At 57.5% G+C, this 57,326-nt stretch carries 53 protein-coding genes (1 of these 53 running past the window's edge); 23 read left to right on the plus strand and 30 right to left on the minus strand.

Features of this window, described 5'->3' with window-relative positions; genetic code table 11:
• Positions 1 to 177: 177 nt before the first annotated feature.
• Entirely contained in the window at positions 178 to 1,101 is a 924-nt protein-coding gene (locus tag WNY39_RS13530; protein ID WP_342846240.1) for an SDR family NAD(P)-dependent oxidoreductase, read from the minus strand.
• Between the two features lie 59 nt (positions 1,102 to 1,160).
• Positions 1,161 to 1,595: a MarR family transcriptional regulator gene (locus WNY39_RS13535; RefSeq protein ID WP_342846242.1), complete on the minus strand. Its 435-nt coding sequence runs from the start codon at positions 1,593 to 1,595 to the stop codon at positions 1,161 to 1,163.
• Between the two features lie 487 nt (positions 1,596 to 2,082).
• Here WNY39_RS13535 and WNY39_RS13540 point away from each other — a divergent pair, with 487 nt between their 5' ends.
• Positions 2,083 to 2,625, plus strand: a complete 543-nt coding sequence (locus tag WNY39_RS13540) for a hypothetical protein (protein ID WP_342846243.1) — start codon at positions 2,083 to 2,085, stop codon at positions 2,623 to 2,625.
• A gap of 123 nt (positions 2,626 to 2,748) precedes the next feature.
• Here the strand turns inward: WNY39_RS13540 and WNY39_RS13545 are convergent, their stop codons facing one another.
• Together WNY39_RS13545 and WNY39_RS13550 are read right to left on the minus strand one after the other, a co-directional pair.
• Complete coding sequence (locus WNY39_RS13545; RefSeq protein WP_342846244.1) at positions 2,749 to 3,270, minus strand: N-acetyltransferase family protein; 522 nt, start codon at positions 3,268 to 3,270, stop codon at positions 2,749 to 2,751.
• On the minus strand, positions 3,261 to 4,463 hold the full coding sequence (locus tag WNY39_RS13550; protein ID WP_342846246.1) for a hypothetical protein: 1,203 nt from the start codon (positions 4,461 to 4,463) through the stop codon (positions 3,261 to 3,263). The genes WNY39_RS13545 and WNY39_RS13550 overlap by 10 nt, the downstream gene beginning before the upstream one ends.
• Before the next feature lie 109 nt (positions 4,464 to 4,572).
• Between WNY39_RS13550 and WNY39_RS13555 the strand changes: the two genes are divergently transcribed.
• A complete protein-coding gene (locus WNY39_RS13555) occupies positions 4,573 to 5,424 on the plus strand; it encodes a LysR substrate-binding domain-containing protein (RefSeq protein WP_342846248.1) in 852 nt (283 codons plus the stop codon).
• A 511-nt stretch (positions 5,425 to 5,935) separates the two neighbouring features.
• Here WNY39_RS13555 and WNY39_RS13560 read toward each other — a convergent pair.
• Positions 5,936 to 6,814 carry a LysR substrate-binding domain-containing protein gene (locus WNY39_RS13560; RefSeq protein ID WP_342846250.1) on the minus strand — a complete coding sequence of 293 codons (879 nt, stop codon included), beginning with the start codon at positions 6,812 to 6,814 and terminating at the stop codon, positions 5,936 to 5,938.
• 92 nt (positions 6,815 to 6,906) lie between these two features.
• Between WNY39_RS13560 and WNY39_RS13565 the strand changes: the two genes are divergently transcribed.
• Both WNY39_RS13565 and WNY39_RS13570 read left to right on the plus strand, forming a co-directional pair.
• Complete coding sequence (locus WNY39_RS13565; protein WP_342846252.1) at positions 6,907 to 7,323, plus strand: VOC family protein; 417 nt, start codon at positions 6,907 to 6,909, stop codon at positions 7,321 to 7,323.
• A gap of 10 nt (positions 7,324 to 7,333) precedes the next feature.
• Entirely contained in the window at positions 7,334 to 8,323 is a 990-nt protein-coding gene (locus WNY39_RS13570; protein ID WP_342846254.1) for a carbon-nitrogen hydrolase family protein, read from the plus strand.
• 202 nt (positions 8,324 to 8,525) lie between these two features.
• Here the strand turns inward: WNY39_RS13570 and WNY39_RS13575 are convergent, their stop codons facing one another.
• Positions 8,526 to 9,110: a Crp/Fnr family transcriptional regulator gene (locus WNY39_RS13575; RefSeq protein ID WP_342846256.1), complete on the minus strand. Its 585-nt coding sequence runs from the start codon at positions 9,108 to 9,110 to the stop codon at positions 8,526 to 8,528.
• Positions 9,111 to 9,190: 80 nt separating this feature from the next.
• Between WNY39_RS13575 and WNY39_RS13580 the strand changes: the two genes are divergently transcribed.
• The 3 genes from WNY39_RS13580 (at position 9,191) to WNY39_RS13590 (ending at position 11,511) form a co-directional block, all read left to right on the plus strand.
• Entirely contained in the window at positions 9,191 to 9,736 is a 546-nt protein-coding gene (locus WNY39_RS13580) for a hypothetical protein (RefSeq protein WP_342846258.1), read from the plus strand.
• Between the two features lie 293 nt (positions 9,737 to 10,029).
• Positions 10,030 to 10,830, plus strand: a complete 801-nt coding sequence (locus tag WNY39_RS13585) for a GNAT family N-acetyltransferase (RefSeq protein ID WP_342846260.1) — start codon at positions 10,030 to 10,032, stop codon at positions 10,828 to 10,830.
• A gap of 288 nt (positions 10,831 to 11,118) precedes the next feature.
• The gene (locus WNY39_RS13590; protein WP_342846261.1) at positions 11,119 to 11,511 is read left to right on the plus strand and encodes a hypothetical protein; all 393 of its coding nucleotides are present in this window, start codon (positions 11,119 to 11,121) and stop codon (positions 11,509 to 11,511) included.
• Positions 11,512 to 12,653: 1,142 nt separating this feature from the next.
• Here the strand turns inward: WNY39_RS13590 and cynS are convergent.
• Genes cynS through WNY39_RS13615 form a run of 5 tightly spaced genes read right to left on the minus strand, consistent with a single transcriptional unit; the run spans position 12,654 to position 16,750 of the window.
• Positions 12,654 to 13,106 carry a cyanase gene (cynS, locus tag WNY39_RS13595; RefSeq protein ID WP_342846263.1) on the minus strand — a complete coding sequence of 151 codons (453 nt, stop codon included), beginning with the start codon at positions 13,104 to 13,106 and terminating at the stop codon, positions 12,654 to 12,656.
• A gap of 31 nt (positions 13,107 to 13,137) precedes the next feature.
• Entirely contained in the window at positions 13,138 to 13,617 is a 480-nt protein-coding gene (locus WNY39_RS13600; RefSeq protein WP_342846264.1) for a nuclear transport factor 2 family protein, read from the minus strand.
• The gene (locus tag WNY39_RS13605) at positions 13,614 to 14,513 is read right to left on the minus strand and encodes an ABC transporter ATP-binding protein (protein ID WP_342846266.1); all 900 of its coding nucleotides are present in this window, start codon (positions 14,511 to 14,513) and stop codon (positions 13,614 to 13,616) included. Before WNY39_RS13605 ends, WNY39_RS13600 begins: the two co-directional genes overlap by 4 nt.
• 9 nt (positions 14,514 to 14,522) lie before the next feature.
• Positions 14,523 to 15,359, minus strand: a complete 837-nt coding sequence (gene ntrB / locus WNY39_RS13610; RefSeq protein WP_342846268.1) for a nitrate ABC transporter permease — start codon at positions 15,357 to 15,359, stop codon at positions 14,523 to 14,525.
• On the minus strand, positions 15,359 to 16,750 hold the full coding sequence (locus WNY39_RS13615) for a CmpA/NrtA family ABC transporter substrate-binding protein (protein WP_342846270.1): 1,392 nt from the start codon (positions 16,748 to 16,750) through the stop codon (positions 15,359 to 15,361). Before WNY39_RS13615 ends, ntrB begins: the two co-directional genes overlap by 1 nt.
• Positions 16,751 to 16,941: 191 nt before the next feature.
• Between WNY39_RS13615 and WNY39_RS13620 the strand changes: the two genes are divergently transcribed.
• Positions 16,942 to 18,786 (plus strand): sigma 54-interacting transcriptional regulator, encoded by a 1,845-nt coding sequence (locus WNY39_RS13620; protein ID WP_342846272.1) that lies wholly within the window; start codon positions 16,942 to 16,944, stop codon positions 18,784 to 18,786.
• A gap of 322 nt (positions 18,787 to 19,108) precedes the next feature.
• Here the strand turns inward: WNY39_RS13620 and WNY39_RS13625 are convergent, their stop codons facing one another.
• The 6 genes from WNY39_RS13625 to alr form a co-directional block, all read right to left on the minus strand.
• Positions 19,109 to 19,663 (minus strand): CvpA family protein, encoded by a 555-nt coding sequence (locus tag WNY39_RS13625; RefSeq protein ID WP_093915998.1) that lies wholly within the window; start codon positions 19,661 to 19,663, stop codon positions 19,109 to 19,111.
• Between the two features lie 28 nt (positions 19,664 to 19,691).
• Positions 19,692 to 21,059, minus strand: coding sequence for a DNA repair protein RadA (gene radA, locus WNY39_RS13630; RefSeq protein ID WP_342846275.1), 1,368 nt, complete (start codon positions 21,057 to 21,059; stop codon positions 19,692 to 19,694).
• A 48-nt stretch (positions 21,060 to 21,107) separates the two neighbouring features.
• Positions 21,108 to 21,557 (minus strand): paraquat-inducible protein A, encoded by a 450-nt coding sequence (locus WNY39_RS13635; RefSeq protein ID WP_342846277.1) that lies wholly within the window; start codon positions 21,555 to 21,557, stop codon positions 21,108 to 21,110.
• A gap of 85 nt (positions 21,558 to 21,642) precedes the next feature.
• Entirely contained in the window at positions 21,643 to 22,347 is a 705-nt protein-coding gene (locus tag WNY39_RS13640; RefSeq protein WP_342846278.1) for an ATP-binding cassette domain-containing protein, read from the minus strand.
• Positions 22,344 to 23,117, minus strand: coding sequence for an ABC transporter permease (locus tag WNY39_RS13645; RefSeq protein WP_342846279.1), 774 nt, complete (start codon positions 23,115 to 23,117; stop codon positions 22,344 to 22,346). Before WNY39_RS13645 ends, WNY39_RS13640 begins: the two co-directional genes overlap by 4 nt.
• Entirely contained in the window at positions 23,114 to 24,148 is a 1,035-nt protein-coding gene (alr, locus tag WNY39_RS13650) for an alanine racemase (RefSeq protein ID WP_342846280.1), read from the minus strand. The genes WNY39_RS13645 and alr overlap by 4 nt, the downstream gene beginning before the upstream one ends.
• A 411-nt stretch (positions 24,149 to 24,559) precedes the next feature.
• On the opposite strand from alr, the gene WNY39_RS13655 reads away from it, so the two are divergent.
• Together WNY39_RS13655 and WNY39_RS13660 are read left to right on the plus strand one after the other, a co-directional pair.
• Complete coding sequence (locus tag WNY39_RS13655; protein ID WP_342846648.1) at positions 24,560 to 25,825, plus strand: dienelactone hydrolase; 1,266 nt, start codon at positions 24,560 to 24,562, stop codon at positions 25,823 to 25,825.
• A 19-nt stretch (positions 25,826 to 25,844) separates the two neighbouring features.
• The gene (locus WNY39_RS13660; protein WP_342846282.1) at positions 25,845 to 26,570 is read left to right on the plus strand and encodes a sterol desaturase family protein; all 726 of its coding nucleotides are present in this window, start codon (positions 25,845 to 25,847) and stop codon (positions 26,568 to 26,570) included.
• 37 nt (positions 26,571 to 26,607) lie between these two features.
• Here the strand turns inward: WNY39_RS13660 and WNY39_RS13665 are convergent, their stop codons facing one another.
• From WNY39_RS13665 to WNY39_RS13680, 4 genes are all read right to left on the minus strand, one after another.
• The gene (locus WNY39_RS13665; protein ID WP_342846284.1) at positions 26,608 to 28,107 is read right to left on the minus strand and encodes a replicative DNA helicase; all 1,500 of its coding nucleotides are present in this window, start codon (positions 28,105 to 28,107) and stop codon (positions 26,608 to 26,610) included.
• Between the two features lie 157 nt (positions 28,108 to 28,264).
• Positions 28,265 to 28,945: an orotate phosphoribosyltransferase gene (locus WNY39_RS13670; RefSeq protein ID WP_342846286.1), complete on the minus strand. Its 681-nt coding sequence runs from the start codon at positions 28,943 to 28,945 to the stop codon at positions 28,265 to 28,267.
• 87 nt (positions 28,946 to 29,032) lie between these two features.
• Positions 29,033 to 30,073: a dihydroorotase gene (pyrC, locus tag WNY39_RS13675; RefSeq protein WP_342846288.1), complete on the minus strand. Its 1,041-nt coding sequence runs from the start codon at positions 30,071 to 30,073 to the stop codon at positions 29,033 to 29,035.
• A 76-nt stretch (positions 30,074 to 30,149) separates the two neighbouring features.
• A complete protein-coding gene (locus WNY39_RS13680; protein WP_342846289.1) occupies positions 30,150 to 31,190 on the minus strand; it encodes a phosphoadenosine phosphosulfate reductase in 1,041 nt (346 codons plus the stop codon).
• Between the two features lie 234 nt (positions 31,191 to 31,424).
• On the opposite strand from WNY39_RS13680, the gene WNY39_RS13685 reads away from it, so the two are divergent.
• Both WNY39_RS13685 and WNY39_RS13690 read left to right on the plus strand, forming a co-directional pair.
• On the plus strand, positions 31,425 to 32,336 hold the full coding sequence (locus WNY39_RS13685; RefSeq protein ID WP_342846291.1) for a MoxR family ATPase: 912 nt from the start codon (positions 31,425 to 31,427) through the stop codon (positions 32,334 to 32,336).
• A gap of 73 nt (positions 32,337 to 32,409) precedes the next feature.
• Positions 32,410 to 33,663, plus strand: a complete 1,254-nt coding sequence (locus tag WNY39_RS13690; protein ID WP_342846293.1) for a VWA domain-containing protein — start codon at positions 32,410 to 32,412, stop codon at positions 33,661 to 33,663.
• Here WNY39_RS13690 and purL read toward each other — a convergent pair.
• Together purL and WNY39_RS13700 are read right to left on the minus strand one after the other, a co-directional pair.
• Complete coding sequence (gene purL / locus WNY39_RS13695) at positions 33,660 to 35,819, minus strand: phosphoribosylformylglycinamidine synthase subunit PurL (protein ID WP_342846295.1); 2,160 nt, start codon at positions 35,817 to 35,819, stop codon at positions 33,660 to 33,662. The genes WNY39_RS13690 and purL overlap by 4 nt on opposite strands.
• Before the next feature lie 252 nt (positions 35,820 to 36,071).
• Complete coding sequence (locus WNY39_RS13700) at positions 36,072 to 36,977, minus strand: LysR family transcriptional regulator (protein ID WP_341234423.1); 906 nt, start codon at positions 36,975 to 36,977, stop codon at positions 36,072 to 36,074.
• A 244-nt stretch (positions 36,978 to 37,221) separates the two neighbouring features.
• On the opposite strand from WNY39_RS13700, the gene WNY39_RS13705 reads away from it, so the two are divergent.
• The 10 genes from WNY39_RS13705 (at position 37,222) to WNY39_RS13750 (ending at position 48,515) form a co-directional block, all read left to right on the plus strand.
• Complete coding sequence (locus tag WNY39_RS13705) at positions 37,222 to 40,638, plus strand: indolepyruvate ferredoxin oxidoreductase family protein (RefSeq protein WP_342846298.1); 3,417 nt, start codon at positions 37,222 to 37,224, stop codon at positions 40,636 to 40,638.
• Positions 40,639 to 40,704: 66 nt separating this feature from the next.
• Positions 40,705 to 41,592 (plus strand): lysophospholipid acyltransferase family protein, encoded by an 888-nt coding sequence (locus tag WNY39_RS13710; RefSeq protein ID WP_342846300.1) that lies wholly within the window; start codon positions 40,705 to 40,707, stop codon positions 41,590 to 41,592.
• Positions 41,593 to 41,604: 12 nt separating this feature from the next.
• Positions 41,605 to 42,414, plus strand: a complete 810-nt coding sequence (locus WNY39_RS13715) for an aspartate/glutamate racemase family protein (RefSeq protein WP_342846302.1) — start codon at positions 41,605 to 41,607, stop codon at positions 42,412 to 42,414.
• Between the two features lie 34 nt (positions 42,415 to 42,448).
• Positions 42,449 to 43,474 (plus strand): N-acetyl-gamma-glutamyl-phosphate reductase, encoded by a 1,026-nt coding sequence (argC, locus tag WNY39_RS13720; RefSeq protein ID WP_342846303.1) that lies wholly within the window; start codon positions 42,449 to 42,451, stop codon positions 43,472 to 43,474.
• A 6-nt stretch (positions 43,475 to 43,480) separates the two neighbouring features.
• A complete protein-coding gene (gene ccmE / locus WNY39_RS13725; protein WP_342846305.1) occupies positions 43,481 to 43,924 on the plus strand; it encodes a cytochrome c maturation protein CcmE in 444 nt (147 codons plus the stop codon).
• 79 nt (positions 43,925 to 44,003) lie between these two features.
• Positions 44,004 to 44,615: a holin-associated N-acetylmuramidase gene (locus WNY39_RS13730; RefSeq protein ID WP_342846307.1), complete on the plus strand. Its 612-nt coding sequence runs from the start codon at positions 44,004 to 44,006 to the stop codon at positions 44,613 to 44,615.
• Positions 44,606 to 45,181, plus strand: coding sequence for a holin family protein (locus tag WNY39_RS13735; RefSeq protein ID WP_342846309.1), 576 nt, complete (start codon positions 44,606 to 44,608; stop codon positions 45,179 to 45,181). The genes WNY39_RS13730 and WNY39_RS13735 overlap by 10 nt, the downstream gene beginning before the upstream one ends.
• Positions 45,182 to 45,253: 72 nt before the next feature.
• Positions 45,254 to 47,218, plus strand: a complete 1,965-nt coding sequence (locus WNY39_RS13740; RefSeq protein ID WP_342846311.1) for a heme lyase CcmF/NrfE family subunit — start codon at positions 45,254 to 45,256, stop codon at positions 47,216 to 47,218.
• Positions 47,215 to 47,667 carry a cytochrome c-type biogenesis protein gene (locus WNY39_RS13745; RefSeq protein ID WP_341234432.1) on the plus strand — a complete coding sequence of 151 codons (453 nt, stop codon included), beginning with the start codon at positions 47,215 to 47,217 and terminating at the stop codon, positions 47,665 to 47,667. Before WNY39_RS13740 ends, WNY39_RS13745 begins: the two co-directional genes overlap by 4 nt.
• A 71-nt stretch (positions 47,668 to 47,738) precedes the next feature.
• A complete protein-coding gene (locus WNY39_RS13750) occupies positions 47,739 to 48,515 on the plus strand; it encodes an enoyl-CoA hydratase-related protein (protein ID WP_342846314.1) in 777 nt (258 codons plus the stop codon).
• Between the two features lie 9 nt (positions 48,516 to 48,524).
• Here the strand turns inward: WNY39_RS13750 and WNY39_RS13755 are convergent, their stop codons facing one another.
• The 3 genes from WNY39_RS13755 to gltX form a co-directional block, all read right to left on the minus strand.
• Positions 48,525 to 48,824: a hypothetical protein gene (locus WNY39_RS13755; RefSeq protein ID WP_341234434.1), complete on the minus strand. Its 300-nt coding sequence runs from the start codon at positions 48,822 to 48,824 to the stop codon at positions 48,525 to 48,527.
• Between the two features lie 402 nt (positions 48,825 to 49,226).
• On the minus strand, positions 49,227 to 50,522 hold the full coding sequence (gene gltA, locus WNY39_RS13760; protein WP_341234435.1) for a citrate synthase: 1,296 nt from the start codon (positions 50,520 to 50,522) through the stop codon (positions 49,227 to 49,229).
• Between the two features lie 113 nt (positions 50,523 to 50,635).
• Complete coding sequence (gene gltX / locus WNY39_RS13765) at positions 50,636 to 52,036, minus strand: glutamate--tRNA ligase (RefSeq protein ID WP_342846316.1); 1,401 nt, start codon at positions 52,034 to 52,036, stop codon at positions 50,636 to 50,638.
• 125 nt (positions 52,037 to 52,161) lie between these two features.
• Between gltX and WNY39_RS13770 the strand changes: the two genes are divergently transcribed.
• Positions 52,162 to 54,195: a ComEC/Rec2 family competence protein gene (locus tag WNY39_RS13770; protein WP_342846318.1), complete on the plus strand. Its 2,034-nt coding sequence runs from the start codon at positions 52,162 to 52,164 to the stop codon at positions 54,193 to 54,195.
• Between the two features lie 18 nt (positions 54,196 to 54,213).
• Here WNY39_RS13770 and lexA read toward each other — a convergent pair whose 3' ends face one another.
• The 4 genes from lexA to trpC form a co-directional block, all read right to left on the minus strand.
• Entirely contained in the window at positions 54,214 to 54,912 is a 699-nt protein-coding gene (gene lexA, locus WNY39_RS13775) for a transcriptional repressor LexA (RefSeq protein WP_342846320.1), read from the minus strand.
• A gap of 64 nt (positions 54,913 to 54,976) precedes the next feature.
• Positions 54,977 to 56,149 (minus strand): gephyrin-like molybdotransferase Glp, encoded by a 1,173-nt coding sequence (gene glp / locus WNY39_RS13780; protein WP_342846322.1) that lies wholly within the window; start codon positions 56,147 to 56,149, stop codon positions 54,977 to 54,979.
• Positions 56,146 to 56,619 (minus strand): cyclic pyranopterin monophosphate synthase MoaC, encoded by a 474-nt coding sequence (gene moaC, locus WNY39_RS13785; RefSeq protein WP_342846324.1) that lies wholly within the window; start codon positions 56,617 to 56,619, stop codon positions 56,146 to 56,148. The genes glp and moaC overlap by 4 nt, the downstream gene beginning before the upstream one ends.
• Positions 56,620 to 57,326: the 3' portion of an indole-3-glycerol phosphate synthase TrpC gene (trpC, locus tag WNY39_RS13790; protein WP_342846326.1), read on the minus strand. 106 nt of this gene lie beyond the right edge of the window; only the last 707 of its 813 coding nucleotides appear in the window; the start codon falls outside the window, past its right edge — the gene reads right to left on this strand; it ends in the stop codon at positions 56,620 to 56,622.

Here is a 57,326-nt window from a genome sequence, read left to right on the forward strand (position 1 = left end):
GCCGGATACATATGAGCGACTTCCGAGAACATGTCAGAAATCATTTGCGAACAGCAGCCGGTACATACATTTGGGCCAGGCCCGTAGATCAAATCAAGCTCGATTGGTCGGATCGCGGCGATGCCGCTAATGACCGGAAGGAGCCCATATGGCCGCTTTGTTGCGATGCGGCAGATTTCAAGGCAAACCAACCAGAAGAGAGCGCGCATCTTTGAGAAACCGCTTTGCGACATCCAGATCAACTGCCTGCTTGCTCGCCGGGGCGATCTTGCCGGTGAATTCGACATAGGCCCCCGACTGGAATTTTTCCTGCTTTAGAACGAGTTCGTCGACGAGGGCGCAAGCGGAATTTCTGGATGAACTGACGCCTTCGACGAAATGTCGCAAGACGGGCATCACCCTTTTCCACGCGAATTGAACTATGGCGGACTGTTCGCGGGCGAGCGAGGTGCCCGGCATGAGCCCGGGGTCAAAGCAGTAGACACGGACATCCGCGAACCTGTCCTCAATTGCGGCAGCCGACGCATGATAGATGGCGCAAAGCTTGGACGTGGCATAGCGATCAAGCGCCTTCCCCCGCTCATCCCGATCTTGGCGGGTGCTCTGGCCCACGGACGCACTCCGCGCATCCATGAAGTCAGCGCCCAGAAATCCGGCGCGTTCAGCCAGTTTGTTGCCGGGATCATGGGTGCCGCTGCCGATGGTGATGATCGCGGCCCTGGGTGCCAGATGTTCAAGAAGGTCTTCGACCAGCGCAATATGGCCCAAGACATTGGTGGCAAAAACCTCGTCAAAGCCGTCGGCCGTCATCGTCTTTGGCCCAAGAGGTTGCAGACCGGCGACACATATCACCGAAGCAATCTGTTCAGATTCGGTGATCTCTCGGATTGTCGCTACGTATTTACGGACAGAGCTTAAAGACGAGGTATCCAGCGGCAGAACCCGGAGTCTGTCAACCTCTACAGCCCGTTTCAGTTCTGTCGCGCTTTCAGGGCGTCTTGCTCCGACGATAATCTGATCGCCTGTCTGCTCAGAAAGACGGCGGGCGACGGCGAGGCCAAGACCGGATGTCGCTCCGGTGATAACGTGAATGTTGGGCATGTGTCGTTCTCTCGTGCGCGGAATGCGCAGAAAGGACATTACAACGATAATCGTATAATTCAATATTCGGTTAGTGCTATTTTCGAAAATAGTTGGATGAACAGGCCCCGTTCCTCTGGCGAGAGCTTTTCAAGCATGGTCTGGCAGTGATCCGTCTGAACCCGCAACAGCGTCGATACGTATGCCTCGCCCGCAGGTGTCAGCGACAATGAAATCGACCGGCGGTCATTTTCCGGCCGTTCACGCGAGAGGAGGCCTTGCCGAGTCAGCCGGTCGGTCGCTGAGGATATCGTCGTGGCCACAACCCCCAGATGGCTTGCCAATTCGGTAGCCTTGCACGCCGGATGGTCGGCCGCGAACAAAAGGACTTGCATGTCCAACGGGTTGAGCGGCTTTCCCGACCCAATTGCTGCTTCGGAGCTTTTGAACCGCTGCGACAGCGCGCCAATGGCGCGGCGAAGCTCTACTGCCTGTTTTTCGATGCCAGTTTTCATACTCGGTATTTATACGATACTCGTATTGTGTTCCAGTCTGGGTCGCCTCGAATATCAGATTACATGACCCTCCTCGCGACGATGCCGGTCGCTCCGCGCCCGGTCCTTACCACATGCACCGGGCGTGGAGCGATTTCTGCCGAGTTAGATGAATGGCAGATTTGTCCCGCGAACTGTGAATTTACTCCCAGCTGATTTTGCGGCTGCAGCGAATGTCCGGAAAGCGGGCTGCATCCGCAGCGTTCAGGGCTGAGGTCGAACGGCAGGAATGGGCCGTTCTTGTTGGTCAATTCGAGATCGCTTGGTTGGATCGCGGCGATACGACTAACGGCAGCTTTGAGCCCACACGGACTGGAATGAACATCGGGAGGCTGCGAAACGATTAATCGCCAGAAGACACGCATTTAGGCCAAATTTTAGTAACTACGCCAAATTTCTGCCGTTCTTCGTCTTCACTGTCCCGTTGCGCTCACATCTAGGGGGACCCATGCTTGACCTTTCTTCTCGCCCAACAGCTTCACTTAAAACTCGCCGTTTTATTTGGGGCGTCATGCTTATCTGCGTCACGAACTATTTGGCACACCTCTTCCCGATTTCTCTGATTATCAGGTTGGAATGGCTTACTGAAACTGCGCGCGCAGAACACTCCGATATCTCATTAAGTAGATTTGCCCAAGTAGCTGCGTGGTTTGAGTTCTTTCTTGTTTCCGTCATACTTCTCTTTCTGGCGGAGCTGCTCGCATTCTTTGTAGTTCTACGCGAAGGATACCGGCTATGCATTGGGGGTTGGGATGGGCTGACAATGAATGGCACAGAGTATCTCTTGGTCCTTACTGGGCCAATAATTGCTGCGGTTATACCGCTAATGCTGCTGATTGGCGGCGCGGAGGTATTTGTAGGAACCCGATTCGCACTGGCGGGGATTCATACGATCATGTTTGCGACAGGGTTTATGACCACCTTAGCCACGGCCTACAATGTCGGTTTTGCCTTAGAACCAGAAGCGTTTCGAGACGCAACAAAAATGTAAGTTTCAAGTTGCGAGATTGGGGCCGGTGAATAGTTCTCACAACATCCGCAACAGCAGCGAATGGCGGCAGAGAGCCCAATTTTACCGATGCTGCGGGTTGCGCGAACGACAGCTTCGGCTCTTTCACCTGATGACGTCGCTTCGTCTTTCGAGCATGATGACATCTCGCCAACGGCCCTTAAATGGGCCGTAGGGCATTTTGCCCAAATTACTTCTGGTGCCCACAATCCTAAAACCCAAAGCAGTATGCAGTGAAAGGCTGGCTGTGTTTTCGGGGAATATCTGGGCAACAAGCGTCCAGTATCCGGCGCTCTCGGACGTCGACACCATTTTCTCCAGCAGGTGGCGACCAAGACCACATCCTTGCCGAGTTGCCGAGACATAGATCGAGATCTCGCCAACACCTTGGTAGACCATGCGGGTGGAAGTTGGGCTTATACCAGCCCAGGCCGCGACAGCGCTGCCGTCTTCCACAATCAGCGCAAGTCCGCGTTCGCTCAAAGAGCTCGCACTGAAGCTGTCCCAATCATGTGGCGTATCTCGGAAAGTAGCGTGACCCGTTGCAAGTCCTTCTGCGTCGATCACGGCAATTGTGGCGGCGTCCGAATGTTCAGGTCTTCGGGTTTTTATGTTCGTCAGGGCCATAGGGCCACCGCCGCCAGAAGAACGGCCATGCCGACCAAGGCCTGCACGACGGCTCCGCCCGTAAGGATGCCGATTGCGCGGCCTTCGCTTTTCTCATCTGCCAGAGCATCTCGCCGGACCAGCCAATAATAGCTGTCGTTAGGCAGAATCGCGATGAAGGACCCAAGGCAAATTGCAAAGACAGCTGCAATCTCGTTGACGCCGCTGGCCAGCACAATCGGGGCCGCGACGGGCGCGATGGCGGCGAAGGTCGCCATAGAGGATCCCTGGGCCAGCTTGAACAGGACGGTCAAAGCAAACAGGGCGATCAGAGTGAGGACCCCATCGCCCTGCGGCACCAAACGGTCCAGTGACAACAATCCCGTAAGCACGGCTCCAAATGCGCTTGCCGCACCGATGACCAGCACAAGCGATCCCGTTCTTCGAACCGCACTATCCAGACATGCGCGCCGCTCGTGAGATGACGTTTGCAACAGGGCAAGGATTGCAGCGGTGATCAGCGCGCCCTTGGGCAACAAGAGAAAGTCAAATGCCCCAACGCCGGTCTTGCCGACAACGCCGCCGAGGACCAACAGCCCAGCCATCACCAGAAACGGAGTGAAGGCGCGCAGCAGGTGTCTATTATCTGCAGCGCTGTCCGCTTCGGTGTGCGCCGCATTGCTTTTGGTCGCAAAGCGCGCCCAGATGACCCCCGCTGCCCAAACCGGCAACGCCAGAAGCGCGCCGCACAAGAGCAGGATTGCAGGTTCGATCCCAGTGGCACCAAGCCCGGCCGCAACGATTAAGGGGCCAGCAGGATAGAGCAGTTTGAACCCTGCATAGGCCCCGAAAGCCGTATCCATCTTGTAGCGCCCCGCCGCCGGAGAAAGCGCGGCATAAGCCGTGTCCGGGCAGATCATGCCTGCGCCCGCCACCGGCGAGGCCAGCGCGACCGTCCGGCCCGCCGCTTTCGACGCGATGTTCTGCCGCGACAGCGCCGCAGCCAGCGTAAACGACGGCAAGAGGATCAAGGCAAACTCGCCCAGTGCACGGCCAAACCCTATGTTGAACGCCGTCACAACCTCGTTAGCACCCATGCCCGCTGACAGCCCAAGACTGAGCGTCAGAAGAACCATCCAGATCACCAATGGCAAGTCCGGCACGTGGCTTTTCAAACCGGAGGACGTTTGCGGAGTTAAGGAAGCGTCTGCCATGACAGGACCAATCTGTTATTTGAGTTCAGATCATGCTAAATCCAGCCATAGAATTATCAAAATGAGAAATTTGAGGTCTATCATGTGCTCAACTCATGTAAACCCGCCCTTGCGTTCCCTACAAGTCTTTGAGGCAGCCGCGCGCTGCGGCGGCTTTACCGTAGCCGGGAAAGAGCTTGGCATCACCCAAAGCGGTGTATCGCGTCAGGTCTCGGATCTGGAGGCAATGCTCGGTGTAGCGCTGTTTCGGCGCAACGGCGCGAGGCTAACCGTGACACCGGCAGGCGAGCGTCTGGCAGCCCAGCTGTCAGAGGCGTTTGCGCATACTTGGTCCGCTGTGGCAGACGCCCGGCGCTCAGATCAGGTTGTCACACTTTCGATGTTGCCATCAGTCGCGGCGCGTTGGTTTGCGCCGCGATTGGCGGATTTCATGGCGGCAAACCCGGGTATTGATCTTCGCATAACGGCTTCCCGGCATCTGGTGGATTTTGCCTCGGAAGGCGTTGACGCCGCGATCCGTTATAGCCCTGGGCCCCCAAGCGATCTGGAGGCGACCAAGCTTGGCACAGAGAGCGTAACGCCAGTTTGCTCTACGAAATATGCCAAAGACCACGCGTTGCACGCGCCAACTGACATGTATCGCGCCACGCTTCTTTGCGGGGATATTCCCGAAGACTGGCCCACATGGTTCGAAGCCGCCGGATGCCTGGCCCGTCCATCCGCCGGACCTCGGCTCGGAGATGATGGCGCGATCTTGCAGGCAGCAGTCGAGGGGCATGGGGTCGCCCTCGGGCGGTCACGGCTTGTTGCGGATGATATCGCAACTGGGCGGCTCGTAGCCCCTTTTGCAGTGTCGTTGGATGCCAGCCATGCCTATTGGTTCGTCCGACCCAAAGATATGGCCACGACACCTGCGATCAACGCCATGAAGACTTGGCTTATAAGTCAGTTCAAAGCGTAAGGATCGAAAGCAGCCATTGGTGCGTTCGCAGCGAAAGCTCGCTCCGTCCGCTACATGTGAATTCATGCACCGTGCAGCGAATGGTCAGTTTGAGATCCTGCGCACTTGATCGGTTTGAACGGCTGCTTTGGCGAAAATGCTGCGCTACCGAATATTCCTCGCCGCAACTGCGAGTAAATGCTGCGTGAGCAATAGCTGCATCTGCATAAGGCCGGTTTGTCCCGCACCTTACCAGTTCGTGCGCCGCGCAGCGAACGGCGATATTGCTCGGACCGGCCGCTTGTGATGAGCGCAGCTAAGGTGCCGGGAGAGCCCACAGAGTGAATTCAGTTTTCTCGCTGCACGCGCACGCAGCGCGGAATTTTCTGCACTTGCGTAATTTGCAATGCCGCTGAGCGGCGAGGAAACCGGTCGTTCGAGCAACTTGCAGCGAAGGAAAGTCGATCAAGGATCAAGGTGCGGGACAAACCGCTCTTTCGCTGCGCTTGCGCCATTGGCTGCTATCGATTGTTCACCCATTGTGCTGCAGTGTAGACAACCAATTGATAAATGCCGTTGTGGCCGGTCGTTTGGAATTACGATCTGTCGATAACGCATAGTAGCCCGCGCCCGACGATGCTGGTGGTCCGCAAGCGATTAGTTCACCCGTTTTGAGGTCTCCCTTAACTAGAACGGACGGCAGTAAGCCAACACCATTCCCAACCCGAACAGCCTCCCGCACCATGAAGTAATGTTCAAAGACAAGCGCTGGTCTGGACAGATTTATCTCAACGCCTGTTTCATCAATGTAGGCTTGCCATGCGCCGGTTCTTGTTGAATGCCCTAGGCGCACCTGAGTATCAAATCTTGGCGATCTGACGGCGATCATCGCCTCGTCAAATAGTTTGGTTGCAACAAGGGATCGCCACCCGCCTCGTCCGCGCGTCACAACGACATCCAGCGACGACGGGTCCCAAGTGAGCGGGTCTTTGTGATCATCTCGAAAATCCGCATCTATTGTCTCAATTCGAACCTGAAGGTCGGGATGATCAGCACAAAAGGCGGACAAGCGCGGTATCAGCCAACAGCTCGCTAGAGATGGCAGCACACCCACTGTTAAGGTGCCGCTTAGACTTGCGTCCGATTGATGCTGGGCGTTTTCGAGCAATTCAAGCGATGCGCGCGCCGCATCTGCCAAACGCGCCCCGTCTTCCGTCAACGTGATGGACCGCCCGCGCCGGGCAAACAGGACAACACCAAGATCGCGCTCTAGCCCTTGAATTCGGCGCGACAACGCGCTTTGGGTCAGGCCGAATTCTCGGGCAGCTTTTGTAAAACTGTTATGGCGCACCGCAGCTTCCAGAACAGGGAGCGCCCCGAAGATCGCGAGTTTTCGGCTGTCATTTTGCATGCGTTTTGCTCATGTATTCTTGCACTATGCTTTCTATTTGATGCGTGAAAAGAAAGATAAAGACAATACCGCCAAGCCTAAAGGATAAACATATGCACCCGTTTCATCTTGCCTTCCCCGTCACAGATCTTGTTGCGACACGACAGTTTTACATCGAAAAGCTCGGCTGCGCCGCCGGACGAGAGAGTATAGGTGAATGGTTGGATTTTGATTTTTTTGGTCACCAGATGTCAGCCCATCTGCAGACGTCAGAGACGCCAACCGGCATGGGGGCCGTCGATGGGGATGCCGTGCCGATCCCGCATTTTGGGGTCGTTTTGGATATGGAGGCATTCGATGCACTTTCTGCCAAGCTGGAGGCAGATGCTTCAATCAATTGGATCATGCACCCAAAGCGCCGGATGATCGGAGAACCGGGTGAGCAAGCGACCCTGTTTGTGCGCGACCCATCGGGAAACGGAATTGAATTTAAAGGTTTCGCAGATCGCGCAGCCCTATTTGCGCACTAAGGAGAGTATCATGCAGGTATTGCACACAGCGGAATTAAAAGACGCCCGAGACGAAGATCGTTTGACCGTTGGGATTGCCCAAATTGCGCCTGTATGGCTCGACAGGGCAGCAACATTGGCAAAGGTCGAAGCGACTATTGAACAGGCTGCAGCACAGGCCTGTAAATTGGTCACATTCGGTGAAGCGCTTGTGCCCGGGTATCCATTCTGGATTGAACGCACAGATGGTGCACGCTTCAATGATCCGCGCCAAAAACACCACTACGCACGCTATGTCGATCAAGGGGTGGTCATCGAACGTGGCGATCTGAACGGAGTAGCCCAGCTTGCCAAGGACCACAAAATCGCTGTCTATCTTGGTGTGATGGAACGCGCACCGGATCGTGGCGGGCACAGTCTATACTGTACGCTGGTTTACATCGACGACGCTGGCACCATCCAGTCAGTCCACCGCAAGCTACATCCGACATACGAAGAACGCCTCGCTTGGGCGCAAGGAGATGGGCATGGTTTGCGCGTTCATGATCTTGGCCCGTTTCGCGTAGGGGGGTTGAACTGCTATGAAAACTGGTTGCCGTTGGCGCGGTCTGCGCTTTATGCGCAAGGTGAAAGCCTGCACGTGTCGGTCTGGCCGGGCGGGTTGCACAACACCCAAGAGCTTCCGGCGTTCATTGCCAAAGAGAGCCGCAGCTATGTTATCGCCTGTTCGGGTTTGATGCGCGCACAGGACTTTCCCGAAGATACACCCGACCTTGATGTCATATTGTCCGATGGTGCGGAGATCGTATCAAACGGCGGCTCAACGATTGTGGCCCCTGACGGGACGTTCATGATTGACCCTGTGCTGAACGAGGAAGCATTGATTATTGCGGAGATCGACGCTGGAGTTGTCCGAGGCGAGCGCCAAAATCTGGATCAGGCAGGTCATTACGCGCGTCCTGATGTGTTGCGTCTTAAGGTGAACAGGAAACGCCAAGGGCAGGCTAAATTCCAAGACTAATACTTGGAAGAAGTGAGCGAAGCTGCCGTTCAGACACCCTGCAGCATCGGTGAATCCGGGCTCGAAGCGGCCGTTAGATGTGCCTACGAGCGGCACATGAGGCGGCTTGTCCATTCAATGCCTGCTGCGCGGACAGAGCTGCCGTACGCTGCGGTTGCGATCAAGGTCTTCTTTGCCAGCTGAGACTCCCGCAATCGAACCTTTAATCAACAGCCGTGTCTCGTTCGGCACCGCGAAGCCGACTAAGTGTGACCGGTGTGATTCCGAGAAAAGATGCTATTAAATAGTGACCAAAAAGCCCTTCGTGACGCGGGAAATCTCTCCGAAACCATGCAAGACGATCTGCGCCACCAAGTGCGGCGAGGCACCACTCCCGATCAGCCTTGCGGGCCAGTTCGTGCTGCAAAATGCCGTTTGCCCATTCGCGAATTGGCTCCGATGCTAACATAAGCTCAGTCAGGGCGCGGCTGTCCATGTGCGCAACTAAGGCGTCCGCAACCACCTCTATGGAAACGAGCGAGGTCCCGTTTCTGGTTCTCGCAACATTTGGTGCGACCACGCACGGACCAGCGTTAAAGCTAACGCAAACGCCGCGGCCTTCTGGACCGCTAATTTGGCTTGTGGCGCGCCCATCAAGAATGATGTGCTCCATTGGGTCTGGTTCGCCTTGCGTCGCAAGGCGACGCCCCTTTTCGACAAATTCAACATTCCATTCTGCCGCGAACTCACGCGCTGTGTCTCCATCTAAAGCGTTCGGGGGACATGTCAGAAAAGTAAAGAGGTCCAAATCGCGAATTCCTTATCAAACGATAATGCCAGCTTTGCTCGCGCTCAGTACGACGGTGCCAATGGTAAGGAGAACAACCAATGAATATGACAATACCAACTAAGCAGTACGAGCTGCAAGCGGCCCTCTTCGGTCTCGCTGCCGCCGGATTCTATCTGCTGATGATCTTTGGCACTCTGGCGCACATCGAGACCTTATCCGGCCTTCGCCCTTTCGACATGCGCCCCGGCGGATATTCGGCTGAACTGGCAAATTCGCTGATCAATGACCTGGGACCCAGTGGAAGGCGGTACTATCTCACGCGACAGATTCCACTTGATCTGGTTTATCCCTCTCTCATGGCCCTGACCTTAATATCATTGTTCAAATTGCTTGGTTCACGAGACGTAAGTCAAAAGCTTGTTCGAATTGGAATTTGGTTTTCTATTGCGGCAGCTATCGCTGATTATCTAGAGAACGCTGGCATCTGCCTCATGATCCTGAGTTGGCCAGAAATATCAGCCAACACTGTCTTGGCGGCAAGTGTCGCTTCTATTGTGAAAACGGGTTTAACGACGGCTGCTGTCTTGATCGGCCTGCTTGGTGTCGGTTTTTGGGCGTTCAGAGGGATACGTAATTACGCCTAATCGATGCCTGCTGATGGTTCCATCAGCTTTCCTAAACCTGACGTTCGCCACGCGATCCACGATCAGCGGGTCTAGGATGCACTGTCTTTCGCGGCTTCAGCAATCAACCGGCAAGACGCGAAACGAAGGGGTCGTTCGCCGCAGTGTCGCCGATGTCTGCTTGGAACAACCCAGCCAAGAACCCGACCTCGATTATATCCGTTTGATTAGAAAATGACCTCAACGACTTGTGCGTCGAGCAAAAAACCCGTTCTTTGCGTCTGTGCGCATCCTGGAGTTATGAAAGCACGAAGATGACACGAATTGTTTCGTTTTCCGGATCCGGCCTTGACCTCGGTGCTCTGCATTGCGCCATGCTTGCCGCGTTTTCTGACTATATCGTTCCGTTGCAACCAGATGCAGACACGTTCAAAGCGGCGCTGAGCTCGAGAGGTTTTGACCCCGAGGCGTCCTTCGTCGCCGTTGACGATGATGAAGTCATCGGGTTTTGGAACGTCGCGACGCGGAACACCAAACGGTATCTGATAGGCAGCGGAACACGGATTGGCCACAGAGGCCGGGGATTGGCGTCTCGTTTGGGTATGGCGGCGATACGTGCGGCGGAGAATGCCGGAATCGACAGCTTTTGGCTTGAGGTTATCGAGGGAAACGCAGGCGCTGAACGTCTCTATCGGAAGGTGGGATTTGGTGTGACCAGAAAGCTCGACTGCTATCGGCTTGATCATCCATCTCCTGATCGGTCCTCATGCGAATTGTCGGATTTCGGCACCGTTGCCAATGTCATTCAGCGGTATTCGACCTGGAAGCCATCTTGGCAAAACGCCACGGAATCCCTTTACGGCGCACAGCTGACGCCCTTCCTACATGGAAAAGGCGGAGTCATCATCGGCGCAGGTGGCCTCGTGCATCAGATTGCCGCCAGCGAACCCTCGGCTTTGGAAGACCTCCTCGCTGCGGCAGCCACAGTTGGCTCGCTGACATTGGTCAATGTCGATTCCGCTGACAACGCCTTGTGTTCTCTTGTGCAGAAGCTTGGGGCTCATCGCTTTATCGTTCAGTCTGAAATGCGCCTGTCGTTGCCAAACGTCTCCTAACGGTCGTTCGAGCCCGGTGCAGCATCAAGCAGTTTGGGCTCACTGCCGACCTTCGCTGAGGTTGCGGATGTTGTTTGAACCAATTTCACCCACCGAGGGCGGCTTTGCGGACTAAAGCGCTATTTTGCTGCGGCTGCGCCAACGGCTGCTTCCGGTGTCCTTGCAGAAACGCGCTTCAACATCCGCGATGTATCGTATTAACTGATCGTAATGATAATAAATCAAAAAAACCGAAATACAGTAGCTCGATTTCTTTCATTCGTCATTCTAACGATGATCGGAAGCGCTTTGTTTGGTGGGATCGCTGCGAGTTTAGCCGTCGCTGGCACAAGCGGCGATCTTTACGCGGCTATGTTTACTCCCATCTTGACCCTTTTTGGAAGCTTTTTTCTAATGCCGATCTACTTCGTCCTTTTCATTCTTCCCTCTGCTTTAGTTTTTGCCACTGTACTATGGTTAGTTGGTGAAAAACATGAATACTCACTTAGGATCAGGATCGCCGGAACGCTCATGGCCTTGACAGCCGCGACAGCATTGGTGGGTGTTACTCACACAATGCGCGATATTGCTGAACTGGCGAAGTTCGTCGCTGTAGCCGCAATCGTGATCGCTCCATTTACATCATGGCGTGCGTTTCGAACTCAATGGCTCACCGCTGAGAAAAAAGAGGGTGGCCAGTAGCCCCCACACAAAATAATCCGATCAAGACCGCGTCGGGTCCACTCCCTAAGAAGCCGCCATTCATGCCCGCCGCAGCATCCGTCGAAATGGGCTCACTCCGGACGTTTGCTGCCTAACACGCCAATTTTCGCACTGCGGACTAAAGCTGCCGTATTAAGTGCTCAGCTTAGGGGACAATCAAACCGGTAGACAAAGAAGAGGCCTTGTTCATCAGCGGCCTTGGAGGAAGTGTGGCGAGCACCTGCACAATGGCTTTCAGCCTGTACTCGCATGCCAATTGTAGGATTGGGTCGTTTTTGGGGGTCGTGCCAGGGAGCTACATAGGGCCCCTGGATAGAAATACCTGTGGTATCTGCGGCAAGTATAGTGCCGGTAAGGTCCGGAGGAGTACTGCACCCACCAATCAACATCGTGACTAAGACACTTAATGTGCGCGATGCATTCATTTTTCCGTCCTCTCTATCGCTATCCTTTACACTATCCGTTTTGAGACTAATGATCTGCAAGAGCTTATTCCGATAAAAAACCCTGCAAATCAAAAATCTTCAGAAGAACGGGCCACTGCTCATTTGGTTGGTAGGTTGGGAAACCAAATTTCCAGATGGTCGCTTTCCCGCTCTGAGCAATGTCGCAAGTCTGTTAACAGAATGGGCTCGTAGCTGCCGTTAGTCGTATCGCCGCGATCCAACCAAGCGATCTCGAATTGACCAACAACAACGGCCCAAACCGGACCTTCACCTCATCGCGCGAATGCTGTGGTTACACACCACATAGCGGACCTTGGCTGATACAGCCGCATGTCAAATTTTCAGATCGCCGCCCGGTATCCAATACTCAATGTACTCCCCGTGAGAAATGTTGCGGAAGTTTCATGCCGAGGAGTGCATCTGCCTTCGCAATCGCGTGAATTGTCCAATTTCGGCATGTCTGACGATATTGCTCTTGGACAGCGTTGTTTTAGGTTGCGCCGGTATGTTGGATTTCGTCGAAGACGAATGACGACCTCCTTATCAAGGTCGTCAATGAAGTTCATGTGGCAGTGAAACTGACGTCTGTGTTTCAAGCCAGCATGGCCCGGCATTCGTTAAACGGATCTATTCAAGGAAACGCAGGCCGCCTGAGAAAGCGACCCCGCTACATCCCTACCAACTGTTATACCCAAGATATTTGCCCGACATTTCAACTTTCACGCGGTCCCCTTTGGGGTTTTCGACCCGTGTGATGGACATATCAAAATCAATTGCGGACATAATGCCGTCACCAAATTTTTCCTGGATCAGCGCCTTGAGGGTCGGGCCGTAGACGCCGACGATTTCGTAAAAGCGATAGATGCAGGGGTCGGTCGGAACCGCCTGTTCCCAGATCTTGGTGGGGCTTTCGGCCAACACGCTTTTAGCCTCCTGTGGCAGGCCCATGACCTTGACCATCAAAGCGGCCTTTTCTGCTGGGAAAGCGTTCATGCCCATCGCCGCCGAATGGGTCCAGACAGGGGACATGTCTATCTTTTCGGCAATACCTTCCCATGTCATTCCGGCGGACTTTTTGGCCGAAAGGATCATCGCTGTGACGTCTTCTTTGGTCATCATGTCGGTCATTTGTGTGGTGTCCTTCTTGTGTATTGATGTCTTACAGCCCAAGCTCTGTCAGGCTGGGGTGATTATCGGGGCGGGGCCTGGGGGCATCCCAATGAAACAGGCGTTCAGCCTGCGCGATGGGCACATCGTTGATCGAAGCGTGACGCACGGACATGTAGCCAAGCGCATCGAATGCCCAGTTTTCATTGCCATGGGCGCGAAACCACTGCCCGTCGGCATCGTGGTATTCATAGCAAAAGCGCACGGCGATTTTGTCATCGCTATGGGTCCAGATTTCCTTGATCAGGCGATAGCCATTCTCGCTGGCCCATTTGCGGGTCAGAAAGGCCTCCACCTCGGCCCGCCCATTCAGAAACTCAGATCGGTTGCGCCATTTGGTGTCAGGCGTGTAAGCGAGCGCGACTTTGGCAGGGTCACGCCCGTTCCAGGCGTTCTCGGCCATCCGCACTTTTTGCACAGCGTCGTAGTAGCTGAACGGGGGAATGGGCGCGCGCGGCTGTTGGTCGGTCATGTCTTGACCGCCTGCAACAAGGGCTGCGCGTCCCCCGCTTCTTCCGTTTTGTCGATGCGGACAGTTTGCGGTGAATGGGTCTCGCCTACCGCACTTACTTGGCCAGCCAATTCCGCCGAACGTTTCCCAAGGAACTGCACAAGATGATTGCGAATGGCGTAGTAATTCGGGTGCTCTACAATACCCGTGCGCACGCGGGGCCTTGGGATCGTGATCTCGACACTTTCGGCGACACGGGCCAGCGGTCCGTTGGTCATCAAAAGAATGCGATCCGCCAGCAGGATCGCTTCGTCGATGTCATGGGTGATCATAAAGACCGTTTGATCGGTGCCGCTCCAGACCTTGAGCAACTCTTCCTGAATTGTCCCACGGGTCAGCGCGTCCAGCGCGCCAAATGGTTCATCCAGCAACAACAGCTTGGGTTCATTGGCAAAAGCGCGGGCGATCGATACACGCTGCCGCATACCGCCAGACAATTGGCTGGGTTTGCGGTGGATTGCATCGCCCGACAAGCCGACCTTATCCAAGAATGCGATCGAGTGGTCCTCGACCTGTTGCTTTGTCCAATCTGGGAACCGGGCAGCCACCCCGAAGGTCACGTTCTTCAGGGCCGTCAGCCATGGCAGAAGAGAGTAATTTTGGAAGACCACGCCACGATCAAGGCTGGGGCCGGAGATCGCAAAACCGTCCATCTTCACGACGCCCTGGGTCGGCTCAGAAAGCCCTGCAAGGATGTTCATGATCGTTGATTTGCCGCAGCCCGAATGGCCCAGAATGCAAACAAACTCGCCCTTTTCGATGCCAAAGCTGGCGTTTTCGAAAACCGTGAATTCGCCGCCTTTGCCGTCAGGATAGCGCTGGGTCAGCTTTTCGATACTCAGAAATGAATTTGCCATGGGTCTACCTTATTCGATGTAGGTGACGCGCCGCTGAAGCAGGCCAAAGGCCGCATCCAGCAACATGCCGACAACGCCGATCATGAGAATTGAGAAAATGACTGAGGTCAGATCGAGGTTGTTCCACTCGTTCCAAACGTAATAGCCAATTCCGGTTCCCCCGACGAGCATCTCAGCCGCGACAATGACCAGCCATGCGATCCCGATAGAAATCCGCATACCCGTCACGATGGTGGGGGCCGCTGCGGGCAAGACAACCGTAAAGGCCGTTTTGAACGCCCCAAGCTCATGGGTGCGGGCGACATTCACCCAGTCTTCGCGCACGCCAGCCACGCCAAAGGCGGTGTTCAGCAACATCGGCCAGATCGAGCAGATGAAGATGACGAAAATAGCCGAGGCCTCGGAATCCTGAATGATGAAAAGCGCCAATGGCATCCACGCGAGCGGGGAAATAGGCCGCAAAACCTGAATGAACGGGTTAAGCGCCTTATAGGCCACCGACGACATGCCGATCAAAAATCCAAGTGGGATCGCGATGATTGCCGCCAGAAAGTACCCCGTCAGAACGCGGTAGATCGAATAGCCGATCTGGATACCGATACCCTTGTCATTGGGCCCTGCATCGTAGAACGGGTTGGACAGCTCCTGCCACGCTTTGACAGCGACCTCGCTGGGGGGCGGGACGCCTGCCTTCGCAGTGCCCGCCCCAGTCAGCAATTCATATTCAGTAAGCTCGCCGGTGTTGATCGCTTGTGCGGAAATCGAGATTTCCCACACAAACAGACCAGCAAAAAGCAAGGCTATCGACCAGATCGCCGCGCGCCTGTTTTCTGACAAACGCACCATCAGTCGCCCGCTTTGATCGCAAAGCTATCGACATAAGCTTCTGGCTGCGCAGGGTCGAAGGTCTTGCCCATGATCATATGCGATTTGTAGTTTTCCGCTGGGGCTTCGTACCCCAGATCGGTCATGACCTTTCGGGCGTCAGACGCGAGGTAGACCTGTTCTGCCACGCCCTTGTAATCAACATCACCTTCGATATATCCCCAGCGCTTCATCTGCGTCAGAATCCAGACGCCCATGGACTGCCATGGGAAAGGATCGAAATCGATCCGGTCGGGCACGCGCTTCACTTCGCCCAGACCATCGGCATATGTGCCGGTCAGAACCTGTTCGATGACTGTAACGGGTTGGTTTAGGTAATTCGTCGGCGCGATGGCCGCCGAGATTTCCTTGCGGTTCTCAGGGTTCGACGCGTATTGCGTCGCGTCAATGATCGACTTGAGCAAAGCGCCGTAGGTATTCGGCAATTCGGTCGCGAAAGACAAGGGTGCTGCAAAGGCACAGCATGGATGGCCTTCCCATATTTCTTTGGTGAGGATGTGAATGAAGCCGATGCCTTCATAGACGGCACGTTGGTTGAACGGGTCAGGGGAAAGGTAGCCATCGAGGTTACCGGCCCGAAGGTTGGCGACCATCTCTGGCGGGGGCACAACGCGGATCTGGATGTCCACATCAGGGTCCAGCCCGAATTCAGCCACATAGTAGCGCAACAGGAAGTTGTGCATGGAATATTCAAACGGCACCCCAAAAGTGAAGCCCTTCCATTGGCTCGGGTCACGCTTGTCGAGATGTTCGTTGGACAGAACAATCGCCTGCCCGTTGATGTTTTCCACGGCCGGCATGATGTAGGGTTCAGCCACGGACCCGGCCCCCATCGTCATCGCCAAAGGCATGGGCGTCAGCATATGGGAGGCGTCGTATTCACCGGAAAGGGATTTATCGCGGGCCACGGCCCAGCCTGCGGTCTTGATAACCTGAGCATTCAAACCGTAGCGCTCGTAAAAGCCCAAGGGCTGCGCCATGATGATCGGTGTGGCGCAGGTAATCGGCACAAAGCCGATGTTCAGGTCAGTCTTTTCTGGCGGGCCAAGGTCATCCAGAATATTGGCCATCGCCTGCTTGACAGGAAAGACCGAAGCCAGCGCCGCCGCAACGGATGTGCCACCCAACATGCCCATGAACGACCGCCGCGCGATGTCGTTCTGGCCAAAAACGGATCGGACAATCGCGCTTTCAACTGCCCGTTCCATCATCTCTTCCGATGACATGGCGGTCGGTTCTTTGTGGGTCTTGTCATGTCCGTGACCTGTCAGACAGGTATCGCACCCGCAATCCGCGCCATGTCTCAGGTCGGTCTTTTCGGAAAAAGGATTTCCAAGGCTTTTGATCGTCATGTCCGTCTCCTGTCATTGGTTAACGACATGGTTCCACGCAACGCCGCAGTGCAGAAGACCTTCTGCCAAATGCCTTCAAAGCGGATTGGGATTGAATTTATTGGTTAATTTTTGGGCGGTTGTTACGAATTTTCGTAAGTTACGAAATTTCGTAGTTTTCTCAGCTCCTACGGACCCCCATCCTCTGCTTCATGCTTGATGAAACCGAATCCGCTGATCTGATCGCCCATCACCCGATGCCAACGATCATTGTCGACACCCACAGCGACAGAATCGTCGCCGCGAATGACGCGGGGCGTGCCCTGTTGGGAGAGGCGACGCTGTTGGCACCCCTCTCTCGCCAGATGAAAAATGACTTCTCCGCCGCTGTGGTGTTTTTCGATGCCGTCGCGCATTTCGGATCTTATGTGGACCGCAGCCTCTCGCTGACCAGCCCAACGGGTGCGGCTTTGCGGCTTCAGACCTATGGCGCGCAACTTAAGCCGGGCCTGGTGCTGCTTAGCTTTCTGGACCTTGACGAACATGACCGTCGCGACCAGCAAGCAGAACGAAAGGCACACCAGAACGCGGGCCTTTCCCAATGGCAGAATATCTATGGCTTCTTTCGTGAGGTCGAGGCCCAGAACCATCTGATCCTCGAAGCGGCTGGCGAAGGCATCTATGGCATCAACGCCAAAGGTCAGGCCACCTTTGTCAACCGCGCGGCACAGGAGATGCTGGGCTGGTCGTCGGACGATTTGATCGGGCGGGAATTGCACTCGATCATCCACCACAAGCGCCTGAGTGGGGATCACTTCCCCGCCCATGAATGTCCGATCTATAAATCCTTCCGCCGCGACCAGACCATGCGCGTGGAAGATGATGTATTCTGGCGCAAGGACGGCAAGCCGATCCTTGTGGAATATGTCTCGACCCCGATTTACGACCATGATGTGCTGGCCGGAGCCGTGGTGATCTTTCGCGACGTGACCGAACGCAAGGAAAATGAACGCAAGCTGCGCGATGCCTTGGCGCAGGTCGAAGACTTGAAGGTAAAGCTACAACAGGAAAACGAATACCTTCTGACAGAGATACGCTCGGCGCGGTCCCACACGGGCGTGGTCGGTGTGTCTCCCGCAATCAAATTGCTGAACGCCCAGATTGATCTCGCCGCGCAAAGCGGTACCCATGTTCTGGTCTCCGGCCCGTCTGGATCGGGCAAAAGCATGACAGCCTCGGCGATCCACGAGGCAAGCGACCGTCACCACCGCCCCCTCGTGCGCATCAACTGCGATCAGAAAAAGGCCGCCGATCTGGAGGCGGAGCTTTTTGGCTATCGTCGCGGTGCATTTGCGGGTGCTGCGCGGGATATGACGGGCAAATTGCTCATGGCCCACAACGGCACCCTGCATCTGGACGAGGTCGCGAGCCTACCCGCCAAGGTACAGGCCAGCCTGCACGACGTCCTTCAAACGGGCCACTTCCGACGTCTGGGTGACGGCACCGACATTCCGGTGGCGGCCAAGGTCATCGCCACCACAAGCTATGATCTGCTGGCCGAGGTGCGGGCCGGACGGTTCCGGCAAGACCTATATTTTGCCCTGAACGTGCTGCCGATCATGACCGAACCCCTTAAGAACCGGCCCGAAGATATCCCCTACCTCGCGCGGCACTACCTCGATCGCACAATGCGCCGTCTGCGACTGCCAAAGATGACCCTGACCAAAGCCAATATAGAGGCGCTACAATCCTATGACTGGCCCGGAAACGTGCGGGAACTGGAAAATGTCATTGAGCGCACGGCAATCCTTGCCCAGGGCGGTCGGTTGCAGTTCGACATCCAAAGCAGCGCATCAGATGCGTGCACACAGACAAACCGCGTCCTGACCCAGAAAGAGCTGCGCCAGTTGGAAATCAAGAACTTCGAAGCAGCATTACGCCGTGCCAAAGGCAAGATTTCCGGCAAATCCGGCGCAGCAGCGATCCTCGGACTTGCGCCGACGACCGCCTATTCAAAAGCCAAGTCGCTTGGCATACAGATGGACCAATTCTCGTAGGAGGGAATTAAAGGAAGACGATAAAGGTGCAGCTCTGCTGGCTAAAGTCGAATGACCGCTTTAGCACCTCCTTCCCAACTTAATCGCGCCCGCAGCAAAGGGCCGCTTCCCGCCCTTCATTCCAAAGGCCCTCGCAATCGCAGCGCAAACTGAGCGGCCGCAGCGAACGGCAGGAAAGTCCGCATAGCGGACATCCAAGATACGGCACATTTGTGCAAAACCCTCAAAGTGCGAATAGCGCCCCGTATGGCAAGCCGATCAAACACCAAAGGCCGCCCTATGCACGGGGCGGCCCTTTTGCGTCGTCTAATTATATCAGGTGTTATTCGCCGCAGCTGCCGACGAGGGCTTCGTAGCGGGATGTAATCCAGCCTAGGGCTTCTTCGGGGTTTTGCTCTTCGATCTGGCCGGTGAACTTGCCGAACACTTGGGCAGAGCGGCTTTCGTCGACGATGGTATAGGTCTGGCCGGTGATCACGGTGTCATAGACAAAGAACGCAATCGCCACGAGCAGGATGCCGCGCGCGACGCCGAACAGAAATCCAAACCCCTGATCAAGGCCGCCCAGCACCGACCGTTGCACCAGCGACGAAAACAGCGGGGTGAACAGTGACACCACGATCAAGGCGATGGCAAAGACGATGGCAAATGCGCCGATGATCGACAATTCGCAGCTGTCGGCCAGAAACTCGCCCACGACCGGGATTTCGGAAACCAGCGGTTCGACTTGGGGCGCGAATAGAAATGCCACGACGGCGGCGGCAATCCAGCCGAGGATGGCCATCAGCTCGCGGACCAGACCGCGGCTATATGCCAAAAGTGCTGACAGGACGATGACAAGCGCCACAACCCCGTCAATGATGGTAAAACCTTCCATGATCGTTTTGCCTTCCTTGTGGGGGCGGTTAGCCAGCCCCGAATATTTCGCCTACAAATCCGGTTAGATCGCTCATGGTATTAAGCGTTATGCCGTTTTTGCCCACGGGTTTTCCCCCTGCGGGCGCAATGGCGCTGGTAAAACCAAGTTTTTGCGCTTCTTTCAACCTATTTTCCGTCTGAGTGGCGGGTCTTAGGGCACCTGACAGGCTTATTTCCCCGAAAACAACCGTTTCCGCAGGCAACGCTACGTCTTCGCGCGCGCTGAGCAGGGCGGCGGCCACGGCCAGATCGGCGGCGGGTTCGGAAATCTTCATGCCGCCCGCGACGTTCAGATAGACATCAAGCCCGGCAAAGGGGATGCCGCAGCGCGCCTCGAGCACGGCCAGAATCATCGCCAGACGCCCGCCATCCCAGCCCACGACCGTGCGCCGCGCCTGCGAATGGGGCGAGGGCGCAACAAGGGCCTGTAATTCGCACAGCACTGGCCGCGTCCCTTCGATGCCCGCGAACACCACGGAGCCCGCAGCAGGTTCACCGCGTTCAGACAGGAAATGCGCGGAGGGGTTGGTAACCTCGGCCAGCCCTTGACCGGTCATCTCGAATACGCCGATCTCGTCCGCGGGGCCAAAGCGGTTTTTGACGGCGCGCAGAATGCGGAACTGGTGGCCGCGCTCGCCCTCGAAATAAAGCACGGTATCGACCATGTGTTCGACGACGCGGGGGCCTGCGATCTGGCCGTCTTTGGTAACGTGGCCGACAAGGATCACCGACACACCCGTGCGTTTGGCAAAACTGGTCAGCTCATGCGCCGAGGCGCGGACCTGAGATACGGACCCCGGCGCGCTTTCCACGTTATCGGCCCACATGGTCTGGATCGAATCGATGATCGCCAGATCCGGGCGCTCGGCCTCGAGCGTGGTCAGGATGTCGCGCAGGTTGGTTTCAGCGGCGAGTTTCACCGGCGCATCCGCCAGCCCCAACCGCTGCGCACGCATGCGCACTTGGGCGGAGGCTTCTTCGCCGCTGACATAGATGGTTTTCAACCCGCTACGGGCAAAATGCGCGGCGGCTTGCAGCAGCAAGGTGGATTTACCGATGCCCGGATCACCGCCCACCAGAATGGCCGATGCCGCCACCAGACCACCGCCCAACACGCGGTCAAGTTCGTCAATGCCCGATCGGCTGCGCGGTGGCGGGGATTCTTTGGTGCTTAGGTCGGTCAGCACCATGGCCGATCCGCGCTTGGCCCCCAGCGTTTTGCTGGGCGGGCCGGCAGAGATGCCTTTGTCTTGCTCGATGGTGTTCCATTCGCCGCAACCATCGCAGCGGCCGGACCACTTGTTAAAACTGGCACCGCAAGACGTGCATGAAAATGTGACGGGAGATTTTGCCATGTGCCTTTTTGGCTGACAGCGCGGGCGAGGTCAAAGCAAAAACACAGGTTAGGTGGCGGCTTCTTGCGCGGGCCGGTTTTGCTGGGTTTTCCAACTGATCCAGAGAGACGTCAGAATGCAGGCGGTGAAGAGATAAAGGCCCCAAGCCACCTCGACCCGGCCAAAGCCGATGCCCTTGGCCAGCGTGATATAAAGCGCGATCAGAAACACGTCTGCCATGGCGAGCTTACCGATGAATGCCAGCGCGGGCAGGGCGCGCGGGCCGAGCATGTTGAATTGCACCAAGGCCAGTCCAAGCGTTTTAAGGTAGGGGGCGATGAAGGCAAAGAATGTGACGACCAATGCCAGAAAGATGTCAGATGCCCAGAGCGCCCGTACCCCGCTGAGAACCGATATTTCGGTCAACCCAAACAGCGGAAGCACCCCCGCCCGCATCAGCGGTGCGGCCCAAGCGATGGGGTAGAGGATGAGTAAAGAGAGGTTCAGGACGCGCAGCATGGGGGTTTTCTAAGGCAGGAGGCGCGTGCGCGCCATTTGATTTTGCGATCTGCGGGGCGCAGATCGGGGCCTTCGGCGAGGATATTTAAGAGCCAGAGAAGAGGAACGCCTTGAGTTGGTCGTCTTGGGCCGCGGCCATTTGGGCGGGTGTGCCGTGCCAGCGGATTTTGCCCTTGTCCAGCAGGGCGACCTGATCGGCGATGCTGTGCACCGTGGTCATGTCATGGGTGATGGTGAGGGTGGTCGCGTTTGTTTCAGAGACGATGTCGCGGATGAGGGTGTTGATGGTGCGGGCCATGATCGGGTCTAGGCCGGTTGTGGGTTCGTCAAAGAAAATCACCGACGGGTCCGTGGCAATGGCGCGGGCAAGGCCGGCGCGTTTTTGCATGCCGCCGGAAAGTGTGGCGGGCAGGCGGTCGGCGACATCGGCATCCAGCCCCACGCGGGCAAGCTTTTGCAGGGCGATGGCGCGGGCGCGAGGTTTTGGCATTTGGCGCAGCAGGCGGAAGGCCACGTTTTGCCATATGGGTAGGCTGTCAAACAGGGCGGCCCCTTGGAACAACATGCCAAAACCGTTGAGGAAGGCCTTGTGATCGAGTGGGGCGTCATGGTGGGTGATGGTGCCGCTGTCTGGGGTGACGAGGCCGAGGATGGAGCGCATCAGCACGGATTTTCCGCTGCCGGAGGCACCGATCACAACCGTGGATTTTCCTTGCGGCAGGGTCAGGTTCACGCCGCGCAGGATGGGTTTGTCGTCGAAGGTTTTATGTATGTTGGTCAGGGTGATCATAAGGCAAAGATCAGTGCTGTAAGGACAAAGTTTGCCGCGAGGATCAGCACGGCGGCGGCCTCGACGGCGGATTTGGTGGCGCGGCCCACACCGCGCGCGCCGCGATCTGCGTGCATCCCGAAATAGCATCCCATGGTGGCGGCGATCATCCCGAAAGCGGCCCCTTTGATTAGCGACGACGCGATATCGAGGGGTTCGAGGAAATCGACAGTGTTGCGCAGGTAGGCCGTCGGGTTAAAGCCAAGCGAGCCTGTTGCGACGATATAGCCGCCCAGAATGCCGATCACATCGCCCACGGCCACCAGAAGTGGCACAACCAGCAGCGCGGCCAGCACGCGGGGCACTGTCAGATAGCGCATCGGATCGGTTGAAAGGGTGATCAAGGCGTCGAGCTGTTCGGTGACCTTCATCGTGGCGATTTCGGCAGCAATGGCGGCGGTGACGCGGGCGGCGACCATCAGGCCGACCAGCACGGGGCCAAGTTCACGGACCATGCCGATGGCGACGATCTGCGGCACGACGGCTTGGGCGTTAAAGCGGGCACCCCCTGCATAGATTTGCATCACCAATGCGCCGCCGGTGAACAATGCCGTCAGCCCGACCACAGGCAGCGACAGCCAGCCGATTTGCACCAGCGACGTCAGGAACTGCCCCGCATAAAACGGCGGGCGAAAGATATGGAGGATGGATGAGAACGCGAAGATCGTGACCCGGCCCAAAGCGGCGAGGATGCCAAGCACCACGCGCCCCAGTGCCGCAAGATAATTCACGTTAGATACACACGGTCATAGCGCGCGCCGAGCGAGGTCAGAATTTCATACCCGATGGTACCTGCAAAACTGGCAATTGTATCAACGGATTGATGCTGCCCGATCAACTGCAAGTGAGAGGGGGTGTCTTGTAGCTCTGTGACATCGGCGGTGATCAGATCCATCGACACACGGCCCACCACGGCCAGTTTGCGCCCTTCGTGGGTGAGGGTTGCACCGTTGCCCATGGCGCGGATCAGACCGTCGGCATAGCCGCCCGAAACGGTGGCAATCTGCGACGGGCGCGCTGCGGTCCATCCGCAGGCATAGCCAACCGTGGCCCCCTCATCCACGTCGCGGACCTGAATGACAGGCAGGTCGAGGGTGACCACTGGCAGGGCGTCAATGAAGGGCAGGCCGCCATATAATCCGATGCCGGGACGGGTCAGATCGAAATGATAGTCGTCGCCCAGCAGGATGCCGCCTGTCGCGCTGAGGGACAACGGCACCTCGACGCCTGCTGTCATCTCGCGAAAGATTTCGAGCTGGGCGGCGTTCATGGGATGGTCGGGTTCATCGGCACAGGCCAGATGGGACATGACCATCGTCGGGTTTTGCGACAAGGCGATATCGCGCAGCGCGCTCCATTCGGCGGGGTCCATGCCCAGACGGTTCATCCCTGTGTTGAGCTGAATGCCAAAGGGGTGGCCGGGCAGGGTTTCCACGTGGCCGATCATCTGATCGACGGAATTGATCATCGGGGTCAGGTTGGCCTGACCAATCATATCGGCGTCACCGGGCATATGGCCGGAAAATATGTTGATGCGGGGGCCGGGGCCCAGCACGTCGCGCAGGGCGACGCCTTCCTCGGCGACGGCGACAAAGAATTCGCGCGCCCCTTCGGCAGCCAGCACGGGGGCCACGCGGTCAATGCCCAAGCCATAAGCGTTGGCCTTGACGACAGCGCCGGTTTCGCATCCGCTTAGGCGGTTGAGCGCGTGCCAATTGGCGGCAAGCGCCTTGAGATCGATGGTAAGTTTAGCTGTTGTCATGGTTTTTGTTTCGACCGGATGCGCGCCCGCGTCAAGCACCTGCGCGTGTGTGCTGCGTGAAATAGCCCAGATTATGTTACATTGCCTTTGCGTGAACGGGCACAGGGTGCCGGCGGTTTCACCGCGCCAAGACATAAAACTGCAATGCTTGGGATGATAAGCGGGCCAAAGAAACAGCAGGCACCAACCCTCAACCGAGTTCTAGCAGAGGCGGGCAATCTGACGGAAACGTGCCGCAGCGGCACTTCCGAGTTTGTCTTGCAAGATGCACCGAACCGGGTAGCTTGTTCCTGACAATAGTCAGGGCGCGGGAAAGTGCCCGATTTTAAAAAATGGGAGAAGTTACCGATGTTGATCGAAGGATCTAAATTCATTCCAGCTTTGACGGTTGTTGCAAGTGTTGCTGCGCCGATGGCTTGGGCAGAAAACCGCGTTGATACGCAATTGCCAAATGCGCCGGAACTGGCCGCGTATGGCGATATGGCGGTTGGCGTGCGCCAGATCGATCTGGTTCATGCCGATCAGATTAACATTCTGGCCATTGATCCATCGGCAGACAAGCCTGAGACCCTGCCAACCTACGACCGTCCGCTGGCCGTCGAAGTTTGGTACCCCGCAGCCGATGGGGCCACCGGTGACACAGCATTCAAAGCATACCTGCGCGATGGCACAACCGAGGTTACGCTGAACGGTCAGGCGATGCGCGATGCAGACCCAGCGGCGGGTGCGGCCTATCCTTTGGTGATTGTATCGCACGGCTATCCGGGCAACCGCTTTTTGATGTCGCATTTGGCGGAAAACATCGCCTCCAAAGGCTATGTTGTGGCGGCGATTGATCATACGGATTCGACATATCGGACCAAGGCGGCGTTCGGATCGACATTGGTCAACCGGTCCTTGGACCAGTTGTTCGTGCTTGATGAAATGGCGCGGCTGTCCGCCGAAGACGGATCATTCCTGAACGGTTTGGTTAACGCTGATACCGCGGGCATCGTGGGCTATTCGATGGGCGGCTATGGGGCCATCATCACCTCGGGCGGGGGCGTGACCGAAGCGTCAGTCGCCTATAGCTGGGGCGGTCCACATGGCACCTTGGCGATCCATCAGGCCGGGTCTGAGACGCATAATGCATTGCCCGATCCACGCATCAAAACGGCCGTGGCGATTGGCCCTTGGGGCATGAACACCGGGTTCTGGAATGCCGAAGGATTGTCTGGCATCAAAATTCCGATGTTGTTCATGGCCGGCTCGCAAGACATGACATCGCTGTACGAAAAAGGTGTCCGCGCGATTTGGGAGAACGCCAGCAACACAAACCGCAGCCTGCTGACCTTTGAAAACGCGGGTCACAATGCGGCGGCACCGATCCCTGCACCTGCGGAATCCTACCGCCATGACGAAGCACTGGGTTATAACGTGTCGGGCCACTACACCGATCCGGTTTGGGATCAGGCGCGCATGAACAACATCGCCCAGCATTTCGTGACCGCGTGGATGGATAACCATCTCAAGGGCGACGCGACAGCTGGCGAATATCTTGATCTGGTTGAAAATTCCAACGATGGCGTCTGGTCGATGAACGAAGACGGCACCCCAAAGGAAGACCACAGCTATTGGAAAGGGTTCGACAAGGACACTGCCAAAGGTTTACGCTTTGAGGTCAAAGCACCTGAGTAAACCTGAAAAGGAAAAGCCGATGATGCGACTGCGCATCATGTTTTCGCACGCTGCCGTCGCCCTATTGGCGGTGGCGTGCGGTGTTAGCGTGATCGTGCTGGCGATTTACGCCCCCGTTTGGGTTTGGGCGCTGGTCCCCTTGGGCATCGCCGCGCAGATGCTGAACGAATACAATCTGCACCGCTATGTGTTTCACCTGCCGCCGCCGAAACGGCAGTGGGCGTTTGACCTGCTTTATGTCGCGCATTACGGCCACCATGATTTCCCCACAAACACGCGGCTGTTTTTCGTCCCGATCTGGGTCGCCTTGCCGATGTTGGTGGTGAACAGCTTGGCTTTATGGGCGGTGTTGGCGCTGCTTGGTGTCGCGCAGGCGCTTTGGATCGCGGTTGCCGTTGTGCCCGTGGGCGGAGTGCTGACGTTTCTGACCTATGAATGGTTTCACATGACAGCACACTTGAACCTGCCCAAAACGCGGATTGAGCGCTATGTGACCACGCTGCATAACCAGCATCATTTCCGTGACTTCAGCAAATGGTTCCACGTCAGCCCCGGCGGCGAAGTGATCGACCGCGCAATGGGCACCGCGATTGACCGCGATGCTTTGAAACATCAACAACGTATTGAGTTTATCCGAACCTTGGGCCTGCGCCCCGACGATCCGCGCCTTGTTGCGGCACGGGGCCGGTTTGCGGCGAAATACAACCTAACCGACGCAGAAATTGCCCGCGCGGCGACCGTGTGATCCAGAGATCAAACTGGGTGAGCAAGTAAGCTGACGATCAGAATTCCTGATCGCCGCCATCATTGTTTTGCCATGGCTTCACCAAGTTGCCAAAGCGGGTAAAGCGCCCCTCAAAGCTGAGATCGACCGTGCCGATCGGCCCGTGCCGCTGCTTACCGATCACAACCTCGGCGCGGCCATGCAGGCGCTCCATCTCTTCTTGCCAGATCGCCATCTTGTCCAGCTCGTGATCACCGGGTTTTTCACGCTCTTTGTAGTATTCTTCGCGGAACACGAACATCACGACATCGGCGTCTTGTTCGATCGATCCAGATTCGCGCAAATCCGACAGCTGTGGGCGTTTATCTTCGCGGTTTTCCACCTGACGTGAAAGCTGGGACAGGGCGATCACGGGAATGTCCAATTCCTTGGCAATCGCCTTGAGACCCATCGTAATCTCGGAAATCTCGTTTACGCGATTCTCGTTTTTGCCGGTGCCGCGCACCAGTTGAAGATAGTCGATGATCAACACATCCAACCCGTGCGTCCGCTTGAGCCGCCGCGCACGTGCGGCCAATTGGCTGATCGGCAGGGCAGGCGTATCATCGATATACAGCGGGCAGGCCTCAAGCGCCTTGGCCGCATCCACGAAACGTCGGAATTCGGCTTCGGTCATGTCACCGGATCGGATTTGCTGCGAGGGGATCTCCGACGCTTCCGACAGGATCCGCGCGGCAAGCTGCTCGGCGCTCATCTCAAGGCTATAAAAGCCCACAACGCCGCCATCTACAGCGCCCTCTGTGCCATCATGCAAGGTGCCGCGGCGATAGGCCTTGGCGACGTTAAAGGCGATGTTGGTGGCAAGCGACGTTTTGCCCATCGAGGGACGCCCGGCGAGGATCAAAAGGTCAGAGCGGTGCAAGCCGCCCAGCTTTTTATCCATATCAATCAGGCCCGTAGAGACGCCCGACAGCCCCCCGTCGCGCTGATAGGCGGCGTTGGCGACGTTAACCGCGTCCGTTACCGCCTTAAGAAAGCTTTGAAAGCCGCTTTCGGTCTGGCCTTGCTCTGCCAGTTTATAAAGCTGTTGTTCCGCTTCGACGATCTGCTCGCGCGGTTCTGACATGACATCGACCTGCGCGGCCTTGGCGGAAATATCACGGCCCAGCTGGATCAAATCGCGGCGCACCGCCAGATCATAGATCATCTGCGCATAGTCACGCACCGCAAAGGCGCTGATCGCAGCACCGGCAAGACGCACCAGATAGGCGGGGCCGCCCAATTCTTTCAGCCCCTCGTCGTCCTCCATAAACGCCTTGAGCGTCACGGGGGAGGCAAGGTTGTTTTTCGCAATCCGCGCGCTGGCAATTTCGAAAATGCGGGCGTGAACGGGGTCATAGAAATGCTTGGGGCCAATGATCGACGCCACGCGGTCGTAGATGTCGTTATTGGTCAGGATCGCGCCCAGCAGCTGCTGTTCCGCCTCGATCGAATGAGGCATGGTTTCAGGGGCTTGGACTGTCAGATCGTTGGTGTTGATGCTGGAAATCTCGTTCACTTACCTTGTACCCCACTGATTGCTGCCCCGAGCCTCGGACTTAACCGAACGGGCAGGGTTGCTGCAAATTGTATAACTTGTGGATAACCCTGCGCTGGCCGAATACTACAGGATTTTGCGGAAAAATATATATCATCTACCAGATAGAGTAGAAAATTTATGAATCTTTCCGCGCGTCCTGCCATTCCTTTGGCGCATTCAGGAACGCTTCAACCTCGTTCAAGGTTTCAGCATCGAATGCTTTTTGGGCTTTGGCCTCGGCCAGAACATCCCACCATGTGCACAGGCTGTGCAGGCTAACGCCATGGTCGCCCAAGGTCTTTTCGGTTTGCGGAAAGATGCCGTAATAAAAGATCACGGCCGTATGCGCGCAGGTCGCGCCGGTTTCACGAATCGCGTCCACAAAACTGATCTTTGATCCGCCATCTGTGGTCAGGTCTTCGACCAGTAGCACGCGCTGGCCTTCGGTCATTTCCCCTTCGATGCGGGCGTTGCGGCCATAGCCTTTGGGCTTTTTGCGCACATAGGTCATGGGCAGCGCCATCCGTTCCGCCACCATCGCGGCAAAGGGGATGCCGGCCGTTTCGCCGCCTGCAATATTATCAAACGCCTCAAATCCGGCTTCGCGCATCACAGTGACAGTCAGAAAATCCATCAAGGTCGCGCGAATGCGCGGATAGCTGATCAGCTTGCGGCAATCGATATAAGTCGGGCTTGGCAGACCTGAGGCCAGCGTAAACGGCTCGGCTGCGTTAAAATGCACGGCCTTAATCTCAAGCAGCATCCGCGCCGTCAAACGCGCCATTTCGGTCGAATCGGGATAGCTGGTCGGGATCATCTGGGTCTCTTCCTTCTGGGGTGGGCTATGGCTTCTCTGGCTTTCAAATATCCTCGCCGAAGGCATAAAGTCTATGCCAATGGCAGGTCAATCTAACGCGACGCTCCAATTTAGCGGCATCATCGGATCAAACACAGTCACAGGCCCTTCGGGCGTGTCTATGTGGTCGGGGTATGTGGCGGGGGTGCGGGTCAATGTCATGGTTTGGGTGTTTGCGGGCAGACCATAGAACGCGGGGCCATTCAGCGACGCAAACCCCTCAAGCTTGTCCAGCGCGCCGTCTTGCTCAAACACTTCCGCAAGGATCGATATGGTGTTTGGCGCGGTAAAGCACCCCGCACAGCCGCAGGGCAGCAGTTTGTTGGCATCCGTGTGTGGGGCCGAGTCCGTCCCGAGGAAGAACCGTGCATCGCCCGATGTCGCCGCTTTGCGCAGTGCCAGCCGGTGGGTTTCGCGTTTGGCAACAGGCAGGCAGTAGTAATGCGGCTTGATCCCCCCTGCGAGGATATGATTGCGGTTGATGACCAGATGATGAGTGGTGATCGTCGCCCCCAGATTTTCGCTGGCCGAGCGTACATAATCAGCGGCGTCCGCTGTGGTGATATGTTCCATCACCACTTTCAGCCCCTGATGGCGCTTACGGATGGGATCCATCACGCGCTGGATAAACACGGCCTCGCGGTCAAAGATATCGACGGCAGGGTCCGTCACTTCGCCATGGGTGCACAGGGGCAGACCGATTTCTGCCATACGCTCCAGCACCGGGGCGACCTTGTCGAAATCCGTGACGCCGCTGGCTGAATTTGTCGTTGCTCCGGCGGGGTACAGCTTTACGGCAGTGATCAAACCGCTGGCATGGGCCGCTGCGACATCGTCTGGATCGGTATCCTCGGTCAGGTAGAGCGTCATCAGCGGCGTGAAATCGGCACCTTCGGGCAGGGCGGCCATAATCCGGTCGCGGTAGGCAGCGGCATCCGCCCCGCGCACGACTGGCGGCACGAGGTTCGGCATGATGATGGCGCGGGCAAAATGGGCAGCAGTATGCGGCAGCACCGCGCGCAGCATATCACCGTCACGCAGGTGCAGGTGCCAATCATCGGGGCGTCGAAGCGTCAGTGTTTGTGTCATGGGCGATCAGCTACCACAGGGGTCTGATCCGCACCAGAGGGGCATGTAATTTACCTGACCAAAACCGGGGTTGCGCTTACATTGCTTTTGACTCTGCGGCGCTTTCGTTCGACGACTCTGGCGTATCCGCATCTTGCTTGGGCGCAACTGCAGTATCTTCAACATCCGTTGCATCCTGCGCGGCGGCCTGCTGCTTCAACTCGGCCTCAATCGCCCTTTGCTTGCGGGAAAAACGTGGCGCTTGCATCCGCGCATTCACATAACGGCAAAGACGCAGGATCAATGTGGTACGACCCTCTGCCTCGAGCACTGCCAACAGCGACTTTAAATATTTACGGTAATCGCGCCGCGCGCGGTAAAGTTTGGCGAAGCTGAACGTGCTCAACTGGCCGTCGGCCGCAAGCTTTAGCAACGCTTCAAGTTGATCCATATGCAGCAGCTCGCTTTGCAGGGCGAGACCCATGTTTGGCATGCGCAGCTTGGTCACATTGGCGCGGGTGAACAGAGCGGCATGCATCGCATCCAGCGACACTTTGGGGTCATATAGTACAAAGGCGTGTTCGGCGGCATCCAGCATATCGGGCGCATAGCCAAAGCGTGACGTAAAATCGGTGCGCCGCATCTCGACAAAGCGGTCGTCCCATTCAGCGACCCGCGGGTCCAACGTCGCTTGGGGCTGGATCATCACGACCTGCGCACCGGGGGACGCCACCGAATAGGCCGCCGCGGCATAGCCACCGGGGCCAGCACCATAAAAAATAACCCGTTCGAATTTATCAAAAAACCCGTCGTCAATCAGCTTGTCGAAAAAGTCATAGACCGCCGGATCGCGAAACCAGGTGTCGCCTTCGCTGGCGATGCACAGATGCGACCAGCCATAGCTGCGTACCATTTCCCATCCCAACGGGTGCGACATCTCCGACAGCGCACGCATGCCGTTCACAGTCTCGAATGTGACCAGCAAGGTGGGTTTGCGTTCCACAAAGATCGCGTAATGCTTATCGCCCAGGTTTTCAAAAAAGCCGTCCTCATCGGCCACTTCGGACACGGCGAGCAACCAGTCATCTTTTTGTAGGCCCGTCAGGGGGGCGTCGATCGTGAAGGGTGCGTCGATCATTGGTGCGTCCTCATTCGATTTAAGCGCGTGTTTTGCGTTGTTAACCAAAATTAGCGGTTCAATACGGCATAAATGCGGTAAATGCATGGGCATTTGGGGCAAAACTGGGCCCATTTCACCATCTGAACGCGCATAGAAACCATGGTGAACAGACCAGAGGTCAGGGACCAAAACGGCCTTGGCTCTTGACCAGAAGGCGACAGAATGCACCTTTGGTGGTCCAAGGGGGACGCCATGACAGATTTATCGTCGATCGACGCCGTACAAACCATGCTTGAGGGGCAGGGATATGTGTGCGGGCGCGCGCTGGGCACGGTGGTGTTCCTAAGCCTGACCCTTGGCCGCCCGCTGTTCCTTGAAGGGGAGGCAGGCGTCGGTAAGACCGAGATTGCCAAGGCTCTGGCCACGGGGCTGAACCGTAAATTGATCCGGCTGCAATGCTACGAGGGGCTCGATGCATCTTCAGCCGTGTATGAATGGAATTTCCCCGCGCAGATGGTGGCAATCCGCACGGCTGAAGCCGCAGGCGATGCCTCGCGCAAGGCGTTAACGACCGAGCTTTTCAGCGATGATTTCCTGATCGAACGTCCTCTGCTCGAGGCTATGCGCCCCGATGACCGCGGCGCGCCAATCTTGCTCATTGACGAAGTCGACCGCACCGACGCCCCGTTTGAGGCGTTTTTGCTCGAGGCGCTCAGCGACTTTCAGGTGACGATCCCGGAGCTGGGCACGATCACAGCACCGGAACCGCCCGTCGTGATCCTGACCTCGAACCGCACCCGCGAGGTCCATGACGCGCTCAAACGCCGGTGCCTGTATCACTGGGTCGACTACCCCGATTTCGACCGTGAGATGGAAATCCTTGCGGCCCGCGCGCCCGAAGCCTCCACATCCCTTAGCCGCGAGGTCGTGGCCTTTGTTCAGCAATTGCGGACCGAGGACCTGTTCAAGAAACCCGGCGTGGCGGAAACCATCGACTGGGCGAAATGCCTGCTGGCACTGGATGTGATCAACCTCAGCCCCGAAGTCATCGCCGACACCCTCGGCGCGATCCTGAAATACCAAGATGACATCGCCAAACTCCACGGCTCAGAGGCCAAGCGTATCCTCGACCAAGCCCAAGCGTCACTCGACCCCGCAAAATGATCTCTTGTCCTATTCCAAATGGAGATAAATCCTCGGGGGTTTGGGGGCAGACAGCCCCCATGACGTAACAATTATGGTCGAACTTCCCGAACTTGAACTCCCCGATAACCCCAAACTTGCGGGCAATATCACCCATTTCGCCCGTGCCTTGCGCCGTGCGGGCCTGCCCATTGGGCCGGGCCGGGTCATTGACGCCATTCGCGCGGTCGAGGCGGCAGGTTTTACCGATAAGGTCGATTTTTACTGGACGCTTCATGCCTGTTTCGTGAACCGACCGGAACACCGCCGGGTGTTTGCGCAATTGTTCCGGCTCTATTGGCGCGATCCGCGCTACCTTGAACATATGATGGCCGCGATGCTGCCGGCCATTCGTGGCGTGCAGGAAGACCGCCCCGCCCAAGCCGCCGAAAAACGTGCGGCGGAGGCGTTGCTGGATGGCGCGCAGGCCCCGCAGAGCGAAGGCGAGGAGAAAGAGCCCGAGGAAACGCTGGTCGAGGTCGATGCCAGCCTGACCATGTCCACCCAGGAACGTCTGCGCACGCTGGATTTCGAACAGATGAGCCTTGCCGAGATGGCAGAGGCCAAGCGGATGCTGGCGCGGCTGACCTTGCCCGTGAAACCCATGCCATCACGGCGCAGTATGACGGCACCGAATGGCCGCATCGACGTGCAAAAAACCATGCGGGCCGCGCTGCGGCGCGGGGGCGAGATGGACAAGCTGGCGTTTAAACAACCGCGTCCGCGCTACCCCAATCTGGTTGTGCTCTGCGACATTTCAGGATCGATGAGCCAATATTCCCGCGTTGTGCTGCATTTCCTGCACGCGGTCAGCAACGCCAAAGGGGCGGGCTGGGCAAAGGTGCATGCCTTTACCTTTGGCACGCAGCTGACGAATATCACCCGCCATCTGGCCACCCGCGATGTGGATGCCGCGCTCAAGGCTGCGGGCGCGCAGGCGCAGGATTGGGAAGGCGGCACGCGCATCGGGTCCTGTATCGAGGCGTTCAATCGCGACTGGTCGCGGCGCGTGATGGGGCAGGGTGCCGTGGTGTTGTTGATCACCGACGGGTTGGATCGCGATAATCCTGATGATCTGGCGCGTCAGATGCAGCGGCTACACTTGACGGCGCGGCGGCTGATCTGGTTGAACCCTCTGCTACGTTGGGACGGTTTCGCGCCCAAGGCCGCGGGCATCCGCGCAATGCTGCCCCATGTGGACAGTTTTCGGGCGGGCCATTCCATTGCGTCGCTTGAGGAGCTGGCCAACGTGATTTCCCGCCCGGATGACATGGGCGAGAAAACACGGCTTATGGGAATGATGGATTAGGCGAAGGTTTCGGCAAATGTACCGCGATAGGTTGCGCTCAGCTCGGCCAGCGGGGCAGTGACACCGCCAAGGCTCACTTGATCGCCGCCGAATTTACCGACGCTTTCCAGATGCAATCCGGCCTGAGACGCGGCAATCATTAGCGCTTCGGCTTGGTCAAAGTTGCAGGCGATCAGATAGCGCGCCTGATCTTCGCCAAACAAGGTTTGCGTGTCAGCGGAATCAAGCGAAACACCGATACCAGCCTCTTCGGCCAGTTCGAACGCGGCGAGGGCAAGACCCCCGTCGGACAGATCGGTACAGGCTTTGATCATCTCGCGGTTGTTGCGGATAAATTCACCGTGGGCTTTTTCGGCGGCCAGATCGACCTTGGGTGCGTCGCCGTCGCGGCGGTTGAACACCTCTAGCAGCAGGGCGGATTGGCCCAGATGACCCTCTGTCGCGCCCAGAACCAGCGCCACATGGCCATCGCGCACGTCTTTGCCGATGATGTCGTCAATATGGTTCAGCAGGCCCACAGCGCCGATTGTGGGCGTGGGCAGGATGCCTTTGCCGTCTGTCTCGTTGTAAAGCGACACGTTGCCCGACACGATGGGCATGTCCAGCGCCGATACGGCCTCGCTGATGCCTTTGATGGCGCAGACGAACTGGCCCATGATCTCGGGCTTTTCTGGGTTGCCAAAGTTCATGTTGTCGGTTGTCGCCAAGGGCAGGGCCCCGACGGCGCACAGGTTACGATAAGCTTCGGCGACGGCCTGTTTGCCACCCTCGAATGGGTTTGCTTTGACATAGCGTGGCGTCACGTCCGACGTGAAAGCGATGGCTTTGTCGGTGCCGTGGACACGAACGATACCTGATCCCAGACCGGGGGTGCGGGCGCTGTCGCCCATGACCATGGTGTCATATTGTTCGTAAACCCACGCTTTGGAGGCGTAGTTCGGGCTGGCCAGCAAGGCGCTAAGCCCGTCAATCGGGTCAATGCCCGGCACATCCGACAGCGGTTCGGCTGCAGGGGTTTCGACCCAAGGGCGGTCATATTCAGGGGCGGTGCCAGAAAGTGCCTTCAGCGGCAGGTCGGCTTTGACCTCGCCATTATGCACGATCAAGAAGCGGTCCTCGGCGATTGTTTCACCGACGATGGCGAAATCGAGGTCCCATTTGTCGAACACGGCTTTGGCTTCGGCTTCAAGCTCGGGGCGCAGAACCATCAGCATGCGTTCCTGGGATTCGGACAGCATCATCTCATAGGCGGTCATGTTCAATTCGCGGGTCGGTACCTTTTCAAGGTCCAGACGCACACCAAGGTTGCCCTTGTCGCCCATTTCCACAGCGGAACAGGTCAGGCCAGCAGCACCCATATCCTGGATCGAGATCACGGCACCCGTGGCCATCAGTTCAAGCGTCGCTTCCATCAGGCGCTTTTCGGTAAAGGGGTCGCCGACCTGCACTGTGGGGCGCTTGTCTTCGATTGTGTCGTCAAATTCTGCCGACGCCATGGTCGCGCCGCCAACGCCGTCGCGGCCGGTTTTCGCACCAAGATAAACGACGGGCATGCCGACGCCGGAGGCTGCGGAATAGAAAATTTTATCTGTGTCGGCCAGACCGGCTGCAAAGGCATTCACAAGGCAGTTGCCGTCATAGGCCGTGTCAAAGCGGACCTCGCCGCCGACAGTTGGAACGCCAAAGCAGTTGCCGTAGCCGCCAACACCCGCGACCACACCATGCACCAGCTGGCGTGTTTTGTGATGCTCGGGAGAGCCGAAGCTGAGGGAGTTCATCGCGGCAATGGGACGTGCGCCCATGGTAAAGACATCGCGCAGAATGCCGCCAACGCCGGTTGCTGCACCCTGATAGGGTTCGATGTAGGAGGGGTGGTTGTGGCTTTCCATTTTGAAAACCAGCGCCTGACCGTCGCCGATATCAACGATCCCGGCATTTTCGCCCGGCCCGCAAATAACCTGTGGGCCCTCGGTCGGCAGCGTGCGCAGCCATTTCTTGGAGGATTTATACGAGCAATGCTCGTTCCACATCGCCGAGAAAATCCCAAGCTCGGTAAAACTTGGTTCGCGTCCGATGATATCAAGCAGGCGCTTGTATTCTTCGTCGTTGATCCCGTGGCTTGCGATAAGTTCTGGCGTGATGGCTGGTTCGGTCATAGTGCGGATATCCCCCTAGCAGATATGGCGGTACTCTTAGAGTAAGGCTGGCGCGGGGAAAAGGCCAAAGGGCCGTTGGGCCATAGCCAAAAAAAAAGGCCGAGCATAAAGCTCGGCCAAGTCCAACAGGGAGGTATGAAGTGACAGCCCAAAGGCGTCGGTCTTCATACTGCCCAATTAGGTGGCACATCTGCACGGATCAAGACAGAATTTTGAAAAATGCGGCATGCCCGCTATGCGAAAAACGCATAGCTATTCGGCGCGGCGGTCCCGCAGGTGTTTGCGGTGGGTGATGATCTCGTCTTGGACAAAGTCCTTGAACGCCGCGACACGCTTTGAGGCGCGTAATTCTTCGGGGTAGGCCAGAAATACCGGAACATCTGCCGACTCGGTATCGGGAAGAACCTGCACAAGGTCTGGGAAGTCTTCGGTCAGGTAATTGGGCAGAACGCCGATGCCCAAATGGTGAATGACGCCCTGAAGCACCCCAAAGTAGTTGTTGACCGTCAGCATCGACCGAACGTCATGCATCATAAGCCGTTGAACAAGGGTCAAACCGGCATTCACCTGATCGCTTTCGGTGTTCTGGCAGATCAGGCGGTGCTCCGACATATCCTCAAGCCGTTGGGGTGTGCCGTGTTCGGCCAGATATTCGGGCGAGGCAAAAAGGCGCATCTTGATCATCATCAGCTTTTTGCGGACCAGATCAGCCTGAGAGGGTTCCTTCATGCGGATTGCGACATCGGCTTCGCGCATGGGCAAGTCCAGCACGCGCTCTTCCAGCATCAGGTCCACTTTGAGGTCTGGGTATTTCTCGTATAGTTTGGGCAGGCGCGGGGCGAGCCATAGGGTGCCGAAGCCTGTGGTCGTAGTGACGCGCAATTCGCCGAACACTTCTTCTTCGCTGTCGCGAATGCGGGCGGCGGCGGTGTCCAACCGTTTGCTCATCGCGACGGTGGCATCAAATAACAGTTCGCCCTGTTCGGTCAGAATCAGGCCACGGGCGTGACGGTGGAACAGATTGGTGTTTAACTGTTCCTCAAGCCCGCGAATTTGCCGACTGACGGCGGATTGCGACAGGTTCAACTTATCACCGGCATGGGTCAGGCTGCCGGCATCTGCGACAGCGTGAAAAATCCTGAGCTTGTCCCAATCCATGAGGACTTCCTTTTTTAAGGATGATCTTTATCAAAGAGCACCGTTTTTGCGCCAAGTGCTCTTTAAAAACAACCCTTAGCAATGGTGCAGTGCAAACTAGCGCAGGAAAGATGAATATCCCATTGTTTATGTCAATTATTTCATCGTTTCGCCTGAGGGGTATCGGAAGACGACGCTAGACAGGTCAGCTTTTATGACCTAGATTGATGTAAATGGATCAATCGCTCGTACGGGAGGACGCGCTATGGGTACTCAAAAGATTTCTTTGAATGATCGGTTCGACTTGGAAAAGTCCCCCGTTTTGCTGAACGGTACGCAAGCGTTGGTGCGTATGATGATGATGCAAAAGGCGCGTGACCGGGCCGCTGGTTTGAACACTGCCGGATATGTGACAGGCTATCGCGGCTCGCCGCTGGGTGCCGTCGATTTGCAGATGGAGCGCGCAGCAAAGCCATTGGCCGAATACGACGTCTTGTTCGAAGCCGGCTTGAACGAAGATTTGGCGGCGACCGCCCTTTGGGGCACCCAGCAGGCCGAATTGCGCGGTGAGGGCAAATACGACGGTGTCTTTGGCCTGTGGTATGGCAAGGGGCCGGGGGTGGACCGCTCCGGCGACGTCATGCGCCACGCCAATATGGCCGGGTCGTCCAAGCATGGCGGCGTGCTGATGGCCATGGGCGACGATCACACTGGTGAGTCCTCGACCGTGCTGCACCAATCCGAATGGGCGATGGTCGATGCCTATATGCCCGTGGTCAGCCCGGCAGGCGTGCAAGAGATACTGGATTACGGCATCTATGGCTGGGCACTCAGCCGTTTCAGCGGCCTTTGGGTCGGCCTCAAGACGATGAAAGACACGGTCGAGGCAACGTCGGTCGTGAATGGCGATCCGAACCGAATGAAATTGGTCACGCCGCAATTCGACATGCCAGAAGGTGGGCTGAACATCCGTTTGGTTGATACACCGCATCTGCAAGAAGCGCGGATGATCGACCACAAACGCTATGCTGCCGAGGCTTTCAGCCATGCCAACAAGATGGACAAACGCATGTGGGGCAAGGCGGGTGCCAAGATTGGCATCGCGGCAGCTGGCAAAAACTGGCTGGACGTGATCCACGCCATGAGCTTGCTTAACATCGACGAAAACGAAGCCGAACGTCTGGGGATCACCCTTTACAAGATCGGCCAGACCTTCCCGTTGGATATGAAGGGGTTCCACGCCTGGGCCGAGGGCCTTGATCTGGTGATCGTGGTCGAGGAAAAGCGCAAGCTGATCGAGGTACAGATCAAAGAGGCGTTGTTTTCCGACACCCATCGTCGTGTCTATGGGTGGCACAAGGGGGGCGGTGCCGGGATGGAGCATGGCGAAGAGCTGTTCCCGACCCGCGGCGCGCTTGACCCGATCTGGATCGCTGAAAAGCTGGGCGGCATCTTTATCGAAGAAGGCCGCAACACCGATGGCATCAAAGCCGGGATGGAGGCGCTGGACACAGCGCGCCGTGCTGATAACGCCGAAGATATCGCCGCGCGTGTGCCGTATTTCTGCTCGGGCTGTCCGCATAACTCGTCCACCAAATTACCGGATGGCAGCCGCGCCTATGCGGGGATCGGTTGTCATTATATGGTCCAGTGGATGGATCGTGAAACCACAGGCTTCACTCATATGGGGGGCGAAGGCGCGAATTGGATCGGTGAATCGCGTTTCTCGACCCGTGAACATGTGTTCCAGAACCTTGGCGACGGCACCTATAACCATTCCGGCATTCAGGCGATCCGCGCTGCTGTCGCGGCGAAAACCAACATTACCTATAAAATCCTGTACAATGATGCGGTTGCCATGACCGGCGGCCAGCATAACGAAGGCGATCTGGACGCACCGCGCATTGTCGCGGAATTGCAAGCAATGGGCGTACAGAACATCGCCGTGGTCTATGACGAGAAAGAAGACGTGGACACGGCAGCCTTTAAGGGCGTGCCAATGTTCGAGCGTGCCGAGCTGCAAACGGTGCAAGAGAACTTTACCAAGCATAAAGGCGTCAGCGCCATCGTCTATATCCAGACCTGCGCTGCGGAAAAACGTCGCCGTCGCAAGCGGGGGCTGTTTCCTGACCCCGACAAGCGCGTGTTCATCAATACGGACGTCTGCGAGGGCTGTGGCGATTGCGGTGTGCAATCCAACTGCGTGTCGATTGTTCCGGCGGAGACTGAACTGGGGCGCAAGCGCGCGATTGATCAATCGTCTTGCAACAAGGATTTTTCCTGCGTCAAAGGGTTTTGCCCGTCTTTCGTAACGCTTGAGGGCGCTAAAATCCGCAAGGACCCGACGACCGAGGTTAAAATTCCCGATCTGCCAATGCCCACGCTGCCAGCGATAGATGGCACGTTCAACGTTGTGATTACGGGTGTCGGCGGTACGGGTGTTGTGACCATTGGTGCCGTGCTGGCACAGGCCGCACAGATCGACGGCAAAGGTGCCGGCATGATGGAAATGGCTGGCCTTGCCCAAAAGGGTGGCGCTGTGCATATCCATTGCCGTCTGGCCAACCGGCCCGAAGACATCAGCGCGATCCGCGTGGCCACAGGCGAGGCCGACGCGCTGATTGGTGGCGATCTGGTTGTGTCTGCGGGGACCAAAACGCTGGGTCTGACCCGCGCTGGGCGCACAGGCGCGGTGGTGAATTCGCATCAGATCATCACGGGCGATTTTACCCGCGATACCGAATTCCAGATGCCCTATGACCGCCTGACCCTCGCCCTTGAAGCACGCTTAAAGGACGATGTGGCGCTGTTTGACGCATCCGATCTGGCCAAGGCGACGCTGGGGGATTCGATATACTCCAACATGATGATCTTTGGTGCCGCGTGGCAAAAGGGGCTGGTCCCGCTGTCGCTCGAGGCGCTGCAAGAGGCCATCCGGCTGAACGGGGCCGCTGTTGAGCGGAACCTTAGGGCGTTTGAGTTGGGCCGCTGGGCGGTTTTACACCCTTCCGAAGCCGCGCAGGTCATAACGCCAAATGTGGTGCAATTGCCCAAAACGCTGGACGACCGCATTGCCTTTCGGATGGATCACCTGAAGGCCTATCAAGGCAAAGGATTGGCCAAACGCTATGCCAAGATGTTGGCACCGGTCACGGATAAAGCTCTGAAAGAAGCAATGGCCTTGGGCTATCACAAGCTGTTGTCTTATAAGGATGAATACGAGGTTGCGCGGCTGTTGAAAACAACACGCGACAAGGTGAATGCCGAGTTTGATGGCGATCCCAAAATCACCTTTAACCTTGCGCCGCCGATGCTGTCCAAGACCGGCGCGGATGGACGCCCGATGAAACGTGCCTTTGGCGAATGGCTGGAAATGCCGCTGGCCGTGCTGAAACGGCTCAAATTTCTGCGTGGCACGCCATTTGATCCCTTTGGCCGGACAGAAGAGCGCCGGATGGAGCGGGCGCTGATCAAGCAGTATGAGGCCGATATGAAGGACGTGCTGCCGAAACTGACCGACCAAACCCGCGATGCAATCGTCGCACTGGCCGAACTGCCCCTGCAAATCCGCGGCTTTGGCCCGGTGAAACAGGCGAACGAGGCCAAAGCCGCCAAACGTCGCGAGGAGCTGCTGGCCGTGATCCACGCAGGGGGCACGACGACGTCTAAAGCCGCTGAATAACGGGCTGTCATCTGGCTGTCATGAAGGTGGTGTACGGCAGGGCCGTTGTCCAAAAAGGAGCCTGAAATGGGTCAGCTCAAGCCGCTTTCCGCCCGCGAGATCAGTTATGCCTATTCGGCCCGCAGCAAACCGGGCCGAGCCTTTATCCGCTTGATGGAAAATTCCACCGGCAGATTGGGGTTGATCAAACGCGCGTCGGGCTATGAGCAGGACATGGCGGCGGGCGGTTGCTTTTTCGATGTGATGGCGCGGCGCTATGGGCTGAGCTTGGATGTGGTGGGCGGTGGTTTGGACAGTGTTCCGGCGACAGGTCCGGTGATTTTTCTGGCTAATCATCCCTATGGCATTCTTGATGGGTTGATGCTGGGGCATATCATGTCCCGCACGCGGCCCGATTTCAAAATCATGGCGCATTCGGTTTTTAACCGCGCGCCGGATTTGAACCAGCATCTGCTGCCCATCAGCTTTGACACAACCAAAGAGGCGCTTGCGCTAAACCTGCACACCCGCAAGACGGCGCTTGAGTATCTGGGGCAGGGCGGGGCCGTGGGCATCTTTCCCGGTGGGACGGTCAGCACCGGCGCGCGGCCGTTTTCGAAACCGATGGACCCAAGCTGGCGTAGCTTTACAGCGCGGATGATTGCCAAGTCGCAAGCCGTTGTTGTACCTATCTATTTCGACGGTCAAACCAGCCGCATGTTCCAGATTGCCAGCCATTTGCACAGTAGTTTGCGCATGGGTCTGCTGATCAAGGAGTTCCGCAAACGCGTCGATAGCCCCGTGCGCGTTGTGATTGGCGACCCGATTGGCAGAAACGTGCTGAACCCTTTGTCAAAAGACGCAAAAGCGATGATGGATTTCCTGCGCAAAGCCACGTATGACTTGTCTCCGGACCCGGGCAAAATTTTTGATCTGGGATTTGAGTTTGAAGATCGGCATCGTGCCGACAGGTGACGGCAAGAGAACATGGCAGTTGGTATTTTCGATTCGGGCCTTGGCGGGCTGACCGTTTGGGACGCTGTGCAGGCGCAGTTGCCCGATGTGGATTTCGTGTATCTGGCCGACAGCGCCCATGCGCCTTATGGCGTGCGCACGGCGGATGACATCTATAATCTGACGGTTGCCGCGACCCAGCGGTTGTTTGATGCGGGCTGTGATCTGGTGATTTTGGCGTGCAACACCGCATCGGCTGCCGCGTTGCGGCGGATGCAGGAATCTTGGGTGCCGTCGGATAAACGCGTTTTGGGTGTCTTTGTTCCCCTGATCGAGGCGATGACAGAACGCGAATGGGGCGATAATTCCCCCCCGCGCGAGGTGAATTTGAAGCATGTCGCGCTGTTTGCAACGCCTGCGACTGTGGCCAGCCGGGCGTTCCAACGTGAACTGGCGTTTCGGGCGATCGGTGTCGATGTCGAGGCGCAAGCCTGTGGCGGCGTCGTAGATGCGATTGAGGACGGCGATTTCATCTTGGCCGAGGCCTTGGTGCGCAGCCATGTGGATGCCTTGCAGCGCAAGATGCCACATCCGCAGGCGGCCATTCTGGGCTGTACGCATTATCCGCTGATGGAAGAAACCTTTCGCGATGCGCTTGGCCCCGACGTCAAAGTGTTCAGTCAGGCCAATCTGGTGGCGCGCAGTCTGGGCGATTATCTGAAACGGCATCCCAATATGATGGGGACTGGCACGGCCGCGTTCCTGACCACGGGTGACCCCAAAAAAGTCAGCAGCCGGGCAACGCAATTCTTGCGACGACCGTTGACGTTTCAGGCCGCATAACACTTTTACTTCTTTTCCAAACGGAACCCGACATATGTATAATATCGCAATTCTTGGTGCCTCTGGGTACACAGGTGCCGAACTGATCCGGCTGATCGCCAATCATTCATCCATGCAAATCAAGGCTTTGGGTGCAAACTCTAAAGCTGGGCAATCGATGGCCGAGGTGTTCCCGCATCTGCGCCATCTGGACCTGCCAGCGCTGATTACCATCGACGAGATTGATTTTTCAGACATCGATCTGTGCTTTTGTGCATTGCCGCATAAAACCAGCCAAGAGGTCATCGCCGCCCTGCCAAAAGACCTGAAGATCGTGGATCTGTCCGCCGATTTCCGGTTGCGCGACCCCGAGGAATACACCAAATGGTACGGCAATCCCCATGCCGCCCTTGAGCAGCAGAAAGAAGCAGTTTACGGGCTGACCGAATTCTACCGTGACGAGATCAAGAACGCGCGGCTGGTTGCTGGTACGGGCTGTAATGCCGCCACTGGCCAATTCGCGCTGCGGCCGTTGGTTGAAAAAGGCGTGATTGATCTGGATGATATTATCCTTGATCTGAAGTGCGCCGTGTCTGGTGCGGGGCGTGCGCTCAAGGAAAACCTGCTGCATGCGGAGCTGTCCGAAGGGTATCATGCCTATGCCGTTGGTGGGACGCATCGGCACTTGGGTGAATTCGATCAGGAGTTTTCAGCCATCGCAGGCCGTCCGGTCAAAGTGCAGTTTACCCCGCATTTGATCCCCGCCAATCGCGGTATTCTGGCAACCGTCTATGTCAAAGGCGACGCGCAGGTGATTCATGATACCCTTGCCGCCGCCTATGCAGACGAGCCGTTTATAGAGGTGCTGCCCATGGGCGAGGCACCAAGCACGCGGCATATTCGCGGGTCGAACTTTTGCCATATCGGCGTTGTTGCCGACCGGATCGAAGGGCGCACAATCGTGATTGCCGCGCTGGATAACCTTACCAAGGGATCAAGCGGGCAGGCGTTGCAAAATGCCAATCTGATGTTAGGTATTGAAGAGACCGAGGGGCTGATGATGGCCCCGCTATTTCCCTGAGGGTGCATGAAAAGTCTTAAAAAGCAGCGTCGGATTCAGGTGATCGCAGTGGCGGTGGTGGCTTTGGTGCTGTCCACCGCGCTGATCGGCTATGCGATGCGTGACGGCATTAACTTTTTCCGCGCCCCAAGTCAGGTGATCGCAGAGCCGCCCGGCCCGAACGAGGTGTTTCGCATCGGTGGCTTGGTCGTCGAAGGGTCGCTGATCCGTGGTGATGGCGAGACAATCCGCTTTTCCGTGACCGACGGCGGGGCAATTGTTCCTGCGACCTATACCGGCGTTCTGCCCGATTTGTTTGAGGAAAACCAAGGCATGGTTGGCACGGGGCGTTACATTAACGGCGTCTTTGAAGCGACTGAAATCCTTGCCAAACATGACGAGACTTATATGCCCAAGGAAGTCATAGACGCGTTGAAGGACCAAGGCGTTTATGTAGAGCCTGAGAGCTAGGACCGAACGGACCGCTTTTCATACGTTAACGAAAGACCCTGCACCTTTGCGCAACTGAAACGCGCAAGGGGGTATGCAGATGAGCTCGGTCAAAGACATCGCAAGGGACATCGTTGCCCGTGAAGGCGGGTTTGTGAACGATCCGGATGATCCGGGCGGGGCCACGAATTTTGGCGTCACGATCCACACAATGCGCCGCTTGGGCGTCGATTTGAACGGTGACGGTGTGGTGGATCAGCGTGATCTGCACCACCTGACACAAGAAGATGCCGTTGATATCTTTATCCAGCATTATTTCCATGCGCCCCAGATCGCAGGCCTGCCCGAGGGACTGCATGCCAGCGTGTTCGACATGTATGTCAATGCGGGGGGCAATGCGGTGAAAATCCTGCAGCGGCTTTTACGGACCATGGGCTATGATATCGCGGTCGATGGCGCGCTTGGACCGCAAAGCCACACTGCGGCCCATGATGCCTATGCGCGGGCCCCGCAGGAAATGGTGGACGCCTACGGCATTGCGCGGCGGAACTATTATTTACGACTGGCCGATCAACGCCCCGCCAGCCGCAAATACGCCCGTACAAGGGCTGGGGGCAAAGGCGGGTGGATCAAGCGGGCCGAGGAATTCATCGCCCCGAAATATCACCTAAGCCAGTCAGCATTCAGCGAAAGGACAGCATCATGGGGGTGATCGACAAGGTGATCGGGCTGGTGTTTGGCAACAGCGGTGAGATGGTCCGCGACACAGTCGAAGTCTTCCGCGAAAACGCCGAAAAAGGCGCGCAGCGGTCTGCGGCGGCACAGGATCAGGCGATGGCGCAATATGCCGCCGAGTTTGCGATTGAACGCAAGGGCGGGTTTGACCGCTTTATGGATGGGTTAAACCGGCTACCACGCCCCGCGCTGGCGCTTGGCACGCTGGGGTTATTCGTGGCGGCGATGGTCGATCCGATCTGGTTTGCGGCGCGTATGCAAGGGATTGCGCTGGTGCCCGAGCCGTTGTGGTGGTTATTGGGCGTGATCGTATCGTTCTATTTCGGCGCGCGGCATCAGGTGAAAACCCAGGAATTCCAACGCTCTATCGTGCGCACGATTGCGCAGGTGCCTCAGGTGGTGGGCAACATCCGGTCGATCGATGCCTTGCGCCACGATTCCGTTCAAGTGGCCGCGACAGGGGCTGATGCGGCGCTGTCTTTGGCGGTGATCGAGGATGCGGAAAACCCCGCGCTTGAGGATTGGCGCAAAGCGGCGGCCTAACTGCGACGCTTTGCGCGCCAAGAGGGCGTGAATGGGCATGGCAAGGTGCGCGTTTGCGGCCTATAATGCGGCATGATTACAGAACTCGGACATTTCGCCCTTATCCTCGCCTTTGGCGTCGCCATTTTTCAGACGGTTGTCCCGCTGATCGGTGCCTATAAACGCTGGCCCGGCTGGATGGCCGCCGCCGAGCCCGCAGCTGGCGCGCAATTTGCCCTGACAGCGCTGGCCTTTGGCGCGTTGATGTGGGCGTTTATCACCTCGGATTTCTCGTTGCGCTTGGTGGTGCTGAACAGCCATTCGATGAAGCCGATGCTGTATAAAATCAGCGGCACATGGGGCAATCACGAGGGGTCAATGCTGCTCTGGGTGCTGATCGTATCACTGTTTGGCGCGATGGCTGCGTGGTTTGGCGGGAACTTACCGCAAAGCCTGCGCGCACGTGTCTTGGCGGTTCAGGCGGCTATCGGCGTGGCGTTCTATGCCTTTATTCTATTCACCTCGAACCCGTTTTTACGCCTTGCGACACCGCCCTTTGACGGGCAGGATTTGAACCCGCTGCTGCAAGACCCCGGATTGGCCTTTCACCCGCCGTTCCTTTATTTGGGCTATGTTGGCCTGTCGATGACCTTCAGCTTTGCCGTTGCCGCCTTGATCGAAGGGCGCATTGACGCGGCATGGGGCCGTTGGGTGCGCCCTTGGACATTGGCGGCCTGGATTTTCCTGACAATCGGCATCGCGCTTGGGTCCTGGTGGGCCTATTACGAGCTGGGCTGGGGCGGGTTCTGGTTCTGGGATCCGGTTGAAAACGCGTCCTTTATGCCATGGCTTTTGGCAGCCGCGCTGTTGCATTCGGCCGTTGTGGTCGAGAAACGCGAGAGTCTGAAAAGCTGGACGATCCTGCTGGCGATCCTTGCGTTTGGGTTTTCGTTGATCGGTACATTTATCGTGCGCTCGGGCTTGCTAACGTCCGTCCATGCCTTTGCCAATGATCCGGAACGCGGCGTTTTCATTTTGATGATTATGGCGTTCTTTATGGGGGGCGCTTTGGTGCTGTTTGCCCTGCGCGCATCGGCGTTAGAGGCGAAGGGCGTGTTTAGCATCGTCAGCCGCGAATCTGCTTTGCTGGTGAATAACGTGCTGCTGGCTGTGGCGTGTTTTGTCGTGTTTATCGGAACGATGTGGCCGCTGCTGGCCGAGATGTTCTTTGACCGCAAGCTAAGCGTGGGGCCGCCGTTCTTTAACGCGGCATTCACGCCGTTTATGGTGCTGCTAGGGTTGGTCTTGCCCATCGGATCGGCAATGCCGTGGAAACGCGCGCAGATTGGTCGTGCCTTGAAACCGTTGCGCTATGTCTTCGTGCTGGCGGTGGCGCTTGGTGGTTTGGCCTATGTGATACAGACGGGCCGCAGCCTTTTGGGGCCGGTTGGCATGTTCTTGGGTGCCTGGATTGTGATGGGCACCGTGGTTGACTTGTTGGGCCGCACGGGGCGCGGGCAGGGGCGGTTGCGCCGCCTGCTACGTCTGCCGCGCGCCGATTGGGGCAAGATGACTGCCCATGCCGGGCTTGGCGTGACCATGGCCGGGATCGCGGGCCTGATGGCGTGGAACATTGACGACATTCGCGCCGTGCCTATTGGCGGAACGATTGATGTGGGCAGCTATACCGTTCAGCTTGATAATGTTGAACGGTCTCAGGGGCCGAATTATGTGGCGACCACCGGCTATGTGACCTTGTTCCAAGACGGCAAAGAAATCGCGCAACTCCGCCCTGAGAAACGGTTTTACCCCGTGGCGCAGATGCCCACGACCGAGGCGGCGATTGATTACAACCTGCTGCGCGATGTCTATGTGGTGATCGGGGATGAACAAGACACCGGCGGTTGGGTCATAAGAACCTATGTCAAACCTCTGACAAACTGGATCTGGATCGGCTGCGCGCTGATGGCCTTGGGCGGTTTGCTTAGCCTCACGGACAGACGGTTTCGGGTGGCTGCGGGTGCGGCCAAACGCGCAACAGCGGTGCCAGCGGAATGAGGGCGCTTTTGATTGCACTCATGTTGCTGGTCACGCCCGCCTTGGCGGTGCAGCCCGATGAAATCCTGTCAGATCCGGTGCTTGAGGAACGGGCGCGCGATCTGTCCAAGGGGCTGCGCTGCCTTGTGTGCCGTAATGAGAGCATCGACGAAAGTAACGCCAGCCTTGCCCGCGACCTGCGGATATTACTGCGCGAACGGTTGGTCGCGGGGGATAGCGACCAAGAAGCTGTTGATTTCATTGTTGATCGCTATGGCGAATATGTTTTGCTTAATCCCCCAGCGTCGGGGTCGACGTGGCTGTTGTGGGGGGCTGGCCCGCTGATGCTGCTGCTGGCTGCTGGGTTGGGCTATGGCTATTTGCGCGGACGATCACGTGCCCCGGCACCGGATCAAACCCCGCTTAGCCCCGAAGAACAGGCCCGTCTGGACGAAATTTTAAAAAGGTAACGCGTGGTTTTACTGGTCCTGTGGGCAGCATTGGGTACAGTGCGCGCAAACCTGCAGATTGGACCTGACCGATGGATTACCAGACCTTAACCTTTGACCTGACCGACGGCCTTGCCGTTATTACCCTGAACCGTGCCGATAAGATGAACGCGCTGACCTCGCAGATGCGCGCCGAGATCGAACATGCCTTTACGCAGGCGGGCAAGCTGGCGCGCTGTGTGGTTGTAACGGGGGCAGGGCGCGCGTTTTGTTCGGGCCAAGACCTGGGCGATAGCAACGGCGGCGCTGCCATGGATCTGGAGCGGACCTTGCGCGATGAATATGCGCCCATGCTGCGCGCGATTTCGAACTGCCCGGTGCCGACGATTGCCGCCGTCAATGGTGCGGCAGCGGGGGCGGGGGCGAACCTCGCGCTGGCCGCTGACATCGTTATCGCCACTGAATCGGCATATTTCTTGCAGGCGTTTACCCGTATCGGTTTGATCCCGGATGCAGGCGGCACCTATACGCTGCCGCGTCAGATGGGCATGGCCAAGGCAATGGGGGCCGCGCTGTTCGCGGATAAGATCAGCGCCCGTCAGGCAGATAGCTGGGGTATGATTTGGGAAGCCGTCCCGGACGCGGAATTTGGCGGACATTGGCGTGCCAAGGCGGCGCAATTGGCCAGTGGCCCAACCATGGCCTATGCATCGACCAAGAAAGCCATCCGCGAAAGCTGGGATAACTCATTTGAGGATCAACTGGCGTTGGAGGCCCGAGAGCAGGGCAAATGCGGCCAATCCCGTGATTTCAAGGAAGGCGTTATCGCGTTCCTGCAAAAGCGGATTGCCAAATTTGAAGGGCGGTAACTGCGACGCCTAAATCGAGCGTTCGATCAACAGGACGTCGTCGGGGCGCAGTGTAGGGCGGGATGTGCAGGCCACCACAGCCACCGCGACACCATCGGCCCACACCGTCTGAACAGAGCTGGACACCTTTTTCACCGTGATGTGCGGAGGTGTCTGGCCCTTGTTATAAATCACGGCAATCTGGTCGCAGTTTTGATGATTGTCGCGCACAAAAGACCCCTGCGGGCAGTTCTGTTTCAGCGCCTCAACCGACTTCAGGCTGGTCGCATTGTCCCACTGAAGATCGGCCTCTTTATCTAAAACTGCCATCGCTGCAATCCTCTGTCTTTTATTGTGGAATGCCTGCACGCCGTTGAAAATCTGCTCGATTTTCAGAAAAGACAGATGTGCGGCCCCCACCGATTTCCCCTAGTTTATTGGTGCCCGCTGATGTCGGTCAATCAAGTTCGCTAATTGTTCAATGTGGGGAAACAAAAGCACAGAACCGCCGCAGTCTTGGCGGTTTGGTTTCGAAATGTCGAAAAATGGATGGAAACAATCGGGGCGTGGGGGCGTGTTTGATCACGCGCGCTGCCTTGGGTTGATTCTAATTGAGCGTATTATGCGCCTATTTGGAGCATGGGCCGGTCGCTATTCCGTTGGTTGCGATGCGGGCACATAAAAAAACGCCCCGCCAAATGGCGGAGCGTTAAAATCAAATTCGCGCTGATATCAGCGGTTTTCGATGTCGATGTAATCGCGCTTGTTTTCACCCAGATACAGCTGGCGTGGACGGCCGATTTTCAGCTGTGGATCGCTAATCTGTTCTTTCCACTGCGAAATCCAGCCAACGGTGCGCGCCAATGCAAAGATTGGCGTGAACATTGAAGTTGGAAAGCCCATGGCTTCAAGAATAATGCCGGAATAGAAATCGACGTTCGGGAACAGTTTCTTTTCTGCGAAATACGGATCTTCCAGCGCCTGTTTCTCAAGTTCTTTGGCAACTTGCAGGATTGGGTTGTTTTCAACGCCAAGTAGTTCAAGAACCTCGTCGGCGCTTTCTTTCATCACGGTCGCGCGAGGGTCAAAGTTTTTGTAAACGCGGTGACCAAAGCCCATCAGGCGGAACGGATCGTTTTTGTCCTTCGCCCGTGCGATGAATTCCGGAATGCGGTCCGGCGTGCCAATTTCCTTGAGCATTTCAAGGCATGCTTGGTTCGCGCCACCGTGGGCAGGGCCCCAAAGGCAGGCGATGCCGGCAGCGATACAGGCAAACGGGTTCGCACCCGAGGACGACGCCAAGCGCACAGTCGATGTCGACGCGTTTTGCTCGTGATCGGCATGCAGGGTAAAGATGCGGTCCATCGCGCGGGCGAGGATCGGATCGACCACATATTCTTCGGCAGGGACGGCGAAACACATGCGCAGGAAGTTACCGGCATAATCGACATCATTGCGTGGATAAACAAAGGGTTGGCCGATGGTGTACTTATACGCCATGGCCGCGATTGTTGGCATTTTGGCGATCAGGCGGATCGTCGCGACCTCGCGCTGGTGCGCGTCGTTGATGTCGGTGCTGTCGTGATAAAACGCAGACATGGCACCGACGACACCGACCATGATGGCCATTGGGTGCGCGTCACGGCGGAAACCACGGAAGAAATTAATCATCTGTTCGTGGATCATGGTGTGGTTGGTCACCAGATTTTCAAACTCTTCCAGCTTCGTTGGCGAAGGCAGCTCACCATAAAGCAGCAGGTAGCAGACCTCTAGATAGTGCGACTGGCTGGCCAGTTGATCGATGGGGTATCCGCGGTGCAGCAACACACCTTCGTCACCATCGATGAACGTAATGGTGCTGTCACAGGCAGCGGTCGACGTAAAACCCGGGTCATAGGTAAAGACGTTCGCCTGCGCGTAAAGCTTGCGAATATCCATGACATCGGGGCCAGCCGTTGGGGAATGAATGGGTAATTCATAGCTTTTTCCGTCGATGGTCAACGTTGCTGATTTTGTACTCTCGGCCATGAAGTCCCTTTCTACCGTTGGCGGTGTGCGTTTTGCCCACCGTCCGGCACTTGCCTGAATTGGCGTGTGCGTTGTGTTATCTCGCGTTTGGTTGAGATTTGCTTAAGCATCCCTCAAACCGCTGCGTCCTGCAATCTGGCAAGGCTTTCATCACGACCCAAAACCAGCAACATATCAAATACCGATGGGGTAGCTGCCCGACCGGCAAGGGCCGACCGCAAAGGTCCGGCCAGTTTGCCAAATTTGGTATCATGTGCGGCGGCAAAGCCGTTCAGCGCGTCTTCCAGCGTTTCTCGATCCCAGTTAACATTCTGCAACTGCGGCGTCAATTCTCTCAGTATACCACGGGATACATCATCTAGATTTTTCGCCGCTTTTTCATCCGGTACGATGGGGCGGATGGCCAAGACAAACTGAGCTTTTTCAAGGAGTTCAGGGAAGGTTTTTGCCCGATCCTTCAGACAATACATCGCCCGCTCCAGCCCATCACCTTGTTGCGACGTTAGGGCAGGAAGGCCCGCAGCAGCCAGGTAGGCCTCGATCTCTTTCCGCAACGCAGCGTCATCGGCGACGGCAATATGCTGGCCGCAGATATTTTCCAGCTTTTTAAGGTCAAACTGGGCAGGGCTTTTGCGGATTCCGTCCAGATCGAACCATTCTTTTGCCTGCGCATCGGTGAAAAATTCGTCGTCCCCATGGCTCCAGCCGAGGCGGGCAAGATAGTTGCGCATGCCGGCGGCGGGATAGCCCATGGCCTGATATTCCTGAGCGCCCAAGGCACCGTGACGCTTCGACAGTTTCTTGCCATCAGAGCCGTGAATCAGCGGGATATGCGCCCAAACCGGCACGTCCCATCCCATTGCATTATAAATCATCATTTGACGCGCGGCGTTGTTCAGGTGGTCATCCCCACGGATCACATGGGTCACGCCCATATCATGGTCATCTACCACAACGGCCAGCATGTAGACGGGGCTACCATCGGAACGTAACAAAACCATGTCATCCAACTGGTCGTTGCCGATCTTCACATCGCCTTGAACGCGGTCGCGAATAATCGTCTCGCCACTTTGCGGGGCTTTGATGCGCACGACGTATGGCGCGTCAGGGTGGGTCGCTGGGTCCGCGTCACGCCAGGGCGAATGATACAGCGTGCTGCGCCCTTCGGCTTTGGCAGTGTCGCGGAATGCGGCGATTTCTTCTTGAGTGGCGAAACATTTATAGGCCTTGCCGGCTGCGAGCAGTTCAAGTGCGACCTCCGCGTGACGCGGCGCATTGTCGAACTGGCTGACCACATCGCCGTCGTGATCCAGCCCCAGCCAAGCCATGCCTTGCAGGATCGCATCGGTGGCTTCGGGCGTATAGCGCACCCGGTCTGTGTCTTCGATCCGCAGCAGGAACTTGCCGCCACGGCCCCGGGCATATAGCCAGCTGAACAGCGCCGTGCGCGCACCGCCAATATGCAGATAGCCGGTCGGCGAGGGGGCAAAACGGGTGACGACAGGCTGTGTCATGGGCGGCGTCCTTTCAGAAGAAATGGCACGGAAATCCCCTTGGGCGGGGGGCCGTTTATCATTTGCTAACCATGCTGCGGCTAGCGTCAGGGTCTATCTATCTAGTGCGGGGATCGGGGGCAAGTATGGGCCTGATGCAAGGCCTATCGCTGATGATGTTGGCGCAGCGCGGGCATCTGTTCGGCTGGGTGCCGGTCTGCCTTGCCTGCGGTATCGGCTGCTATTTCATGTTGACGGTCGAACCTGAGCTGCCTGTTCTGATCGGGTTGACCGCGGGCGCGGTGGCGCTGATTTGGGCGCAGCGGTTTCTGCCCGAAGGCGTCAGCCCCGTTTTCGTGGCCCTTGCCTTGGGAATGATCGGGTTCGACCTGGCTGCCTTGCGTGCCCATGCGGTGAGCGGGCCGGTTTTGGGCTGGCGCTATTACGGTGCGATCGAAGGGCGCATTGTCGGGATTGATCGCAGTCAGTCTGACGCCTTGCGCCTGACCTTGGACCGGGTGGTGTTGGAAAGGGTTTCCCGCGCCCGCACCCCGACGCGCGTGCGGGTATCGCTGCACGGCGATCAAACCCACAGCATTACCGCTGAACCGGGGATGCGGGTGATGACCACGGGGCATCTGTCACCACCCAGTGGCCCGGTTGAGCCGGGCGGTTTTGACTTTCAACGCCACGCTTGGTTCGCCCGTCTCGGGGCCGTGGGCTATACCCGCAATCCGGTGCTGGGGGCTGCAGCCGCATCGCAGGGTCGTGCCGGTCTGCTGGTTTTGCGGGTGCGCATGGCGGCATCGGCGCGCGTGCAAGCGGCGCTTGAGGGGGACATCGGCGGCTTTGCGACAGCAATTACAACGGGGGATCGCAGCGCCATCAGCCAAACCGCATTGTTTGATCTGCGCGCCAGCAACCTCGCGCATTTGCTGGCGATTTCCGGTCTGCACATGGGGTTGCTCAGCGCCGTTGTTTTTGGCGCGCTGCGTCTGGTGCTCAGCCTGATCCCATGGGTTGCCCTGCGTTGGCCCACCCGCAGTATTGCGGCAGCGGGTGCGCTGGTCGCGGCCACTGGTTATCTGGCGCTGTCGGGCGGGAACGTGGCGACCGAACGTGCATTCGTTATGGTTGCCGTGGCCTTGGGCGCGCTGATGCTGGGGCGGCGCGCGCTGAGCCTGCGGGCGGTTGCCATTGCTGCGACGATTGTTTTGACCCTCAGACCCGAGGCCTTGATGGGGCCGGGGTTTCAGATGTCGTTCGCCGCAACCACAGCGCTGGTGGCCGTCTTCGGCTGGCTGCGCGAGGCAGAGCTGTCACTCGGGCCGAAATGGCTCGCTCCGGCGGTCGCGACCTTTATCTCATCTGCGGTGGCAGGCGTCTTTACGGCACCTGTAGGGTCGGCGCATTTCAATTCGATTGCGCATTTCGGGCTGATCGCGAACCTGTTGTCGGTGCCATTGATGGGCCTGTTGGTCATGCCAGCGGCGGTTGGCGCGTTGGTTATGGCCCCCTTGGGATTGGATCATTTGGCGTTGTGGATCATGGGCTTGGGGCTGCGTTGGATTTTAGGCGTGGCGGCATTCGTGGCCGATCTTGACGGGGCGCAGGGCCATGTCAAAGGGCCGGGGGTGTGGGTGCTGCCGTTGATGGCGCTTGGGTTCTTGTGGCTTTTGCTGTGGCAGGGGCGCTTGCGTTTTGCGGGGCTTCTGGCGGTCTTTGCAGCATTCGCCTTGTGGCATCAGGCCGCGCGGCCGACGGTCTTGATCGCGGATACGGGCAATCTGGTCGGGGTCATGACAGCCCAAGGCCGTGCGCTGAGCAAGGCCAAGGGGGCAGGGTTTGTTGCCCGAAACTGGCTGGAAAATGACGGCGACGGTGCAGAACAGGCAGATGCTGCCGCGCGGTGGGGGCCAAATATGCGTATCGCCGGCCAAGAGATCATCCACCTGTCCGGCAAACGCGCGGTTGCTGCCTTTGCTGGATGTTCGGCGGGGCAGATTGTCGTGTCATCCGTAGAAATTGATCACCACATCGGTGATTGCGTGATCTTTGACCCCGCCCACCTGCGCAAGACCGGCGCAATCGCAATGTCTGTGAACGACGGTCAACTTAAAATGCAAACGGCCCGCCAATTGGCGGGCACGCGGCTGTGGACACAATGGCCTGACATGTAGTCTGGCCGATAGGTGCGATTAATATGTGCGGATCAAACCCACCAAACGCCCCTGAACCTTGACCATATCCGACGGGAACACCCGCGTTTCATAGGCCGGGTTCGCCGCCTCAAGCGCAATTGAGGTGCCGTGGCGTTTAAAGGTCTTGAGCGTTGCCTCGTGATCCTCGACCAGAGCGACCACAATATCACCGTCATCGGCAACAGACGTTTCGCGGATCACCACCACGTCACCGTCGTTAATGCCCGCCTCGATCATCGAATCGCCTTTAACCTCAAGGGCATAGTGTTCACCGCTGCCGCTGATCATGTTCCCCGGCACCGCTACGGAATGGGACATGGTGGAAATCGCCTCGATCGGGACACCGGCCGCGATGCGGCCCATCATCGGAATGTCAGTCGACGATCCGGACACCGATTGCGCGGCGGCGGGGGGCGGGCTGTCGGGCCGGTCGCCATCAATAACGCGGGGGGTAAATCCGGGCTTTGGCAGACCGCCCATGCTGTCTGGTAATTTTACCACTTCGATGGCGCGGGCGCGGTGGGCCAGACGGCGGATAAATCCGCGTTCCTCAAGAGCTGTAATCAACCGGTGGATGCCGGATTTCGATCGCAGGTCCAATGCTTCTTTCATCTCGTCAAAACTGGGCGGAACACCATCGCGCTGAACGCGCTTGTGAATGAAAGCCAGCAGGTCGAGTTGTTTTTTCGTCAGCATCCGAACATTCCCTGAGATTATTGGTTTGGGTTTGTTCTAGTGATGTTCTTGTTTTGTGTCAACGCTACAGCGCGATACAGTCCATCATATCGCCAATTTTCCGCGCCGGATCATCTGCTGGCCGGATCATCAACACATCCGCCTGCGCCAGAACGCTAAGCAATGAACTGTCTTGATTGGTCTCTGGGTGGACAGCGCCACCCTTGACCAAAGCACGCATATAATGGGCGCGCGGCCCGCCTTGGGGCAGATCCACGGCCAGGGGCAGGGACAGACGGGGGGCAGGCTTGGCCGGAAGGCCCAGCATTTTGCGCACAACGGGGGCCACAAACACGACGCCGCAAACCATCGCCGACACAGGGTTGCCGGGCAGGCCGATCATCGGCGTATCTGCCAGCGTTCCCGCCATCAGCGGTTTTCCGGGGCGCATCGCGACCTTATAAAACGACTGCTCCATCCCCATTTCGGCCGCGACCGGGGCGACCAGATCATGATCCCCGACCGACGCGCCGCCAATGGTAATAATCAAATCCGCACCTCGGGCAATCTTGAACGCTTGGGTCAGCGAGGGAACCGTATCGCGGGCAATAGGGATCATCCGGCACCGCGCGCCGTGTTGTTCCAGCATGGCAGCAAGGCCATAGGTGTTGGAGGCGATAATCTGGTCCGGCCCCGGCGTTTCACCGGGCTGCACCAGCTCATCCCCCGTCGCAATGATCGCAATCTGGGGCGCGATGTGAACGGGCACCTCGGCGATATTCATCGCGGCGAGCAATGCAATATCGGCAGGGCGCAACACCCGCGGCGCGGACATCACATCGCCTGCTTTAAAGTCGCCACCTGCGGGGCGGATGTTGGTTTTGCCGTCAATATCATGGCCCAACATCAAAAGATCGCCGCGTCGGGTCGTATCCTCTTGAATGACAACGAAATCGGCCCCCTCGGGGATCGGCGCACCGGTGAAAATGCGCACGGCCTGACCGGGCTTTACGACGCCGTCAAAGCGGTGCCCGGCAGCGGCTTCGCCGATCACTTTGAACATGGCGTCGGGTTCGACCTCGGCCCGGTGCAAGGCATAGCCATCCATCGACGACGCATCAAACGGCGGCTGCGATCTGTTGGCGGTGACGTTTTCCGCCAACACACGCCCCGCCGCATGGCGCAAACCGACACGCTCAACGCCCATGGGGTCGACAAGATCAAACAGATTTGACAGGGCGTCTTCGACCGAGATCATGATGCCTCGAACCGGCCCGACTTGCCGCCGTCTTTGAGCAACACGCGCAGGCCGCCGATTTCCATGGTTTTGTCCACCGCTTTGGCCATGTCATAGACGGTCAGCGCAGTGACGGACGCGGCGGTAAGGGCTTCCATTTCGACCCCGGTTTGGCCGGTTGTTTTTACCGTCGCCTCGATCCGGATGCCGGGCAGGTCGGGGTCGGGGGTCAGTTCGACCGACACTTTGGTGATGGGCAGGGGGTGACACAGCGGGATCAGGTCGGCAGTGCGTTTGGCGGCCATAATACCGGCGAGACGTGCAACGCCTAAAACGTCACCCTTTTTTGCACGGCCTTCGGTAATGATATCAAAGGTTTCGCGCTGCATCTTGATGTGGGTTTCGGCCACTGCAATCCGCGATGTCACTGGTTTGTCCGAGATATCAACCATATGGGCGTCGCCCTTGCCGTCAAAATGCGTGAGGGCCATTTACATGCCTCCGGGACGCAGGGGATTGGCAAGCAGCGTACGGGTTGCGGCCTCGACATCGTCTTGGCGCATCAGGCTTTCGCCGATCAGGAAAACCCGCGCGCCGAATTTGGCCATTTCCGACAGGTCGTCAGGGGTGTTCAGCCCCGATTCCGACACGATCATTTTGTCCATCTCGACGTATTTTGACAGGCTGCGGGTGGTGTCCAGCGAAGTCTCGAATGTCTTGAGGTTGCGGTTGTTGATGCCGATCATCCGGCTTTTCAGCAGGGCGGCGCGGTCAAGTTCGGCTTTGTCATGGACTTCGATCAGGGCATCCATGCCCCATTCGGCGGCAGCTTCCTCAAGCTCAAGGGCCTGCGCGTCGCTGACCGACGCCATGATGATCAGGATACAATCGGCCCCAAGGGCGCGCGCCTCGGCGACCTGATAGGTGTCGTACATGAAATCTTTACGCAAAACGGGCAGGGTGCAGGCCTCGCGGGCGGCGACCAGATATTCTTTGGCCCCTTGAAAGCTGGGGGTGTCCGTCAGCACAGACAGACATGTCGCCCCACCTGCGGCATAGGCGGCGGCGAGTGCGGCGGGGTCAAAATCGGCGCGGATCAGGCCCTTGGATGGGCTGGCTTTCTTAATCTCGGCGATCAGGCCGTATCCTTCGCGGGCGGCGTCAAACAGCGCGTCGGCAAAGGGGCGCACAGGTGATG

It is taken from the genome of Sulfitobacter sp. AS59 (genome assembly GCF_038899995.1).
GTDB lineage: Bacteria > Pseudomonadota > Alphaproteobacteria > Rhodobacterales > Rhodobacteraceae > Sulfitobacter.

Coding starts and splice junctions, on each gene's coding strand:
- WNY39_RS13530 (WP_342846240.1), bottom strand. CDS start 1,101: ATGCCCAACATTCACGTTATCACCGGAGCGACATCCGGTCTTGGCCTC.
- WNY39_RS13535 (WP_342846242.1), bottom strand. CDS start 1,595: ATGAAAACTGGCATCGAAAAACAGGCAGTAGAGCTTCGCCGCGCCATT.
- WNY39_RS13540 (WP_342846243.1), top strand. CDS start 2,083: ATGCTTGACCTTTCTTCTCGCCCAACAGCTTCACTTAAAACTCGCCGT.
- WNY39_RS13545 (WP_342846244.1), bottom strand. CDS start 3,270: ATGGCCCTGACGAACATAAAAACCCGAAGACCTGAACATTCGGACGCC.
- WNY39_RS13550 (WP_342846246.1), bottom strand. CDS start 4,463: ATGGCAGACGCTTCCTTAACTCCGCAAACGTCCTCCGGTTTGAAAAGC.
- WNY39_RS13560 (WP_342846250.1), bottom strand. CDS start 6,814: ATGCAAAATGACAGCCGAAAACTCGCGATCTTCGGGGCGCTCCCTGTT.
- WNY39_RS13565 (WP_342846252.1), top strand. CDS start 6,907: ATGCACCCGTTTCATCTTGCCTTCCCCGTCACAGATCTTGTTGCGACA.
- WNY39_RS13570 (WP_342846254.1), top strand. CDS start 7,334: ATGCAGGTATTGCACACAGCGGAATTAAAAGACGCCCGAGACGAAGAT.
- WNY39_RS13580 (WP_342846258.1), top strand. CDS start 9,191: ATGAATATGACAATACCAACTAAGCAGTACGAGCTGCAAGCGGCCCTC.
- WNY39_RS13585 (WP_342846260.1), top strand. CDS start 10,030: ATGACACGAATTGTTTCGTTTTCCGGATCCGGCCTTGACCTCGGTGCT.
- cynS (WP_342846263.1), bottom strand. CDS start 13,106: ATGACCGACATGATGACCAAAGAAGACGTCACAGCGATGATCCTTTCG.
- WNY39_RS13600 (WP_342846264.1), bottom strand. CDS start 13,617: ATGACCGACCAACAGCCGCGCGCGCCCATTCCCCCGTTCAGCTACTAC.
- WNY39_RS13605 (WP_342846266.1), bottom strand. CDS start 14,513: ATGGCAAATTCATTTCTGAGTATCGAAAAGCTGACCCAGCGCTATCCT.
- ntrB (WP_342846268.1), bottom strand. CDS start 15,359: ATGGTGCGTTTGTCAGAAAACAGGCGCGCGGCGATCTGGTCGATAGCC.
- WNY39_RS13615 (WP_342846270.1), bottom strand. CDS start 16,750: ATGACGATCAAAAGCCTTGGAAATCCTTTTTCCGAAAAGACCGACCTG.
- WNY39_RS13620 (WP_342846272.1), top strand. CDS start 16,942: ATGCTTGATGAAACCGAATCCGCTGATCTGATCGCCCATCACCCGATG.
- WNY39_RS13625 (WP_093915998.1), bottom strand. CDS start 19,663: ATGGAAGGTTTTACCATCATTGACGGGGTTGTGGCGCTTGTCATCGTC.
- radA (WP_342846275.1), bottom strand. CDS start 21,059: ATGGCAAAATCTCCCGTCACATTTTCATGCACGTCTTGCGGTGCCAGT.
- WNY39_RS13635 (WP_342846277.1), bottom strand. CDS start 21,557: ATGCTGCGCGTCCTGAACCTCTCTTTACTCATCCTCTACCCCATCGCT.
- WNY39_RS13640 (WP_342846278.1), bottom strand. CDS start 22,347: ATGATCACCCTGACCAACATACATAAAACCTTCGACGACAAACCCATC.
- alr (WP_342846280.1), bottom strand. CDS start 24,148: ATGACAACAGCTAAACTTACCATCGATCTCAAGGCGCTTGCCGCCAAT.
- WNY39_RS13655 (WP_342846648.1), top strand. CDS start 24,560: ATGGCTTGGGCAGAAAACCGCGTTGATACGCAATTGCCAAATGCGCCG.
- WNY39_RS13660 (WP_342846282.1), top strand. CDS start 25,845: ATGATGCGACTGCGCATCATGTTTTCGCACGCTGCCGTCGCCCTATTG.
- WNY39_RS13670 (WP_342846286.1), bottom strand. CDS start 28,945: ATGATCCCGACCAGCTATCCCGATTCGACCGAAATGGCGCGTTTGACG.
- pyrC (WP_342846288.1), bottom strand. CDS start 30,073: ATGACACAAACACTGACGCTTCGACGCCCCGATGATTGGCACCTGCAC.
- WNY39_RS13680 (WP_342846289.1), bottom strand. CDS start 31,190: ATGATCGACGCACCCTTCACGATCGACGCCCCCCTGACGGGCCTACAA.
- WNY39_RS13685 (WP_342846291.1), top strand. CDS start 31,425: ATGACAGATTTATCGTCGATCGACGCCGTACAAACCATGCTTGAGGGG.
- WNY39_RS13690 (WP_342846293.1), top strand. CDS start 32,410: ATGGTCGAACTTCCCGAACTTGAACTCCCCGATAACCCCAAACTTGCG.
- purL (WP_342846295.1), bottom strand. CDS start 35,819: ATGACCGAACCAGCCATCACGCCAGAACTTATCGCAAGCCACGGGATC.
- WNY39_RS13700 (WP_341234423.1), bottom strand. CDS start 36,977: ATGGATTGGGACAAGCTCAGGATTTTTCACGCTGTCGCAGATGCCGGC.
- WNY39_RS13705 (WP_342846298.1), top strand. CDS start 37,222: ATGGGTACTCAAAAGATTTCTTTGAATGATCGGTTCGACTTGGAAAAG.
- WNY39_RS13710 (WP_342846300.1), top strand. CDS start 40,705: ATGGGTCAGCTCAAGCCGCTTTCCGCCCGCGAGATCAGTTATGCCTAT.
- WNY39_RS13715 (WP_342846302.1), top strand. CDS start 41,605: ATGGCAGTTGGTATTTTCGATTCGGGCCTTGGCGGGCTGACCGTTTGG.
- argC (WP_342846303.1), top strand. CDS start 42,449: ATGTATAATATCGCAATTCTTGGTGCCTCTGGGTACACAGGTGCCGAA.
- ccmE (WP_342846305.1), top strand. CDS start 43,481: ATGAAAAGTCTTAAAAAGCAGCGTCGGATTCAGGTGATCGCAGTGGCG.
- WNY39_RS13730 (WP_342846307.1), top strand. CDS start 44,004: ATGAGCTCGGTCAAAGACATCGCAAGGGACATCGTTGCCCGTGAAGGC.
- WNY39_RS13735 (WP_342846309.1), top strand. CDS start 44,606: ATGGGGGTGATCGACAAGGTGATCGGGCTGGTGTTTGGCAACAGCGGT.
- WNY39_RS13740 (WP_342846311.1), top strand. CDS start 45,254: ATGATTACAGAACTCGGACATTTCGCCCTTATCCTCGCCTTTGGCGTC.
- WNY39_RS13745 (WP_341234432.1), top strand. CDS start 47,215: ATGAGGGCGCTTTTGATTGCACTCATGTTGCTGGTCACGCCCGCCTTG.
- WNY39_RS13750 (WP_342846314.1), top strand. CDS start 47,739: ATGGATTACCAGACCTTAACCTTTGACCTGACCGACGGCCTTGCCGTT.
- WNY39_RS13755 (WP_341234434.1), bottom strand. CDS start 48,824: ATGGCAGTTTTAGATAAAGAGGCCGATCTTCAGTGGGACAATGCGACC.
- gltA (WP_341234435.1), bottom strand. CDS start 50,522: ATGGCCGAGAGTACAAAATCAGCAACGTTGACCATCGACGGAAAAAGC.
- gltX (WP_342846316.1), bottom strand. CDS start 52,036: ATGACACAGCCTGTCGTCACCCGTTTTGCCCCCTCGCCGACCGGCTAT.
- WNY39_RS13770 (WP_342846318.1), top strand. CDS start 52,162: ATGGGCCTGATGCAAGGCCTATCGCTGATGATGTTGGCGCAGCGCGGG.
- lexA (WP_342846320.1), bottom strand. CDS start 54,912: ATGCTGACGAAAAAACAACTCGACCTGCTGGCTTTCATTCACAAGCGC.
- glp (WP_342846322.1), bottom strand. CDS start 56,149: ATGATCTCGGTCGAAGACGCCCTGTCAAATCTGTTTGATCTTGTCGAC.
- moaC (WP_342846324.1), bottom strand. CDS start 56,619: ATGGCCCTCACGCATTTTGACGGCAAGGGCGACGCCCATATGGTTGAT.